This window comes from uncultured Ruminococcus sp. (assembly GCF_947301925.1).
Classification (GTDB): domain Bacteria; phylum Bacillota; class Clostridia; order Oscillospirales; family Ruminococcaceae; genus Ruminococcus.
Genome location: NZ_CAMYUE010000014.1, coordinates 1 through 56096, shown reverse-complemented (window position 1 = coordinate 56096; position 56096 = coordinate 1). Strand labels below are relative to the sequence as shown.

Here is a 56096-nt window from a genome sequence, read left to right as displayed (position 1 = left end):
TACAGTAAACGGCAAGAAGGTAAACATTCCTTCCTATAGAGTTAAGGTTGGCGACGTTATCGCCCTCAGAGAAAAGGACAGAACTTCCGAGAAGTTCAAGGCTACAGTAGAGGAGACCAAGGACAGACTGGTTCCCGTATGGCTCACAGCTAACAAGGATGACTTCTCTGCTACAGTAAATCGTCTTCCCTCAGCTGAGGATATTGACTACGAGGTAGCTACTCACCTCATCGTCGAGCTGTACTCCAAGTAATCGGATCGATATACTTGAAGCGTCAGTATTCGAAATCAACATTAATTGCGAAATAGGAGGGTTTTTATGCTGGAAAAAATTAATAAGCCTGATATTGAGATCGTCGAGCTTAAAAGTGACGGCAAATACGGCAAATTCGTTTTAGCACCGCTGGAGCGTGGATACGGTATTACACTTGGAAACAGCCTCAGACGTGTGCTGCTCTCCTCACTTCCGGGTGTGGCTGTAACATCTGTAAAGCTTTCGGGCAAGGATGGTACAGTACACCATGAGTTGTCAACTATTCCTGGCGTTAAGGAAGACGTTACGGAAATAATCCTCAGTATAAAAGGACTGACGGCTAAGCTCTACGGAGAAGGCCCCAAGACAGTATATATAGAGGCAGAGGGCGAGTGCGAGATCACAGCCGGCGATATCAAGACCGACTCTGAGGTGAATATCCTCGATCCCGGTATGCATATCGCTACACTGGGCAAGGATGCAAAGCTCTATATGGAGATCACCATCGACAGAGGAAGAGGCTACGTTTCAGCAGAAAGAAACAAGAAGCAGATCAACCTCCCCGTTGACGTTATCGCCGTTGACAGCATCTATACTCCTGTTCTCAAGGTAAATTATACCGTAGAGGATACACGACTCGGTCAGGTCACCGACTATGATAAGCTTACCATGGAGGTATGGACAGACGGTACCATCTCCGCTAAGGAAGCATTATCACAGGCAGCCAATCTCCTCAACGAGCATCTGAAGCTGTTCATCGACCTCTCGGAAGAGGCCGGACTGGCTGAGGTCCTTGTTGAAAAGGATGAGAAGGGTAAGGAAAAAATCCTTGAGATGACCATTGAGGATCTTGACTTATCTGTACGTTCCTTCAATTGTCTGAAGCGTGCAGGTATCAATACCGTAGATGACTTGATCAATAAGTCTGAGGAAGAAATGATGAAGGTTAGAAACCTTGGAAAGAAGTCCTTCGACGAGGTCAAGGAAAAGCTCCAGTCACTGGGCTTTGACCTCTCCTCCGAAGAGGAATAAACCATAAAACGTGCGTACAGCGCACCACTATAAAAAGGAGTGAATACAATGCCGGGTACAAGAAAACTGGGCAGAACATCTGATCATAGAAAGGCTATGCTCAGAGGCATGGTTACTTTCCTGCTTGAGAACGGTCAGATCGAAACAACCGTTACAAGAGCTAAGGAAGTTCGTGCAGTTGCAGAAAAAATGATCACTATCGGTAAAAATGATGATCTGCACTCCAAGCGTCAGGTGTTCTCTTACATCACAAAGGAGTCCGTTGCTAAGAAGCTTATCGACGAGATCGCTCCCAAGTATGCAGAGAGAAACGGTGGTTACACACAGATCGTTAAGATCGGTCCCCGCCGCGGCGACGCTGCTGAAATGGCTATCATCAAGCTCGTTTGATCGCAGATATAACAACAAAGGCCGTTCCCGCAAAGGGAGCGGCTCTTTTTTGTTTTAGTAAATAATAAACATTGAGAAATAGGTTATTATAGTATTTACAAAATCAAATGCATGTGATATAATATTCCCAAAAGTAGATATATATCTACATTAAAAATGGGGGGAAGAAAAATGAAAAGAACGATTAAAGAAAAAAAGGTGTTAAAAAAATTAGGAATTCCAGATTTCAGACATATGACCAAAGATAAAATTATAAAATTTGCTACAATGTTACCTTACATGGATCCACTTGTTGCCAAAGCGGCTTTAGAGCAATTTCCAGAGTTTAAGGATATGGCTTGTAACATTATTTTTCAGTTTAAGGAATCTATGGATACAGCTTTACAACACAATGATAAGAGCCAAGATGAGTTTTATCTAACGTGTAATAGAATAATAGACTCCCTAGAAAAAGAACTTGAAAAGGAAAACATTTCATCAGAAGAACGAGATAGAATTGAAGATAAAATGATAATGATTGCAAAGATGAAGGGTGAGAAAGACACGGAAAACAAAAAATTCATATCAAGAATTCTGTTAGGAGGAGCGGGGCTGGCGACTTTCTTTGGTGTAGCAGCAGCATCATTGTTAGGAGGTAATTCACAAGCAAGTGTTAATGAAAATGACATGATAGAAGATGATGAGGATAGTAAAGGTGAAATAAACGACGATATAATTGATGTGTAATTATATAAGAGCCGTTCCCGTAATGGGAGCGGCTCTTTTTTGCGATATGCCTATAAAAAATGCGGAAAATCGGTAAAAAAGTACTTGCAAAACTTACCAAGATGTGATATAATATCCATTGTATGAATTACAATCCCAAACGATAGGAGAAATATCATGAACAAGAAGATAATAACCTCTCTTGCCGCAGCAGCTTCTACAATGGCTGTGGCAGGTTCTACAGCTCTCAATGCCTTCGCAGAGGGCGAGGCATCAGGTTCGGCAAACGGACAGCAGCCCGGCGGAATGAGCCTGCTTTCAATGCCCCTTATGCTCATAATCATGTTCGTGCTGCTCTACTTCATGGCCATCAGACCTCAGAAGAAGCGCGACAAGGAGCTCAAGGAGATGCAGGAAAGCCTTCAGGTAGGCGATGAGATCGTTACAGGCGGCGGTATCGTTGGTATCGTTGTAAGCGTCGGCGAGGATACGGTAGTTATCGAGACAGGCGGCGCAAAGCACAAGCTCAGGATCAAGAACTGGGCTATCACCGAGAATGTCTCAGCTGCCGAGCGTATCAAGGAAGCCAAGGCAGCAGGCAAGAAGTCAGCTTCAGTTGCCTCCGCAGCCGTTGTTGACGACGACGATGACGATAAGAAGTCAAAGAAAAAGAACAAGAAAAAAGAGGACGAAGAAGAATAATGTCCGTTACCTCCGCATAGGATTGTTTAGATCCTGCAGCGGAGGTTTTTTATGCGCAAACACAGAAAAAGCCTGTGGGCAAGGCCTGTGCTGAGCACGGCTGCGGCGGTCTGCTGCGGACTTGCCTGCACCGCGGCTGCCGCCGTACTGTCCGCAGTCATCGTTTACTATGTAATGAAGGATATGGGGCTCATATCCGCTTTTTCAGGCTTTTCCCTCGGGGCAGGAGCCTGCACGGGGGCTTATATTTACGGCAAATACCGCAGGCGGAAGGGACTGCTTGGCGGCACTCTCTGCGGCGTACTGATGTACGCTGTTATCGCCGCGGCGGGCATTATTGTCCTCGGGGAGCCTGCGGGCATAAAAAAGCTCCTCCTGCTGGCCTTTTGCGGCGGTGCAGGAGGAGTTGCGGGCGTAAACTCAAAACGCCCGAAAGATCTTATGGATCAGTAGTTGCCCGAGGTGTCTTCCATGAGCTTGAATTCGATCTTGTAGTAGTTTACCTTGCCGTCCTTATCAACGTGGGCGCAGGTGGCAGGTACCTTGTCCCCTGCCTCGAACTGGCTGCTTACGGTGTCGTAGAGCTCGTCGTAGGTGCTGACGGTCTTGCCGTTGATCTCGGTGATGAAGTCGCCCACCTTCAGATCGGTGTTGGCGATATCGCATTCCTTGTCGATATATTCGATGTAGACGCCCTTGAAGTCGTCGGGGAGCTCATAGCCCAGCCTTTCCTCGATAGTGGCCACCTTGGCCTCGGTACTCATGTCTATGAGCTGAATGCCTATCCTGAAGCGGCCTGCCACGAAGCCGTTCTTTACCAGCTCCTCGATAACGGGGTAGGCCTCGTTGATGGTAATGGCAAAGCCCAGACCCTCCAGGTCGTTGCTGACGTATTTGGAGGAGGTTATGCCTATAACCTGACCGTACATATTGACCAGAGCGCCGCCGGAGTTGCCGGGGCTTATCTCGGCATTGGTCTGTATGCAGTCCATCTCGAAGCCTGTGGAATCGCTTCTTATCTTACGGTTGACGGCGGAAACTATGCCGTCGGTAACGGTGCTGGCAAGATTTGCAGGGTTTCCTATGGCGATGACCTGCTCGCCAACAACGGCCTCGTCGGAGTCTCCGAGAGTTGCGGGAGTAAGTCCCTCGGCATTGACCTTGATAACGGCGATATCGGTCTTTGCGTCCCTGCCGATTATCTTGGCGTCATAGTAATCGCCGTCCATGGTCTCTATCCTGTGGTAGCCCTCAGCCTCGAGAACGTGGGCGTTTGTGACGATATATCCGTCCTCGTTGAGGACTATGCCCGAGCCTGTTCCCAGAGGGCGCTTTGCGGTATATCCCGCATAGTCAGCGTAGGTGTATATCTTCACGATAGAAGGTCTTACCAGTGCGGCAGCTCCCTCGGGAGTATACTTGCCGTTGGCGTCCTTGTAGTTCTTCTCGTCGTTTGCACCCTTGGGCTTGGGCTCCTTGTAGAGCACCACAGCCTGCTGAGGACCTATCTTGTCCACGATCTTATCGCTTTTGACGATATCGTGGACTATGCCGAATACTGCAAGGCCTCCTGCTATGAGAACAAGGGCAGTGAACAGTATCTTTATTGCGGACTCGCTTTTAGTCCTGCGCTTTTCGGTCTCGCGGAGCTGCATTTCCGCGGAATTGCGCTCAAGCTCCTCAAAGCCGATGGGCTCGTACATGAACCTGTCGTATACAGGACGGCGGGGCTGGTCGTAGTTCTGCTGCTGACGGTAGTAGCCCGACTGCTGCTGACCGCTGCCGTAGCCCTGTCCGTAGCCGTTTGACTGACCGTAGCTGCCTGACTGCTGCCCGTAGCCGTTCTGCGGGCGGGAATAGCCGCCTGTGCTCTGTCCGTAGCTGTTTGACCGGCTGTAGCCGCTCTGAGACTGTCCGTAGCCTGCGGACTGATTGTAGCCGCCTGTATTCTGTTCCGCGGCCTCCATACCGGAGCTGCCCGCTGTGCTTTCCGGGGCGGGCTTTTCATGCTTTGGCACATAGGGCTGCTGAGAGCCGCTGCCGTAGAAATAATTGTTATCGTCCATTGATTATCCTTTCTTCTTGGGCTGTTTCTCGGGTATCTGTATGAGAAACTCCGTGTATTCTCCGTACACGCTCTTAACAACGATATGACCGTGATGGAGATGAACTATCTTTCTTGATATGGCAAGTCCCAGACCCAGGCCCGTGGTATCCTTGCCGCGTGATGAATCGGTCTTGTAGAACCTGTCGAATACCTGTGATATCTCGTCGTTCTTCAGGCCCTCGCCCGTATTCTTAATGCCTATGGTGCATATACCGTTTACGGAACGCTCAAAGCGGAAGGAGAGAGTTCCACCGGTATTTATGAACTTTACTGCGTTCTCAACCAGATTATAGACCACCTGCTGTATCAGGTCGGGATCCACCTCTGCGGACATACGGTCGCTTCCCAGGCCTTCAACCTCCAGATTCTTGTCCTCTATCTTCTTTTCAAACATGAGAACGGTCTGGATAACTATTTCCGTCAGGTTTACGTCGCGGAAATTGGGGCGGAGGGTACCTGTCTCAAAGCGTGACATATTCAGCATTGATGAGATGAGTATGCGCAGTCGCTTTATCTCCTTTGATACCAGCACCAGATACTCGTTCTGGCGGGTCTTGGGTATAGTGCCGTCAAGTATGCCGTCCACGAAGCCGCCTATGGTGGTGATAGGCGTTCTCAGCTCGTGTGATACATTGGCGATAAAGGTCTTGCTGGTCTCCTCGCTCTTTGCAACGTCTGCCGCAACGGCATTGACGTAGTCCGCTATCTCGGGAGTGGTATTGGGAACGTCAGTGGGTATCTTCTCCGAGAAGTCCCGCTTTGCATACATCTCGCTGATGCGTCTGAACTCGTTCTCATATGCAGAGAGCTTGTTGAAGCGTCTTCTTATGAGCATGAACTGCGCCAGCAGGCTGAGCAGACAGAAAAGGGTGTAGAACACAGCCACCTTTATGGAAAATGAGTTTATGCTGTTGGACTTGGCGTAGACCTTCGCGAACATACGGGAGGGGAGAATGTCGTTCTCGCCCTTCAGGAAGAAGCAGCTGCCGTAGAGCATATATGGCTCGTTTTCAGAGATATCGCTGCCCTCGATGTCAAGGAAGTCCTTGCGGCTCAACCTTTCTATTTCAGAGACAGACATCTTTGAGCTGTTCTTTATGACGTCCTTGGGATTGGATTTGTAATCCGCATCGGAGAGCACGCAGTTGCCGTTCTCATCGTAGATGTATATCATCAGGTGATACTTAGTGGAGAACTTCTTATGCAGGTTCTTGATGGACTCGGAACGGGTATCCCTGGTCTCTGCATAGTTGTCCTTCATACAGCTTATGAACAGATCGCCTATGGACTGCAGCTCGTCAAGCTTTGTGGATTTGTATGCCGCGGTACTGGCGGTCACCAGTATTACTCCGATGACGATATTGACAGAGAAAAGTATGATGCAGATATATATGAAAAGCTTGTCGTATGAGCTTTTTTTGGATTTCAAGTGTTATCACCTCAATACAAAATAAGGGGACTGAGCGTCCCCTTTATGCTTTGAAGTTAATGAGAGCTTATTCCTCTTCTTCCGCTTCAAACTTGTAGCCGACGCCCCATACCGTCTTGAGGGTCCACTTATCGGAAACGCCCTCCAGCTTTTCGCGGAGTCGCTTGATATGAACGTCAATGGTCCTGGAGTCGCCGTAGTACTCGAAGCCCCAGACCTCGTCGAGAAGCTGATCGCGGGTATAAACTCTGTTGGGATTGGAAGCAAGGTAGTAGAGAAGCTCAAGCTCCTTGGGGGGAGTATCGATATTCTTGCCGTTGACCTTCAGCTCATAGCTGTCCATATTGACAGAGAGCTTGTCATAGTGTACCTCCTTGGACTCGGGCTCTGCCATGCCTGTTCCAACGCGGCGTGTAACGGCGTTGATACGGGCGATGACCTCCTTTGCGTCGAAGGGCTTTACTATGTAATCGTCGGCGCCCAGCTCAAGGCCAATTACCTTGTCGATGGTCTCGCCCTTGGCGGTTATCATGATGATCGGAACGTTTGAGATCTTTCTGATCTCGCGGCATACCTGCCAGCCGTCCTTTCCGGGGAGCATTATATCGAGCAGCACCATATCGGGGCTGAGAGCTTTGAATTTAACGACAGCGTCGTCGCCGTCATGACAGAGAAGAACGCTGTAGCCGTCCTTTTCAAGATAGAGTCGTAAAAGATCGCAGATATTCTTGTCGTCATCAACTATAAGTACCTTTGGATTTTTTTCGTTGGCCATTGTTTTAATACCTTCCTTCCGTATTAAACATTATATTAAGTTAATTATACCGCAAAGAGCAGAAAATGTCAATCGTAATCCGTTATTTTTGTATACTTTTTTACAGTCTCGAAAACATATCGAGAACTGCGCAGATAAGCTCTGTATTCGTGGGCTTTTCGGCAAGTCTGCCCTCGGTCAGCCTGCTGAGCGAGCCGTTTTCCGCCGCCTGTGAGCCGAGGTTGCGCAGGGCTCTTTCCACAAGCGAGCCCGAGGTGGAGAACTCCGCTGCGGTCTCCTCGTAGATACCGCTCATGCCGCCCCACAGTCTTTCAGGCTCATTCATGCACAGCTCAGAGGCCTTTGCCAGATAGCGGAAGCCGCTGAGGCGGCGGGGGAGCCCCATGTCCTCCAGGAACATCTCTATACTTCCCGCAGTATCTGCGCAGAGCGTGAGGCAGGACATTATCCTGCGGCATATATCCTCCACAGAGCAGGGCATGACAAATACCCTTGCAGCTCCCGCCCGTCTGAAGTCTGCGCGGAGAGCTGCCGACGGTGAATAAAGCCCTACGAATACGGCCTTTCCGCTTTCTGCCGCCTGACGCACGAAGTCCAGCAGCCTGCTGTCGGAGCAGAAGGTAAAGAGCAGTATCCCCTGATAATCCTCTGCGGCGCATCTGCGCATTATATTCTGCATGGCAGGACGGCAGCAGTCGGCCGACAAGCCCATATTCACTGTTTTCTGCGCGATTATCCTGCCGAGAGGGGCAGAGCTGTCGCATATAAGAAGATGCTTCCCCATCATATCCTCCTGTAATAAAGGCTCCCGACGGTGCGGGAGCCTGTGTCGGCGGCTGATACGTTTCATGCCGGGATTCAGCGCTTCCAGATATTGTCCTCGTCCCTGGTGACAGGGTATATGTTCATGCCTGTAAGTATCCAGTCAAAGTGATCTGTGCCGAGGACAGCGCCGCAGTACGGACACTCGGCCGACTGGTTGATATCCACCTTTGCACCGCAGCCGGGGCAGGTATGGACGGTAAGTCCCACGGAATCCGCGGTCTTTACGCCCGTTGTCCTTGTAAGCGTCCATTCATAGGTCATGAACTTCTCTCTGGTATTGCTGCCGCGGACGATAGCGCCTGTAACGTCGTCCTTGATGAAGTTCACCATTCTTGTCCTGAGCTGTGCTATTATGATATCCTTGCCGCCGTCCTGACGCCAGCCTAAAAGTGTGGTGCCGAGTACCGAGGGACGCTGGATATAGTTTGTCTGGCCTGCCTTGGTGAGCTGTTCCAGCTCGCGTTTCATCTGGGCGTAGAAGGCGTCGGTCATATAGGGACGGAGCCCTGATATATCCTTTGCCTGCCAGTTGTCCTGAAGACGGATATACAGATTGGAGAGCTTTTCCTTGAAGTCTGCGGGGGAGAAGCCGCTGTCCACTGTAAGGTATTCGCTTATGGGACGGAGCTTGTTTGCGTCGTCCTTCATCTTTACGGGTTCCGGCTCGGGTTCGGGCTTTGGCTTGCGGTGGTAGTTGATGGCGTTCCTGATAGAGTCGCGCAGTGACGACAGAGCCACGCCTATGATTATGACTATTATAGCCGCAAGTATGGCCAGCAGCCAGAACTTCATCTCGCTTTTTGAGTTGAAAAAGGTGCATCCGTCGCAGTCGAAGCAGCCGTCAAGGCCGTTGCTGTCCGATGAGCCCTCGTAATGGGCGGCGGTTGTTCTTTCCTCAACCTCCCATTCGCTGTCGTAGCTGAAGTCCTCGTCGCCTGCAACGTTTCCGAAGTCCAGCGCCCTTGTTTTCAGCGGCACTATTATGATACCCAGCACCAATATATAAGCGGAATGATCCTGAACAGTTTCTTCATATTTTCACCCTGTTATGTCGGTCAGATAGTTTTCTGTGATATGCCCTTGATGCCGCTGACAGCCCAGTCAAAGCTGTCGGTGTGGAGCACTGAGCCGCAGTATTCGCATACTGCCGAGTGGTTTATATCCACATTTGCGCCGCAGTACGGGCAGGTCTGGGAGGTAGTTCCCGTGGAGCGGCTGGTGGTTACGCCTGTAGTTCTTATCAGCGACCACTCGTAGGTCATGAACTTTTCCTTCATATTGCTGCCGCGGACGATAGCTCCAGTGCGGTCGTCCCTGACGTAGTCAACTATCCTTGTATTGAGCCTTGCCACCATGACATCGAAGCCGTTTTCCTGCTTCCAGCCCAGAAGCTCTGTGCTGAGGACAGCTATGCGCTCGATACAGTTGGTCTGGCAGTTCCTGCGGTAGTTATCCAGCTGTCTGTCCATCTGCGAGTAGAAGGCGTCGGTCATGTAGGGACGGAGAGGTACGAGATCCTTGGCCTGCCACTGATTCTGGAAGCGCACATAGAGATTTGAGAGCTTCTCCTTGAATTCGGAGGGCGAGAAGCTCGGATCCACCTGCATATACTGGTTTATGGGACGCAGGCTGGTGCGTATGTCGTAGTTAAGCTGCTGAGGCCCATGAGATGATCCTTTCTTGGAGGATTTGCTTCCTCCTATCGTAACAACGAAAATCAGTATGATAACTATGAGAACAATATCGAAAAGACCTCCGCCGGAGCTGCTTCCGCTTCCTGAATAGCTGCTGTCGCTGTCCCAGCCTCCGCTGTCCCAGCTGTCACCGCCGCTGTCCCAGCCTCCGCCGTAGTCGGAGTCGCCAGAGAAGTCGCCGAAATCCAGCGCCCTTACCTTCATAGGTACTATAATAAGTCCGAGTATCAATACGATCACGGGAATGATCCTGAATAGTTTTTTCATAAGTCTCCCCCTTTAGATTTACGGTTTAAAGTGTTTTCTGTGATATGCCCCTGATGTTGCTTATGACCCAGTCGAAGCTGTCGGTGATGAGAGTTGAGCCGCAGTATTCGCATACCGCCGACTGGTTCATGCTTATTTTTGCGCCGCAGTGCGGGCAGATATGGTCGGCCGCGCCCCGCTGCGGAGAATCCGCCTTCTTTACCAGAGTCCAGCCGTAGGTCATGATCTTCTGCTTTGTATCGCTGCCGCGTATTATCCTGTCTGAGTAATCGTCCTTTACATAGTCGGTTATCCTTGTTTTAAGGCGGGCTACCATGACATCGAACCCGTTTTCACTGTAATAACCCATGAGATCTACGCTGATGACGTAAATATCGTCAATGTAGTTGGTCTGACGTTTCATGCGGTAAGAGCTGAGCTGGGTGTCCATCTGCGAGAAGAAAGGAGCGGTGAAGTATGGCCTCAGTGAAGATATATTCTTGCGCTGCCATTCATGCTGACAGCGTACATACAGATCCGCCAGCTTTTTCTTGAACTCTACCTCCGAGAATTCGGGGTGAGCCGTTGTATATTCGGTGACGGATCTCAGCTGACGGCCGCCAGTCAGATCACGGTTGGCGCTGTTCTCCTGACTGCGCTGTCTGCGTTTTTTGTCCATTGCATTATTTATCACATAGATTATAATGACTGAACCCCAGCCTATGCCTAAAACAATAAAAAGAACGTGCAGATCCGCTGTGTCTAACTCGACGGCATCGCTGTTGCTGCGATAGCTTCCGCTGTCACTGTCCCAGTCGCTTCCGCCGCTGTCCCAGCCTCCGCTGTCCCAGCCGCCGCTGTCCCAGCTGTCGTCGCTGCCGTAGTCGGAGTCTCCCGAGAAGTCGCCGAAGTCCAGCGCCCGTGCCTTTACAGGTATTATAATAAGCCTCATTATCATAAGGATAACGGGGACTATTCTTGCCAGTCTTTTCATATGATCCATCCCTATATCATCATTGTCTACATTATAACATATTTCGCCTGATTTGTCATATAAGACAGCGTTGTCACTTTGTACAAAAATGAGGACTTTGTTTTGGCTATTGCTATGAATTCACCGCTGCAATAACGTAATAAGGCCGTATATCAGCTGTCCGACACTTGACAATCATGCCTTTATATGGCATAATTTAATATGTATAGCTATGGTATACTCGTGAGGAAGCTCCGTCCTTTACGGAGCAATAAAAAATGAGAGGAGAGTTTTACTATGCTGAAAAAACTGACAGGCGGTATAATGGCCGCCGTCCTTCTTGCTTCCTCGGCTGTTTCGGCACTGCCCGCAGGCATGATGAGCACTGCAACGGCTGCGGACGGCAAGTTCAATTATGCGGACGCCCTTGACAAGTCGCTGTACTTCTATGAGGTGCAGCAGGCAGGACCTCTGCCCGACTGGAACCGTGTTGAGTGGAGAACAGATGCCACTATGCAGGATCCCGTTCTCGGCGGATGGTATGACGCAGGCGACCACGTAAAGTTCAATCTGCCTATGGCTTATTCAGCTTCTATGCTGGCATGGGGACTTTATCAGTATCCTGACGGTGTTGAAAAGGCAGGATTGAAAACAACATACGAGAACAATCTGGAATTCGTTCTGGACTATTTGGTTGACTGCGACAAGGGCACAGAGGTAGTTTATCAGGTAGGTATCGGTAAGCACGACCACACATGGTGGGGTCCCGTAGAGCTGCTTGAATACGGTATGGAGGACAATTCCCATTCTATCGCAGAGGCTCGTGCGGCTCTGAAGGGATCAAAGGGTTGCTGTGCAGTTATCGGTGAAATGGCTGCGGCTCTGGCATCGGGTGCAGCTGCACTTGACGGAACTATCTCAGCTTCAAAGAAGGCTGATTACATCAAGCACGCAGACAGTATGTATGAGCTTGCCAAGTCATCTCCCAACGATGACGTATACAACGAGAGCGACGCACAGGGCTTCTATATGTCACACCACTGCTACGACCAGCTCTTCTACGCTGCAAACTGGCTGTATATCGCAACAGGCGACGATAAGTACCTTGCAGATGCAAAGAGTTTTATCCCCAATCTGGATAAAATGCGCGGTGAGGGCGACGTTATAGCCTACGGCTGGGGCCACTGCTGGGACGATAACCTTCAGGGTGCTATGCTGCTCTACGCTATAAATACAAATGATGCTGACGCTATCAAGCACGTCAAGAAGCACTGCGACCGCTGGGTAAACGGCGAAGAAGCAAAGAAAATCCCCGGCGGACTCCGCTGGCTTGACGGCTGGGGCTGCCTCAGATATGCTAACGCAGCAGCTTTCATCGCAACAGTTGCAGGTGATACAGTCCTCAAGTCAGAGGCTGCAACTTATGCAGATTTCGCAGAGACTCAGGTAAATTACTCACTCGGCGATAACGCTGACAAGCGCAGCTATCTGATAGGATTCGGTGATAACTATCCTCAGAATCCCCACCACCGTACATCTCACGGCTCATGGAAGAACTCGGTATATGATCCTTCCTACTCCCGTCATATCCTCTATGGTGCTCTCGTGGGAGGCCCCAACCAGGACGGCTCGTACAAGGACAGCCGTGACGACTTCATCAACAACGAGGTTGCAACAGACTATAACGCAGGCTTTACAGCTATGCTCTGTAAGATGCTCGACAAGTACGGCGGAACAAAGGATCCTTCATTCCCTCAGCCTGAAAAGCACGACACCCCCGAGTTCTACGTTGAGGTACTCTCAAAGGGCAGCGACGCCAGCGGACAGACAGTCAGCTTCAAGATGACAAACCACTCCGCATGGCCTGCAAGAGTTCAGGACAATCTTTCATTCAGATACTTCATGGACCTCAGCGAGGTCATCGCAGCAGGCAAGAAGCCTGAGGATCTGGTTATCCGCTGCGACCGTGACCAGGCAGCAATGTACTCAAACAAGGGCTATAAGGCTGCCGAGATCTCAAAGCCTATCCAGTACAGCGGCAATATCTACTACATCGAGGTCACATTCCCCGATGGCCGTGTTGTTCTTCCTATCTCTGAAGGACAGCAGCAGTGTGAGGAGCTCATCGCATTCGTAATGCCCGATTACGGCAGCGGCTGGGATTCATCAAACGACTTCTCCGCAAAGGCACTGGGCAAGACCACAACAGGCGCAGACGGCTCTTCAAAGGGCGTTATGTCACCCTATGTTCCCGTATACATCAACGGCAAGCTCTATTACGGTGAGGAGCCCGACGGAACAAAGGCTGACGGCATGGGCGGCACAGGCAGCGATACGCCCAAGACCACAACAACTACAACAACTACTACATCAAATACTACTACCACTACTACAACATCAGAGACTACAACTGCTACCACAACGACGACTGCTCCTAAGGTTACAAAAATGCCTTACAACGCTGAGGGTAATGCTTATGGTGACGTAAATGAAGACGGTGTTGTCGATAACGCTGATATTGAGCTCCTTGAAAACCACTTGAATGATAAGGAGAAATATCCTCTTACAGATCAGGGCGCGAAAAACGCTAATGTTTCTACTACAGGCGCCTTAATCCTTAATGAAGCGGATTTACTAACCCTCCAGAGGTATCTTGACGGTATTGTCACAAAGCTTCCTCAGTATGCGGGTGCATCAAATATCGTTTACGGCGATACCAACTGCGATACCAAGATAGAGCTGGCAGACGCCATACTCATCATGCAGGCACTTGCTAACCCCAATAAGTACGGTGTAGGCGGTACAGCTGACAAGCCCCTGACAGCTCAGGGTAAGCTCAACGGCGACGTTGACCAGTCCGTAAAGGGACTTACTTCAAACGATGCCCTCCGCATACAGGAGTATCTGCTCCACAAGATCGCAAGTCTCGATCCCACAAAGGCATAATAAAGCGAAAGCTCCCCGATAAGGGGAGCTTTTTTATGCTATGCACAGAAAATAAAGTCAGTTATTGTGCATTGTGCCAAATTCGGAAAATGGTATTGACAAGTATATCGCAGTGTGATATACTTATATCACAGTCAGATGTATCGCACTTCGATACATCAAGGCGCAATATACATCGGGGAGGTTTTTATGACAGACAGATTGAAACGTGTCTACATACCCATGTCGGAAACTGCCTTTTATATACTGTTCTGCCTTCGCGAGGAAATGCACGGCTACAGTATAACCCAGAAGGTAAAGGAGATGACCGACGGGGAAGTGGTCATAACCGCAGGTACTATGTACGGAAGCCTGTCAAAAATGGAAAAGGACGGGCTAATAAGCTTTATACGCGAGGAGGATAAGCGCAAGCTCTACAGGATAACGGAGCTGGGAAACGAGATACTGGATATCGAGATCGCACGTATCAAGCGCTTATACCGCAATATAGGAGGGATCTGAAATGAGTGACAATGCAAGACTGACTACACATAAGCTGTTCCTGCTTCCTGATTACGAAAAGGAGGGGGAGTACTTGACAAAAATGCACGGCGCAGGCTGGAAGCTTGAAAGAGTAGCGGGTTTTTCTCAGCATTTTGTGAAATGCGAGCCCGAGAACGTGGTATATAAGCTGGATTACGCTAAAAACAACGCCAATTATCCCGAATACATAAGGATGTTTTCGGATTACGGCTGGGAGCACTGCGGCAGAGTCATGGGCTTTGATTATTTCCGCAGGAACGCCGACGGGCTCTCGGAAGAAGAGCTGGAGATATTCAGCGATCCCCAGTCGAAGCTGAACATGATGAAAAGAGTGATACTCACGCGAATGACTCCGCTGCTCATCATATTCTTCATGATAATCATACCCAATATATACCTGTTTGCCGTTAATTCCATGCGCTTTCACAATCCTGCGTTCACTGTGATGTCAGTAACATACCTGTTCCTGTTTGTATTGTATATTTCGATATTCATATACTGCATCAGGGGATTCAGGAAGCTTAAAAAGAAGTACACCGAATAGAAACAAGAGCTCCGAAGCAATGTGTTCCGGAGCTCTTTGTCGTTATTCAGATACCGCAATCCTCATATTCCTTCCACTTTTCGTAGTAGAGCTTGTTGCTCCAGCTGCGGAAGAGGATATATGTTACGGAAACTATAGCCAGAAATATCGCGCACAGTACGGGCAGCGAATCCCTTAGCATTTTTCTTGCGGGGTATATATCGTTTTTTCTGCGGCTCATAATAAAAATCCTTTGCTTTGAATTGCCGATATCACTCAGCGTCCTGAGCAGGAGCGCCTCCGTTCATTTCAGCCATAAGTCTCTGGAGCTCTGCGTCCACCTTAGCGTCCGATTCCAGCTTCTCGAATGAATCTCTCAGATCGTCGCCGCTGCCGCCTGCAAGGTTATTGCCTGCGATCTCGGTAAAAGCGTCTGCCTCGGCCTCCTTGCGCTCGATCTTCTCCTCCATCTTCTGGAACTTTTCCAGTGAGGAATTGCCGTCGAAGCCGCCTGCTGCCTTAGCCAGGTTCTTCTTTGTATCAGCCATCTGAGAACGTGCGATGAGCATAGCCTGACGGCTCTTTGCTTCTTCCAGCTTGGCTCTGAGCACCTCTACCTGATCGCCGATAGCGTCGGTCTGTGCAGAGATGGACTCGTACATTTCCTTATAATTTGAAAGATCCTCATCAGCCTTGACCTTTCTTGCCAGAGCCTGCTTAGCCAGCTCCTGATCGCCCTGAGAGAGAGCCATCTTAGCCTTGGCTTCCCAGTCGGAAGAGATCTTCTGAGCCTCCAGGTACTTCTTCTCGGCGAGGCGCTCGCTTGCCTTGGCCTTGCCGTAATTCTGAGTAGCCTTTGTGAGCTCTGTCTGCATATCGATGATGATCTGCTTGACCATCTTCTCGGGATCCTCAGCCCTGTCGATAAGGTCGTTTACATTTGACTTGAGAAGGTCGCTTAATCTCTGAAATACACCCATTTTCATAATCCTCCTGTTTCATGTAAGAATGTGTTCGGGCACACCCCTTGTGCCACGATTTAATTATATGGCACAGGGTATGAGATGTCAAGGGATTTCCCCTCAATTTCATCTGATTTTCATTAATGGAGAGCCTTTGTGAACGCATTATTACAAAATTATTCCCCAGTGATTTGCGGAATGTTAACGGCGCTTCCGGGCAGCCTGATGTGCGGGGGAGGCGTTGACAACAGGAGCGGGGAGAACTCCTTATATACTATTTTAACTTAAAACGGATGGCTTGTCAATATTTTTTAGTGAAAAAGCGGTGCGTAACAGAAAAGCTCCCATGTGGGAGCTTTTTCTTATTCATCAAAGAATGTACTTTTGTATTCCGCTACACGGGCGCGGTCGCCGTGGCAGTCCACCTCAATCTCCTCACGCTTTATGAGCCGCATGATTAAGAAGAACATCAGCGCATAGGCTATTCCGTTTACCATGATGCTGAAGTATATACGGAGTCCCAGTATATTTCCCAGCATACCTGCAAAGATTATAGCCGCGCATATTATCACCGACCGTTCAAGAGGCTTCTTGTCGGTCTCCAGCTGGAGGAAGGTGAGACATACGAATCCCGAAACTGCTGCATGAGCTATTGCAAGGGCGAGAGAGTAAGGCTTGTAGAAAGAAAACTTATAGGAATTGAGTTCAAGTATCATCATTACTGATTCAAGCACGATGTACAGTGTGAAGCAGAGCTTCATGAGATTTCTGAACCTTATTGATGAGGCTATCAGCCAGTCGCCCCATATCAGCAGGGCGAAGCCGCCGAATTCACAGCCATATGCAATGAGCTCAAGTATCTTGGATACAGCCGAGCCGTCCTCAAAGGTCGCGTAATAGATCAGACAGACCACGCTGAATAAAAGGAACAGCAGGTTGCCGATCATACAGGCTTTCAGCCCTTTGTATAGCCTTTCATGCATAAAAAGTCTCCTTAACCGAGAGCCTTCAGAGCTCTCTGTCCGATATCTTTTCTGTAGTGAGCGCCCTCGAAGCTTATCTTCGATACGCCCTCATATGCCTTATCCAGTGCAGCCTGAAGGTCATCGCCCTTTGCTGTGACGCCGATGACTCTTCCGCCGTTGGTGAGGAAGTCTCCGTTATCGCCGAGCTTGGTGCCTGCGTGATACACGAAGCAGCCCTCCACCTGGCCCTTGTCGTCAAAGCCGTTCATCTTTATGCCCTTGGGGTAGCTTTCGGGATAGCCGCCGCTGGCCATTACTACGCAGGCGCAGCTGCCCTTATGCCACTTGATATCCACCTTGTCGAGCTGGTGGTTGTATATGGCCTCGAATATCTCGTAGAGGTCTGCGTCCAGCATGGGGAGCACAACCTGTGTCTCGGGATCGCCGAAGCGGCAGTTGTACTCGATCACCTTGGGACCCTTGGGAGTTATCATGAGTCCGAAGTAGAGGCAGCCCTCGAAGGTGCGTCCCTCTGCGTTCATGGCGTTCATAGTGGGTATGAAGATCTTATCCATGCACTCCTTGGCGATATCCTCGGTATAGCAGGGATTGGGGGAGATAGTTCCCATACCGCCTGTGTTGAGGCCCTTGTCGCCGTCCAGAGCACGCTTGTGATCCATTGAGGATATCATGGGCACCATAGTTTTGCCGTCTGTGAAGCTAAGCACGGATACCTCGGGGCCTGTGAGGAACTCCTCTATAACTATTCTTGCTGAGCTCTTGCCGAACTTCAGTTCGTCTATCATCTCATGTACGGCTGCAACAGCTTCCTCCTCGTTCTGGGCGATGATAACGCCCTTGCCCAGAGCAAGACCGTCTGCCTTGATGACTGCGGGGTAGCTGTTCTGCTGCTTCAGATAGGCTATAGCCTTGTCTGACTCGGTGAACACCTCATAGAATGCTGTGGGTATGTTATACTTCTTCATGAGCTCCTTTGAGAAGACCTTGGAGCCCTCTATTATAGCGGCATTTGCCTTGGGGCCGAAGGTCATGAAGCCCTCTGCCTGTAAGGCGTCCACCATTCCAAGTACCAGCGGATCGTCGGGAGCGACAACTACCATATCGGGTCTGAGCTCCTTTGCAAGAGCAACAACGCCTTCAACATCTGTAGCGCCTACGCTGAAGCACTCTGCATATTTTGATATGCCGCCGTTTCCGGGAGTGCAGTAGAGCTTGCCCACCTTGGGGCTCTCCGCAAGCTTCATGATGATGGCGTGTTCACGGCCGCCGCCGCCTACTACTAATACATTTTTCATTTGGAAATTCCTCCTGATATATTTAAGATAAAGTGTTTTCCGAGTTATTGTCTGTATCGTTCAACGGCGGATAGATATTCTTTTCAGTGCCGTTGTACATTTCTATGGCTCCGCAGCAGTAGAGTATTATTGTTGCAGCGGAGGAAAACAATCCCGTAACAACATACGAACGGCTCAATGTGGATAAGAGATAGTACTCATGCTGAGATGCTGTCATGCCTATTATCAGATTTGCCGCTACAGAGATGACCGATGAAAGCAGCGTAAAGGCTGCCGTAAGTATAATAGTTAACAGTCCGCGCTGTTTCTGCATATCCTTTTTGCTGAGATTGTAAAATGCAAGTATGCATTTCGGCAGAAGTGTGATGAGATGCGAAATTACTGATATTATTATTGTAATGCCGGAAAGCTTTTCGTCCTTCAGAACATCGCTGTTAAACATCATGCGTAAAGGCCTTTGCAGTGGTTCACAGCAGAATAACAGCGTATCCAGCAGGAAAGTGATGATGAAAAATATAAATGCCAGACGAAAAGCAGTATTTATACTGCTCCTTTTTTCCATTTTAGTATTCTCCTTATGCAGTTATTACCAAGTCTTTTTTCTCTGCCGACTGCTAATACGTTTTTATTGGGATGATCTTACTGTATGTTGATTATCTGAACTTTCAGGCGCTTTTATCAAGCTCTTTCTTCCTTGAGCCGCCGAAGTGCTCCACAGCCGCACAGCTGAACACCATGACGGCGGAAGCGTGGATAAGGAAGTCGGTCAGTGACAGCATGGAGTTAAGGGAAGAGAACATAGCAAGAATGTCGCTTCCGTAATAATTTCCTGCCACAGAATAAAGCACACCTCTGACGAGTATGAAGCCCAGCAGATAAACGAGATAGGAGACGCCTGCGGCTATAAAGGTGTTTCTGCTTCGTTTTGCCGACATATCTGTCTTCACATAGTTCACCCCTGCGATTATGCCGATAGGGACTGTGGATAGCACGGAAGCGATTATGAGAAACATCTTTATTTTTGCGGGGATAACAGCTTCCCTGCTGTCAGCGGTGATGTGAAAGAATGACAGATGATTGTTTGTTATAAAGAACAGATCAATAGCAAGTTTAGTGGCGCAGCATAATGCGGCGATGAAAAGTGTGATCCTTAGTGCGTTTGGTTTCTGCATTTGTTCAGCTCCTTATTTGTATTTAAGATGTTTAACATGGCGGTCCTCGTCTATTCCCAATGCGGCTGCGGTGCACACCAGCACCAGAGCGCCTACGAGAAGTACTGCAAAGAAGAATGTTATATACTCCGTGCGCTGTATCAGCCAGCATTCGGAGGTATGTTCAGTCAGTGAGGAGTGGGATATAAGGAGAGCAAAGACGTGCTCGGCTATAAAAGCTCCCACCCACAGGGCAGGTGCGGCCTTCAGTGTGCGTCTGCACCGCTTTGCCGAAAAGGCCCAGCCCGTGCAGCTGCATATGTATATGATGAATGGCAGCCATACTACAGGGGTAAGGCAGAGAAGTATCTTGCATTTGCCCGATATGGCCATATCCGGATGCGACTGACCGAAGCTTTCGCTTGCAAGCGCGTTGAAAACAGTTCCCGAAAGGATATAGGCGAGTATCGCAGCTGTTATATATATGACGCAGAAAAGAGCTGCGGTGATATACAGCTTTTTCAAGGATATTGAATGGTAGCTGCTCATAAGGTCCCTCCCGATACGGATAATATAACAGAATGTTGAATAATAACTTATCTATACTAATATAGTATAGCATATTGTTGCGAATAATGCAAGTGGATTATTGCGGTATGTACGGGAAAAAATGATATGCAGACTATCATCACAGGTCTGTTGTCAGGTCAGTTTCAGCCCGCTGAGCAGATCAGCTATCTTTACGTCAACGTATCCGAAATTGGTGCTCTCGGCGTATACGCAGAGGTATCCTCCGTCGATATCGGCATAGTAGGTCCTGGCGCGGGTATACTCGTCCACGGCCCATTCGTAGTAACAGAAGCTTAGCTTTGCCGTGGCAAGGCTGCCTTTTGAGAGCACGGCCTCGCTGTTCTGTGAATCGACTGTCTCTTCGGCTGACTTCCCGCCGTGGTCGGACATATCGGTATATACGCTTATTCCGCAGGTAATTATATCCTTGTCGGTTATCATGCGCAGGTCGCAGGTGTCGTTATCGCTGCTCCTGTATTTCCAGAGCCTCGGCTCTGCATAGAGGGTGAAGCCCTCTCCGCTGTAGTTTCCGCTGTCGTACTGAGTGTCGTCGCGGCTTATGGTTGATAACACCGCCGAGGACGGACTCTGCGAGGAGTTTTTTTCCGAAGTGCAGCCGCACAGGCAGCTAAGCGCAGCTGCTGCCGCAAGGACGGCGAATAAATGCTTTTTCATATTTCTCTCCATAGCATAAGGCTGCGGCCAGAGTATGACCGCAGCCGCTGTGTATTATCAGTGGTGGAACAGACGGATGCCTGTGAATGCCATAGCTATGTTGTACTTGTTGCAGGTCTCGATAACGTTGTCGTCGCGTATCGAGCCGCCGGGCTCTGCGATGTATTCAACGCCCGATTTCTTAGCTCTCTCGATGTTGTCGCCGAAGGGGAAGAACGCGTCTGAGCCCAGGCATACGCCTGTATTCTTTGCCAGCCAAGCCTTCTTTTCCTCCCGTGTGAATACAGCGGGCTTTACCTTGAAGATACGCTGCCACTCGCCCTCGCGGAGAACGTCCTCATACTCGTCGCCGATATATACGTCGATAGCGTTGTCGCGGTCTGCGCGGCGGATATCGTCAACGAACTGGAGTCCCATTACCTGGGGCGACTGTCTCAGCCACCAGTTATCGGCCTTCTGGCCTGCAAGTCTTGTGCAGTGGATACGGGACTGCTGTCCTGCGCCGATACCGATAGCCTGTCCGTCCTTGACGTAGCAAACGGAATTGGACTGTGTATACTTCAGTGTGATAAGAGAGATGAGGAGGTCGTCCTTCTTGTCGTCGGGGATATTCTTATTTTCCGTAACTACGTTTGCAAGGAGCTCGCGGTTGATATCAAGCTCATTGCGTCCCTGCTCGAAGGATACGCCGTAAACCTGCTTTGTCTCGATGGGAGCGGGCTTGTAGTTCTCGTCCATTTTTAGTATGCAGTAAGTGCCCTTTCTCTTGGACTTGAGTATCTCAAGAGCCTCGGGATCGTAGTCGGGAGCGATAACGCCGTCGGATACCTCGCGCTGTATCATCTTTGCGGTACATACGTCCACCTTGTCGGAAAGAGCGATGAAATCGCCGTAAGAGGACATTCTGTCAGCGCCTCTTGCTCTTGCGTAAGCGCTTGCAAGGGGAGTGAGCTCGCCCAGATCGTCCACCCAGTAGATCTTCTTCAGGTCGTCTGAGAGAGGTCTGCCGATAGCAGCGCCTGCGGGTGAAACGTGCTTGAATGAAGTAGCTGCGCACATACCTGTTGCAGCCTTCAGCTCCTTTACCAGCTGCCAGCCGTTGAAGGCGTCAAGAAGGTTGATATAGCCGGGCTTGCCGCAGAGCACCTCGATAGGGAGCTCGCTGCCGTCAGCCATGTAAACTCTTGAAGGCTTCTGATTGGGGTTACAGCCGTATTTTAACTGCATTTCATTTGACATTTTTCATGTCCTCCTTATATTAATTCATTATTCTTATGTCTTTTGATTTGCCTGATTGACTTTTCTTATCCTTTCAAGCTCCCTGCGGATATTGTTTACCCAGTCCGTATCATCGTTGGAGATACGGTACACGCGAAAGCCGTTGGCGATACCGTTTTCATAGACGGACTTTTCGTCATCAACGTGAAGGTCTATGCGGTAGGCAGCAGGGGATTTCGACGGGAAATTCGCCCTGCCCCTTGCCACTTCTTTTTCGTGGCGGACGGCGTTGACGATGCTGTCTATCCTTATGCCGTAGTGCCTGAAGATACCGTTGATATAGCGCTCCGTTCTGTTGGAGGTGGTATATATCCACAGCTCGGTATCAGAGTTGTTTATCTCCTTGAGGAGCTCAACAGCACCCTTTCTGAGCTTGTCCTTGTATATTTTGTTATACGGGAATTTAAGCTCAGGTTCAATTGGAACTTCCGCAGGATTAACGAAAAGAGTTTCATCAAGATCAAATGATATTTTCATGGCCATTAAGCCTGAATGGCTTTATTACTTGTTCTTGTTTACGATACGAGTCTCCTCGGCGTTTGTTTCAAGGTCAACGTAGCGAACAAAGAGAGATACCTTGTTGTCAGCGTTGAGATTGTTCCAGAGCATATCCGTGAACTGGTCGATATTTCCGCTTATGCCCACCAGCTTGGGCTCGCCCTCAAAGCTGGGCAGGGGAGAACCGTCGCCCATGTAGGTGTGTATGAAGTGTCCCTCGCCTGCAAGGGGATTTGTGTAGCTGAATGTGTATCTCTGACATGAGTCGGGATTGCCGTTTGCGCTCTTGAGGATAGACATTGCATAGTTGAAGCCCTCCTCGCCGAAGCGGAGTATACCCGAGATACGGGGTGTGAAGTTGGGAGCGTCGTCCTCGAACTCTCTTGTGCGGAGAGCCTGCTCGAAGGTGTACTGCTTGTCCATGAGCTCGTAGATAGTATCGGTCTGGTCGCCGTTGGTAACGATGAGCTTGTTGCCGAGAACTCTTACGGGAGCATAGATGATAAGGTGGGGATCGGTGAGCTTGGAAGGATCGAAGGCCTCTGTGCGTATGCCTCTGCCCTCCTCGATGAATACTCTGTTGCGGCTGTTCTCGCTTCTGCCCATGATGAAGTAAGCGGTAACGGCGTACTTTCCGCAGTCGGACTTACCGATCACGATACCTCTTCCGGGGTAAGCGTTGGAGCTGAGCTCCTGTGCAAGATCAAGCTTTTTCATAATAAAAACTCCTTTCGGATAATAGTATGTGTGTATCAGTACCTTAATATCAGTGTGAGGGTGAAGTCCGTCACAACTGTCACAAGGGCTGCAATGGTTATGATATTAAGCGTTTTTGGCTTCGGTTTTGCAAGAAGCCAATTGAAGAAGGGCTGGACAAAATACATGAACAGCAGTCCGCCCATGCCGAATCTCAGCGAAGGGGACAGGGCTATCCTTGCCTGAAAGTTGATATCATAGTCCGCATAGGTATCCCACGGCCAGCCTCCTGTGAAGTATTCAAGGATATATGTTCCTGCAAGCTCCACAGCAGTCGCAATGGCCATTGAGCCGAAGAATATGATGAATGGACGGGATATCTGCAAGGGAAGCCCACCTTCCTTTTTCAGGAAGCGTCCGAAGAACAGCAGGAACAGCAGCGCTCCCACCGCGTATATGGGACAGTACGGCCCGAACATTATTCCCAGATTGGTAAAGCCCCATTTATAGACAACTACCTCCAGGAAGACCTCGTATATCCAGCCGAGTATGGCATACATCCAGAAGCAGAGAAACAGCTTCTGAACGGTTTGTTTTTCCAATAATTCCTTTATCTTGTTCATAGTATTGTTTCGTTTACTGCCGCAGCCGTATCATTGAGCCAGCTTAGGCGTGTACCCCAGTGCATTTGTCAGTATAAAGTCGGTAACAACTATCACCAGCACGATGACGGCGATGATGTTGATGGTCTTCTTTGTCGGCTTTGAGAGAAGCCAATTGTAGAATGGCTGTACTATGTACATGAACAGCAGTCCGCCCAGTCCGAAGCGGATGGATGTGCTGAGAGCTATACGCGCCTGGAAGTTGTACTTGTACCGCGCATAGGTCTGCCACGGCCATGAGCCGCTGGTGTATTCCAGTATGTAGGAAGCGGCCAGCTCCACGGCGGTAGCCACAGCCATACAGCCAAGGAATATCAGAAAAGGCTTTACGATGTTCAGCCATTTAACGTCTTTTTTCTTCATGAGACGGCTGAAGCAAAGCAGGAACAGCATTGCTCCCACGCCGTATATGGGCAGATACGGGCCGAAGAGCTCGCCCCTGTTGTGGAAGCCCCAGCGGTAGACCACTACCTCCAGGAACACCTCGTATATCCAGCCCAGCAGAGCGTACATCCAGAAGCAGAGAAACAGCTTCTGAACGGTCTGCTTTTCAAATAATTCCTTTATCTTAGCCATGGTGTCATTTTACATAGGCCTTGCCGTCTTTTATCTCTATCCTGTCCTGACAGAACAGGGATACAGCCTCGGGAAGTATCTTCCACTCGGCCTGTTCCATGATACGTTTCTGCAAGGTCTCGGGAGTATCGCCGTTTTCCACGGGGACAGCCTTCTGTAATATTATGGGGCCGCCGTCACACTCCTCGGTAACAAAATGCACCGTTGCTCCCGAGAGCTTTACTCCCGCCGCCAGAGCCGCCTCGTGAACGTGAAGTCCGTAGAAGCCCTTTCCGCAGAAGCTGGGTATCAGTGCAGGGTGAACGTTCATCATTTTGTAGGGGAACGCCTTTACCACCTGCTGGTCGAGTATGGTCATGAAGCCCGCATATACCACAAGGTCAGCCTTTTCCTCGATGAGAGCGTCGGTGACTGCCTTTGTGTAGGACGCTATATCGGCGTACTCCTTGCGGGGGATAACGCGGCTCTTTATGCCGTTCTGCGCTGCTCTTTCAAGAGCGTAAACGCCTTCCTTTGAAGAGATAACGCAGGTTATCCTGCCTTCCTTGATGATGCCCGACTTTTCGGCGTCGATAAGCGCCTGTAGATTAGTGCCGCCGCCCGAGACGAGAACGACTATGTTTTTCATGAGTTATGCCTCCTGTTTACAATGTGGACAGTGCGAAGATGAACAGTAAAGCTGCAATTATTCCGCCTATGAGCAGGAAACGGGTATAGTCCCTTGTGAGGTCGTCCTCGCGGCCTGCAAAATAGAAGAACATGGGATCCTTCGGATCGTAGCATATGAGTTCTTCGCTGCCTATGTCGTAGCGCTTTTTGGTGTCCTGGACGGTATAGGCTGAGGTCACCACCCTGCCCTCCTCGGTGGTATAGCTGAGAATGGGGTAGACGTGCTTGCCTTTGTCCTTTTCAAAATAGTCCTTGACCGTACCGTATACGGTTATATTGCGTTTCAGGCTCTTTTTTACGGATATTATGTGCCAGCAGAAAATAACTGCCATGAGCACATATATCAGTACCAGCCCGAAAAGCAGGCGGCCGATGCGGTAGGAATAGCCCACGATGAACATTGAAACTGCCGCCCATGCAAGATCTATAGGTTTAACTTTCATAATTATTCGGGGAACTGGACATGGCCCTGTATGATAACGGTATCGTCATAGGAGAGGGGGATGTCCCTGTCCACTACCACCTGTCCGTAGATATCGGTGATACGGAAGGTAAAAGGTCCCTTGCCCATATCACGGGATTCAAAGTAATTGTACGGACGGCGGGGGATCTCCACGAAGTCGCCGTTTTCGTCAAGGTATTCCAGCTTTGTTATGGGGTAGCGGTGGTTGCGGACCTGAACTCCGCACCAGAATTCCGTGCTGCCCTCTTTGTATTTGAATGATATGGGAGCGTCCTCCGCGGTATCCAGGGGAATTATCTTCCAGCTGACAGGCACTCTGCCCTTCTCAACGGGAGCGATAAGGGGAAAGGCGTCAGTATAGAGGTCAAGGTCGCCCTTTTTGCCCTCGGGGAGCTCGTCTGTCACCAGCATCTTTATAGTGCCCAGCTCGCCTGTTACCTCCAGATAGGCTCCTGCAAGCTGTGCCTCGTTGTAGTCTGCGTGGTTCATTGCGACTATCCAGTAGTCACGGGATACAGGATCCAGCATAGCGTGGCCGCCCGTATATCCGCCGCCGTAGAAGGTGCCTTCGCCTGTGTGCACAGTGCCCTTGGGCTCCAGTATACAGCTCTCGTCTATGGGATAGTCGGGTATCTCGAATTCGGCGGGGACCTTTCCGTTGACGCCCAGCAGAAACTTTTGCAGAGCATTGAGTTCGGCGCGTGATATCCCGGTATTTTTCCTTGCGGCTATCATATCGAAGCAGTCCACCGTGCCGTCGGAATTATAGTCCATGCCGATATTCCCGGCAGCGCCGCCGTACAGCGGAAGAGCTGAAAGGGCAGCGCAAAGGGCAGCGATCGCTGCCGTTCTGCGTATTTTCATAAACATCACCGTCTTTGTAGAATCACCGTATCCCTTTTACCCCTTGTTTGTAAGCAGATTGGAGGTGCGGATAGTTCTGCGGCTGCTGCTATGATGAAAAGTGCTTATATAAATGTATCAGCAGATGATAACGCCTTCCTCCGACTCAACAAGCTCGCCGAGAACGTAAGCGTCCTCGCCTGCGGCCTTGATGGCTGCGATGGCCTTGTCTGCGTCGTTCTTGTCAACGGATACTACCATGCCGACACCCATGTTGAAGGTATTGAACATATCTCTCTCGGGGATATCGCCTGTTCTGCGGATAAGGTCGAAGATGGGGAGCACCTGAACGGCGTTCCTCTCGATCTTTGCAGCAAGGTTCCCGGGGAGAGAGCGGGGGATATTCTCATAGAAGCCGCCGCCTGTGATGTGCGATATGGACTTTACCTTTACAGCGTCGAGAAGGCTCATTACGGCCTTTACATAGATGCGTGTGGGAGTGAGGAGACACTCGCCCAGGGTAGTGCCCAGGTCGTCGAAGTGCATGGAGAGGTTCTGCTCGTTTACGTCGAACACTCTTCTTACCAGTGAGAAGCCGTTGGAGTGTACGCCGCTTGACTTGATTGCGATGAGAACGTCGCCTGCCTTCTGTGTATCGGGGCGGAGGATCTTGTCCTTATCCACAACGCCTACAGAGAAGCCTGCAAGGTCGTACTCGTCCTCGGGCATAAGACCCGGGTGCTCTGCGGTCTCGCCGCCGATGAGAGCGCACTCAGCCTGAACGCAGCCCTCTGCAACGCCTGAAACGATAGTTGCTATCTTCTCGGGGAAATTCTTTCCGCAGGCGATATAATCAAGGAAGAACTGGGGCTTTGCGCCGCAGCAGATGATATCGTTTACGCACATGGCAACGCAGTCGATACCTACCGTATCGTGCTTGTCCATGATGAAAGCCAGCTTTATCTTGGTGCCGACGCCGTCGGTGCCCGAAACGAGGACGGGCTTCTGTATGCCTGTCATATCCAGCTCAAAGAGACCGCCGAAGCCGCCTATGCCGGAGAGAGCGCCCTTTATCATGGTGCGGGCGATATGCTCCTTCATGAGCTCCACAGACTTGTAGCCTGCGGTAACATCAACACCGGCCTTCTTGTAGCTTTCGGAAAAACTGTTGTTCATAATGAAATCCTCCATAGTTGTTTGTCTCCCTGCCGCAGGCAGGGAGACAGCGTATATGTTTATTCTTTGCCGTTCCAGCAGTAGGTGCAGAGTCCGCAGCTGTCAAGGCCCACGGCCTTTTCCGTACCCTCAAGGGTCTGGAATTCAAGGGAGGTGAGGCGGAGCCTCTTGCAGATCTCGTCTCTGAGCCTGCGGCCTCTCTCTGTTGCGGAATTGCTGTATTCCTCGATATGTCTTACGCCGACAGGTCCCTCGAATTCGTCGATTATCTGTCTTGCGATGAGCTCCATCTCGGATGTGCTGCGCGAGAAGTTGAGGTACTTGCAGCCGTACATGATGGGAGGACAGGCAGAGCGCATATGGACTTCCTTTGCGCCGTGCTCATAGAGGAACTCCACGGTCTCTCTCATCTGTGTGCCTCTTACGATACTGTCGTCCACGAAGAGGAGCTTCTTTCCGTTTATAAGGTCATGAACGGGTATGAGCTTCATCTTTGCCACCTGATTTCTCATGCTCTGGTTGGTGGGCATGAAGCTTCTGGGCCATGTGGGGGTATACTTTATGAAAGGTCTTGCGAAGGGTATACCGCTCCTGTTGGCATAGCCGATAGCGTGGGGGGTACCCGAATCGGGAACGCCGCAGATGTAGTCCACATCGGGGAGCCTGCCGTTCTTGATGTCGTTCTCTGCCATTATCTCGCCGTTGCGTGTACGCATTACCTCGACATTGACGCCCTCGTATACCGCATTGGGGTAGCCGTAGTATGTCCAGAGGAAGGTGCAGATCTTCATCTTTGAGGGATCGCCCTTGTCCAGCACCTTACATTCGTCGGCGGTGAGCTCCACGATCTCGCCTGCCTCAAGCTCCCTGAAGGTGGCGTAACCCAGCTTCTGGAATGCGAAGGACTCTGTGGAGAGGCAGAAGCCGTCGCTTCTCCTGCCTATGATTATAGGAAGTCTGCCGAACTTGTCCCTTGCGGCTATGATGCTTTCCTTGGTGAGTATGATAAGGGACATGGTTCCCTCTATCTTTTCCTGTGCATAGCGGATACCGTCCACGAAGCTGTCCTTCTGTGCGATAAGAGCGCCGATGAGGTCACCTGAGTTTATATTGCCGCTGCTCATTGACTCAAAGTTGGCGCAGCCCTGTTCAAGGAGCTCGTTGACAAGAGCGTCAGCGTTGCGGATTATGCCTACGGAGCATACCGCATATATGCCCAGCTTTGAGCGCACCAGTATAGGCTGAGGGTCTGTATCGCTGATACAGCCGATACAGAGCTTGCCTCTCATATTGACAACATCGTTCTCGAACTTTGTACGGAAGGGAGAATTCTCGATGCTGTGGATATTTCTCTGAAATCCGTTCTCCTCGGACCATGAGGTCATACCGCCTCTTCTGGTGCCGAGATGCGAATGATAGTCTGTTCCGAAAAATACGTCGGTAACGCAGTCATTTTTAGAGGCTGCACCAAAAAAACCGCCCATATATTACTCTCCCATAAGTCTCTTCATGATTTCCTGATAAGCTTCTTCTACGCCGCCCATATCTCTGCGGAAGCGGTCCTTGTCCAGCTTCTCGTGAGTTGTGGAATCCCAGAAGCGGCAGGTGTCGGGAGAGATCTCGTCAGCCAGGATGATAGTGCCGTCGGAGGTCTTGCCGAACTCGATCTTGAAGTCGATGAGGTCGATGTTGAGTCCCTTGAAGAACTTCACCATGAACTCGTTTACCTTGAAGGCATACTTTGCGATGGTGTCCAGCTCTTCCTTTGTAGCGATGCCGAGAGCCAGAGCGTAGTAATCGTTGATGAAGGGATCGCCAAGATCGTCGTTCTTGTAGCTGAATTCAAGGATAGGACAGAGGAGCTGCTTGCCTTCCTCTACGCCCATTCTCTTTGAGAAGCTGCCTGCTGCCACATTTCTGATGATAACCTCAAGGGGAACGATGGAGACCTTCTTGACAATAGTCTCGCGGTCGCTGATCTCCTCTACGAGATGAGTGGGAACGCCTTCCTTTTCGAGCATCTTGAACATGAAGTTTGTCATCTTGTTGTTGATGACGCCCTTGCCTGCGATAGTGCCCTTCTTTTCACCGTTGAACGCAGTTGCGTCGTCCTTGTAATCAACGATCACAAGGTCGGGATCGTTTGTGGCATAGACCTTCTTGGCCTTGCCCTCATAGAGCTGTTCCTTCTTTTCGATGTTTTCCATTTTAAAATTCCTCCTTGAGATATATAAATGATTATATATGCAATCCCGCAGCATTGCGGAAATTGTAGGCTGTGCCGCTGTGTTTGGTGCGTATCACCTGTAGGCGGGATCCACATAGGGCCTGCCGTCCTTATCCAGCATGGGGGTGATACGGGTGCCGCCGTAATAGGAATGTGTGGAAGTGTAGCATACGCCCGTCATTCTGTCCATAAGAACGTCGTATCTTACATTGTTTATGACCTGTGATGATATGAGCCTGAAGCGCTTGGGCTTCTCGGGTTTTTCGTCCTTGTTTCCGAACATGATGTCTTCCTCCTGTATTGTTATTCCTTCAGCAGCATATCTGCCGCTTCCCGGGGCGTCTGCGCGATGAAGTCAGCGCCCGCCTCCGTCAGCTCCTCTGCCGAGCCGAAGCCCCAGAGTATGCCCATACATTCTATGCCTGTACTGTGAGCGCCGTCAACGTCCTGCCGGCGGTCGCCGATCATGAGCACTCTGCTCCTGTCGGCAGCGTCTGCCCTTGCGAGGACGTATTCTATGACTTCGTCCTTGTTGTTGCGGGTGCCGTTGATGTCGGCTCCGCCCACTATTTCAAAGAACTGTGAAAGGCCGAATCTGTCGAATATGCGCACTGCGTAAACCTCGGGCTTGCTTGTGGCCACCATGAGCCGCTTGCCGCTCTTTTTCAGCCTGTCCAGCATTTCTGGGATACCCTCGTAAACGCGGTTTTCAAATAGTCCCGTGACGGAGTACCTCTCGCGGAATATCCTTACCGCCTCCTGCACCTGCTCCCCGTTCATGCCGCAGAACTCCGCGAAGGAGAAATACAGCGGCGGACCGAGAAATCTGTTGGTATCCTCGGGATATTCAAAGCCCATACGCTCCAGGGCGTATCTCAGGCAGTTCAGTATTCCCTCGGTGGAGTCGGTAAGAGTACCGTCAAGATCAAATAAAAGAATGTCCTTGTCTCTCATTATCAGAGAGCGGCGATCTGCTCCTGAAGAGCCTTGTCCTTGGCGATAACGCCCTCGGCCATAGCCTTCTTCTCGGCAGCCAGCTTTGCGGCCAGCTCCTCATCGGCTATAGCAAGCATCTGTACTGCCAGAACGGCTGCGTTCTTTGCGCCGTCGATACCAACTGTAGCCACAGGCACTCCGGGAGGCATCATTACTGTTGCCAGAAGGGCGTCGACGCCCTCGAGAGCCTTGGACTTCATGGGGATACCGATAACGGGCAGGGTGGTGTGGCCTGCCACAACGCCTGCAAGGTGAGCGGCCATGCCTGCCGCGCAGATGATGGCGCCGAAGCCGTTTTCTCTGGCGTTTGCGGCAAATTCGCAGGCCTCTGCGGGAGTTCTGTGTGCGCTCATAACACGGCACTCGAACTCAACGCCGTACTTTCTGAGCTCTGTGAGAGCTGATTTCACAACAGGGAAGTCGCTGTCGCTTCCCATGATAACTGCAACTTTCTTGGACATTGTAATTTCTCCTTTATATATGGCCTGCGGCAGAGATCTCCTCAGGCTGTGATATCATTGTCAGTGCTCCTGATCGTGCTTTGCGGGCGCTGTTGTGGTCTGCTGGCCGGGTTCGGGAGCGGGATAATCGGGCTTATCGGGGACGAACATTCCCGAGACCGCCTTCAGGTCGCCTGCGGAGGTGCCTGAGAATTCCACGACAGCCTTGTAGCCGCCGCGGAGACGCTTTGTCTTGTTGGCCTCGTTCCTGTAGGTCAGGGCGGTATAGGCCGTTACCGATACCGCATAGTGTGGTATGGTATCGTCGGTGTTTACCGAATATATCGAGATATCCGAGATGCCCGTGAGCTTTTTCGATGTTATGGAGTGCTCCTCGGGGAAAAGTGTGAGGAACACTGCGGACGGGGCGGCGATTATAGCCGAGCGCACGTCGCTGTCGCCTGTATAGGCATATTCAAGGTACTGTCTCATGGACTGCTCCATCTGCTCCAGCATGGGGACGGAGAGCTTTGAGAGCAGCACTCTGCTGGTCAGGTCAAGGGTATAGGCGTTGTTCATGACGTTTCCGTCTATGGAGGCGTGCTTGAACAGCGTACCGCTGTCGGTGACGGAATAGGTGTATGTTCCGTGTCCCGATGTGACCTCGATATCGTTCTCGTCCACCTTGCAGCTGTCCCATGATCGTGAGAACAGGGGAGCCAGTCTGCTGTTATATACCACAACCTGGTTGCTGTCGGCGGTATGGCCGAGATAGATCAGGTGATCTCCCGCCTTCACGGTATCGAAGGACGAATACACAAGGGGCACGGTGATGTTGCCGTCGTAGTCTATGCAGCAATAGAGCTTCTTGCCGTGGACGCGCTTTGAAGCCTTGCACATATCCCCGTCAATGAATTCCAGGCTCTCCCATTCGGGGGAGACCATGACTCTGTCGCTGATGTCCACTATGCCGAAGAGCTGCGAGGAATCGCGGAAGATACGGTTGCCTTTGCTGTCGGCGTTCAGTCTGCTTTCGATGGCAGGGGCGGTGCCTCCGCCTCCGCTGTTCTTCTCGGTGCCCGAATAAAACCTTGTTATTGCCACCGCAAGGACTATAATGACTATGAAAAGTACGGAGACCGCAAGTCTCATGTGCTTATTCAATGTCTCCGCACCTCCCCGGTCACTTCTTGTCGTTTTCGGCGGAGGGCTGCTGCTTTGCTTCAGCCTTGCGCTGACGGTAAATGTCCTCTGTTTCCTTGGTTATGTAAATGGGACGGTTCTTCGTCTCAAGGTACGTCTTTGACAGGTACTGGCCCACTATGCCTACGCTGAACAGCTGAAGTCCGCTGAACAGGAATATGAGACACAGCAGTGTGGGATAGCCGTCGGGGGCGTCAAGCCAGCCGAATATCGAACGTATAATCGTTATCACAATAAGTACGAAGGCAATGAAGCAGGTGATTATTCCCAGCAGCGAGGCGATAGCCAGCGGAGCTGTGGAGAATGCCATGATGCCTTCGAGAGAATACTTGAACAGTCCCCAGAACGACCATGAGGAGGTGCCTGCGGGGCGCTCCACGTTCTCGTATTCGATATATCTGGTGTTGAAGCCTACCCAGCTGAATATGCCCTTGGAGAATCTGTTGTATTCCGACATATCCAGTATGGCGTCCACCATCTGACGGGTCATGAAGCGGAAGTCCTGAGCGCCGTCAACGATCTCGGTCTGTGAGATCCTGTTCATTATCCTGTAGAACAGCCTTGCGAACCATGAGCGGATCTTTGATTCGCCCTTGCGGCTGACGCGGCGCGTGGTGGCGCAGTCGTATTCGCCGTCTCTCACATAGCTGTACATCTCGGGCAGGAATGACGGGGGATGCTGAAGGTCTGCGTCCATGACCACCACGAAGTCGCCCTTGGCGTTCTTCAGGCCTGCGTACATACCCGACTCCTTGCCGAAATTCCTTGAGAACGATATATACCTTACGCGCTGATCCTTGTCTGCAAGGGAGCGCAGGATATCAAGAGTAGTGTCCTTTGAACCGTCGTTCACGAACAGGTACTCGAAGGTGAGCTCGGGGAAGTCCTTTGACATCTGCCCTGTCACCTTGGTGATCTCCTCATAGAACATGGGGAGCACCTCCTGCTCGTTATAGCACGGAACTACTACAGAAACGAGTTTCACATTTTTTCCTCCTTCAAAGAAGCTGCTGCAGGCTCCTGCCGATAGCTTTCCCGAACCTGCCAATACACTATTAATAATACAACAAAATCGGCGATAATGCAAGAGAAAAATGCAGGTTTTCAGAATTTTTTACGTCTATGTAAAATAATAGCAGTAATGGAGCATGATTTTGTTCTATCTGATAGGGCGGCGGAAAAGGAGGTTTATTGGCCCTGCCGCCTGTTCTCATTTGACATAATTTAACTTAAACAATGTAAGTAGAATTTGACAAAAAAAGCAATAACGATTTGTTATTTTCACCGAAAATTTTAAAAGGGGTATAATTTTTGCGTTCATTTTTTAAGAAAGTGTTGATTTTTTTTGAAGTATCATGTATAATATACTTGTATAGACATTCGCATCAGGAGCTTTGGGACACGGCTCCTCTTTACCGTGTCCGATGATATTCGGAAGCAGATCCTTGCGATTTTGGGAAATCGGCGTTCCGCTGCCGTAAAGCGGAGACTGCGGCTGTACCGCAGTGGGGAGAGGACTATGGATATAACACTGGTAACGTCTTCGTATGACAAGGTGGTTCACGGCACCGAGAATGAAAAAAAGACAGGCTGCGGAATAAACCTTCTCAGGCCCGAAAATGTAACTCGCTATCACAGGACCTCGATGATGAAGGATCTGAAGGAGATCACCTGTGAGAAGTGCAAGGCAAGTCTGGCTAAAAAGATGATTAAGGCAGACAAGAAGGAAATGGCGCTGCTTCTCAAGGAAGAGAAAAAGCGTGAAAAGATGGGTATGGGAGACGAAGGAATAGTTCCTCTCGGAAATACCACTGCAAAGATCACAAGAGATCCCGATGCAAAGAGAAAAGAAGAAGAGGCAAGGAGAAAGGCGGCCGAGGAAGCAAGAAAGGCCGCTGAGGAAGCAAGAAGGAACGCCGAGGCCTCTGCTCAGGCCAATGAGCAGTCAGCCTACGGATATCAGCCTTCTCAGGCGCCCGAGCCTCCGAAGAATACTATTCCCGGTACGGGAGTAGCAATAGACGACAGTCTTGCGCAGTTCGCTATACCGAAGCCAACCGAGGAGACGGAGACTGCTCCGGCAGCAGAGGACGATTTCCTCGCGCAGTTCGCTATCCAGAAGCCTGCGGAGGAGGCGGAAGCCGCTCCTGCGGCAGCAGCAAGACCCGAGGATGATTTTCTTGCACAGTTCGCTATACCGACGCCTCAGGAGCAGGAGCCTGTTCCGGAGCCTGCGGTACAGCCCCAGACGGAAGAGGACATCATGCAGATGTTCTCCATCAACAACGCCCCCGCACAGGAGCCCGTTTACGGCGAGCCTGTATACGGCCAGCCGGTCTACGGCCAGCCTCCCGTATACGGCGGCGATCAGCAGATGATCGATGCCGACGGCAGCGAGCTTCAGGTGGGAGATCCTGTATATGACGGCGTTGTATTGACAGCAGATGAAGGACAGGAGATCATGCAGGGAAGCGAATGGGATTTCGTTGCAAATCAGCTGTTCAGCCCCGACGGAGTGGTACAGCCTGTTGAGGAGCCCGTTATTGCAGAGCCTGCTCCCGTTTATCCTCAGTATGACGAGAATATGCCCAAGGAAATGGACGAACTGGATATACCTGCTATACAGGATATCGCGGCACCTGTTCTCGACGAGATACCCACAGTTGAGGATATAGCGGCACCTGTTCTCGACGAGATACCCACAGTCGAGGATATCGCGGCACCCGTTCTCGACGAGATACCCACAGTTGAGGATATCGCAGCACCCGTTCTCGACGAGATACCCACAGTCGAGGATATTGCGGCACCCGTTCTCGACGGGATACCCACAGTTGAGGATATCACAGCACCCGTTCTCGATGAGATACCCGCAGTTGAGGATATCGCAGCACCCGTTCTCGACGAGATACCTACAGTTGAGGATATCACAGCACCCGTTCTCGGCGGGATACCTACAGTTGAAAACATCGCGGCGCCCTTGCCGGATGATATTGCGGAACCCATATTTAATGAGCCTTTAATGGCGGAAGAGGAGTTTGATTCAGATATGAGCGATTATAATTATGTTGCACCCGGAAGAAGTGCAGAAGCTAATACAGAGAATACAGAGCAGCCCAAGCAGGCAGCACCTCAGCAGCCCCAGATCATCAAGGTGCCCCAGCTCGCAGGCTACGATTCAAATAACCAGCCTGTTTACAAGTACGTTCAGATGAAGCTTGCAGGCTACGATCAGAAGGGCCAGCCCGTATACGTTCCGTTACAGGCTGCAAAGCCCCAGCAGCAGGCAGCGGCTCCCAAGCCCCAGGCAGCTGCGCAGCCTCAGCAGGCCGCAGCACCCAGACCTCAGGCAGCAGCTCCCGCACAGCAGACAGCAGCACAGGCTCAGAGAGCAGCTGCTGCTCCCGTACAGCCTGCAGCTGTAAAGTCTCCCGTTCCCAAGAGACCTGCTCAGCAGCAGGGCGTTCCGAAGGCAAACATCTCCCAGATCGCTGTAAATCCTCACAGCAAGCAGACTTCACAGGCCTTCATCAACGCTATCTCCGTATCCAAGGAGTATGCTGACAAGAACCTTATCGAGACACAGGGACTCAAGGCAAACAGCCCCATCCTTACCTCTGTAGAGGACGTTCTCTCAACAATGGGCGACGATTCCGCAAAGAGGAAGCAGGCAGTACAGGCTCAGCAGGCAGTGCCCGTATTCGAGGAGTACAAGGCTCCCGCAAGAAATGCGTACAGAGGCGCATCTGCACCGAGACCCCAGCAGCCTATGGAGAAGGACGTCCGCTACATGACAAAGTCCGAGCTCAAGGCTAAGAAAAAGCAGGATAAGATAGAGGCCAAGTTCAGAAAGGAAATGAACAAGAGAGGCTTCTGATCCTATCATTCACAAATGAAATGAGGAGAAATAATGGCAGAAAACAAGATCCTTGAGGAGCTGAGAGCAAAGCTCACCGACTCCCTCGACGAGAACAACGACTTCCTTCGCAAGGAAGCAGAGCGATTTGCAAAGGAGAAGAACGCAGAGGGCGTTGCAGCTGCAACACAGCTGATAGTTGAGATCATGCCCCAGTCCCAGAAGGACGAGGTCGAGAGGCTTACCCACCTGGACGGCAAGCGGCTCGATGAAGTACAGGAAGAGATAGTCAAGCTGATAAACGAGAAGAAGATCAACGCGGCAAAGGACCTTTCAGAGCGCCTTTACAAGAAGATCTTGCTTGATTACAGCGAGGGCGAGAAGGCAAAGTTCGTCTCTCTGAGGAACCCCTTCGAGGACAATCTCTACCAGCTCAGATACAAGACCGACAAGGTGCTCAACCGTACACCCTTTGATTTCGGCACGATGATAACCACCTACGCCTATATACTGGTGGAGACGGGATCGCCCCTTGACGCTATCCCCGTTCTGGAAAAGGCTATGGAGTACAATCCCCTTGACTGCGGCCCGAGATTCGAGCTTGCCGAGGTCTATAAGCTCCTGAAGAACAAGAGGATGCTCATTGAGACCACCAAGGAGACCCTGAAGGTGGCTTCCTCACCTGTGGCTATCGCAAGATGCTACGCGAATGTGGGATATTCGCTGACGGATATGGGCGAGTACGACGACGCGGTTGCATTCCTTACCGCAAGCGTGATCTTTGCACCTCATCCTGCCATACCCTATGAGCTCAGGGATATTGCCGAGCGCAAGGGAAGTCCCATAAAGCAGCCAAGCCGCGATGAGATAATCGAGGTCATGAAGAAGTACGATATAGAGTTCGGCCCCAATGAGGACGTAGTTTCCGTAGCTGCACAGCTCTCCGCAAACTACCTCATGGAGAAGGATATCCCCAATGCTCTCATGGCGCTGAAGATGACATATAATCTCACCCGCGACGAGGAGATAAAGAAGATCATACTCCAATACGATCCCAAAGCAGAGCAGCTGGTACCCAAGCAGGAGCCCGTTGCCGGGGAGGGCAGGCCGGATATCACTCAGACAGTGAACGACAAGCCCGAGGAATAACGCTCATAAGCCATAGTATGTCCCGTTTAAGTGGAGGTACTATGGCTTTTTTGCTGCCATGAATATTATCTTCTTTTAAGCAGATAATAGCTGCGGGAGATGATATCATGAGCAGAAAAAAGCATGAGATACCCGTTCCACGGCCCGAGGATGAGGCGGAGTACATCTGTCCCTCAGCCTCATGGGGAGATATGACGGGACTCATTCCCTATGCCGCCGCGGACAGGAGCTCCTGCGAGGAGCTTTACCCATGTTTTCCCGAATACGGAGACAAAAGTGAAGAAAAGCAATGAAAAGGCGGAGGACAGCTCTCCGCTTTTTGTATTATCAACAATTTGAGAAGCGTGAAATTGGCACTTCTGACAAATTTTGCGGAAAAGCTTTATTTAATACTTAAAGCATGGTATAATAGTTTATGTTAATTTAATTTGTCTTTTTGCTAATAAGGCGATAAAAATAAGCTCCGACGTACACGGAGTAAATGTAGGGGTGGCATATGAAAAACGGTGTAAAAATGCTCGACATCGCCACGAAGCTTGGCGTGAGCGTAGTTACTGTTTCCAATGCTCTTGCGGGACGCGACGGCGTCAGCGAGACCATGAGGAAGAAGATCTGTGAAACAGCAGAGAAAATGGGCTATAAGCCTTCAAATACAAAGAGCGAGAAGAAGCGTCTCGCCATACCGAAAATAAGCAAGAACGTGGGTATACTCACCTCCGAGCGCTTCGTGGGCGCAAGGGGCACATTCTACTGGGAACTCACCGCAGGCATATCCAATCAGCTCTCACAGTTGAATATGTGTACGGTGTACGAGTGCGTAACAGCGGAAAGCGAAAAGAACGGCGTACTGCCAAATATGGTCACAGAGAACAAGATCGACGGCATGATCGTTATCGGACAGATACACAGAAGCTACATAGACTGCCTCAGCAAGCTGACAATGCCGCTGATGTTCGTGGATTTCTACGATAACAGATACAAGATAGACTCCGTTATCTCCGACAGCTTCAACGGAGGATATATGCTCACCGATCATCTGGTATCCAAGGGACACCGCAGGATCGGCTTCTTCGGCACTCTCAACGCCACCAGCAGTATCAACGACCGCTATCTGGGCTATGTTAAGTGCATCATGGAGAACGAGCTGGAGTTCCACATTGAATGGATAATCGGCGACAGAGACGAGAAGGGCATACTCTACGACAAGATATTCTTCCCCGATAATATGCCTACCGCCTTCGTCTGCAACTGCGACGAGACTGCCTTCAGGGTAATATCCGCCCTGAAGTCCAAGGGAGTAAGAGTTCCCGAGGATATCAGCGTTGTGGGCTACGACAATTACACGGTGTCCAGCATATGTATCCCCACCATAACCACCGTGGAGGTGGACCTCAACAAGATGGCGGAGGTCTCCGTGGGCATAATGGCGAAAAAGCTGGCGGATCCTACCTATATGGAGGGCAGACGAATAATCAGCGGAAAGCTTATCGAGAAAGAGAGCGTCCTTGATATAAACGGATGCTACGGAGAGGGACGTCCCAATGCTTATTGAGAATTTTCTGGGACATTTCAGAACTGTGCGTCAGCACAGACATCAGGTGCTCAGGCATTGTATAAAGGCAGGTATCCCATGGAGGGGACTTGTCCATGACCTGTCCAAGTATTCTCCCACGGAGTTCATACCGGGAGTGCTCTACTATCAGGGCAACAGGAGCCCCAACGAGCGTGAACGCGAGGTATCGGGCTATTCCCGTGCGTGGATGCACCATAAGGGGCGCAATCGTCACCACTTTGAATACTGGACGGACTACGATCCCGTGACAAAGAGGCTGGAGCCCGTGAAAATGCCTGATATCTTCATATTCGAGATGTTCTGCGACCGCGTGGCAGCCTCCAAGATATACAACAAGGAGAACTACAGGGACAATATGCCTCTGGACTACTTTCTCCGCGCAAAACACAAGCGTATAATCGAAAAGACCACCGCCGCAAAGCTGGAATTCCTGCTGACCATGCTCCGCGACAAGGGCGAGGACGCAGTATTCGCATATATCCGCAGGCAGGTGAGAAAAAACAGGAAATAACGGCGTCGAGCCGTGGAGGCGCCTTCGGGCGCCTTTATCAGTCTGTAGAGAAAAAGAGATGCCGAATATGGCACGAGAGGTGAATATGAACCCGAGATTACCGTATCTGCGTGAAAAGACCGCAAAGCTGACCGCCTCCCCGGGAGTATACATCATGCGGAGGAAGGACAGCTCCATAATATACATCGGCAAGGCCAAGAACCTGCACAACCGCGTAAGCAGCTATTTCCGCGAGAATCCCGACCACACGCCCAAGGTGGCTGCGATGGTGTCCAATGTGTACGACTATGATTTCATAGTCACGGACAGCGAGTTCGAGGCTCTGCTGTTGGAATGCAGCCTTATCAAGCAGCACAAGCCCAAGTACAATATCCTGCTGAAGGACGACAAGGGCTATTACTATATCCGCATTTCCGACGAGGAGTACCCCCGCATCACCCACGAGAAGAATACCAAACAGAGCGGCCGCTATCTGGGCCCCTATACCAGCAGCTTTATCACCAGAGAGGCCGTTGACGAGGCCAACCGCGTGTTCATGCTGCCCACCTGTCACAGGAAGTTCCCTCAGGATATCGGCAAGGGACGCCCCTGCCTCAACTATCACATAAAGCAGTGCATGGGTGTCTGCCGCGGAAGAATAGACGCTGAGGAATACAGAGGCATAGTGGAGCAGGCTGTGGACTTCATAAAGAGCGGCAGCGCACGCTCCGTTGAGCGTATGGAAGCGGAGATGCTTCAGGCGGCCGAGGAGCTGGATTTCGAGAAGGCGGCCATGCTCCGCGACAGGATAAACGCCGTAAAGAAGGCCTCCGAGAAGCAGAAGATGATAAACAGCGGAGTGGATTCCGCAGACGTTGTCGGCATAGCGGAATACAGCGGCGGACTGTGTATCTCAGTGCTTATGTACCGCGAGAAAAGGCTCTTTGACAAGGCGGTGTTCGAGTTTCCCCTTCCCGACGGCGAGGAGGATATGCTCAGCTGCTTCATGACCCAGTTCTACTACAAAAAGCCCGATATACCAAAGACTGTCATAATCGACCATATGCCTGCCGAAAGCGATATCCTCACGGAAATGATGGAGGAGCAGGCGCAACATAAGGTGAAGCTCCACGTTCCTCAGAAGGGTCAGCAGATGGAGCTGCTGAGACTTGCGAAGAACAACAGCGCCGAGTATATCGCCATAAAGAACGACCGCACGGGCAGGGAGGTTATAGCTCTGGAGCAGCTTGGACGCAGTTTGGGACTGTCCAGACCGCCGCGCTATATCGAGGCCTATGACATATCCAACCTGTCGTCGGAGTCCATGGTGGCTGGAATGGTGGTGTTCGAGGACGGCAGGCCGCTGAAAAAGGCCTACAAGCGCTTCACCGTCAAGGAGCAGGAGCTCCAGAACGACTACGGAAGTATGCGCGAGGTGCTGAAAAGGCGACTGATGCACATAGTCACAGGGGAGGGGGACGAGTATTTCACAAGGACTCCTGACCTGATACTCCTTGACGGAGGAAAGGGCCATGTGAACGCAGTAGCGCCTCTGCTGAGAGAGCTGGGGCTGGATATCCCGCTGTTCGGCATGGTCAAGGACGACAAGCACCGCACCCGTGCCATAGCCACAGGGGGCAGGGAGATACAGATCAACGAGCTGAGGCAGGTATTCGACCTGGTTACGAGGATACAGGACGAGGTACACAGATATTCCGTAAGCTTCATGCACTCAAAGCACAAGAAAAAGACATACAGCTCCGAGCTTCTTTCCGTCCGGGGGATAGGAGAGAAGAAGGCTGCGAAGCTGTTCATGAAGTATAAGACAATAGCAAACCTGCGCAGGGCAACTCCCGGGGAGCTTGCTGTGACCGCAGGAGTGGGGAACGATACAGCCGAGGAGCTCTGGCGTGTGATACAGGAGATGTAGAGCTGTATCATAAATCACATTAAAGAAATATATATATTATAATAGTATACGGAGGCAGGACGCTGATATCGGGGCATTGTTAGTAAAAAATATAAACTTGTCCACAAGTTTCATAAGCCGTAAGGGTGCATAAGGCCGTTCTTTTAATGGGATAACGGGCAAAATAACTAAATTGCAGTTAAGCAAATTGCCGCAGTTTACAATTCTGTAAAAAAAAGATGAAAAATAGGGCTTTTATGTTGCAATTTAAAAGCGAGTGTGTTATAATTATTGTGGAAGTTTAACAATGTTTGGTATCGGTGTGCTAATACCTCATGTTGTGCTGCCTTCAAACGTTTTATTTTGTAGAAAATAGGCCGTTTAAAAAAGTCAATATTACCGCTCGTATATTTCTTGGTAAATATTGATAAAAAACGGCAGATTATTTATGTCAAAAAAGCGATTGAAAAGTAACTCTTAAGATGTTATAATTGTTATTATTAAGGCAGTGTGAAACGTTCATCACAAGTAATTAATTATGGAGGTGGTTTCATGAAGAGTTATTCCTATATTGCTCAGGACGCAAGAGGTAAACAGATCAAGGGTGTCATGAATGCGGAAAATGAGCAGGAATTCAGGCAGAGAGCTCAGGAAAAGGGCTTGTATGTCAAGGATTATAGGGAAGGCGATTCAGGTGACGCAAAATCAATGTACAAGTTCAACACGAAGGATCTCAGCTTCTGCTGCAGACAGCTCAGCGCTATGCTTACTTCGGGTCTGACACTTGTAAAAGCCATCGATATCCTCACAAAGGAGCAGGAAAACGAAAAGGCGAGAGCAATTTGGCAGGACATTTATGAAAATGTTCAGAAGGGTGAATCCTTCTCGTCAACTCTCGAAATGCATTCGGATTCTTTCCCCGACTTCCTGATCTCAATGGTCGGAGCCGGCGAGAGCAGCGGTTCGCTGGATATCATCATGACAAGAATGGCAGATCACTACGCTAAGGAGAATAAGCTGAAGAACTCGATCAGAAGCGCTATGATCTACCCGATCATCCTGCTGGTTCTTTGTATCGTTGTTGTAATCTTCCTCTTTACGTTTATCATGCCTACATTTATCGATATGTTCGAGGATAAGAGCAAGATGCCGCTCCTCACGAAGATGATGGCGGCTATCAGTGACTTCCTGAGAACAAAGTGGTGGCTCCTCCTTATCATAATCGTGGGTCTCGTAGCAGGCTTCAAGTACGGTATGACGGTGCCCAGCTTCAGGAAAAAGGTCCACAGAATGATAATCAAGGGACCCGGATTCGGTCCTCTCGTTACCAAGATCTACACCGGAAGATTCGCAAGAACCCTTTCATCACTCTACTCCAGCGGTATCCCCATGGTAGAGTGCCTCGAAAGATCTTCCGCCATCCTTGGAAACTCATACATCGATGAAAAATTCGAGGACGTTATCGACGAAGTAAAACAGGGCGAGACCCTTTCTTCGGCAATAACAAGAACAGAGATCTTCGAGCCTATGTTCTGCTCGGTAATCTACGTCGGCGAAGAGTCGGGTGCTCTTGACTCGATCCTCGAAAAAACATCTGATTATTATGAAGAAGAATCAGACGCAGCGGTACAGCGACTCGTTGGTATCGTACAGCCGGTTCTCCTCATATTCATGGGTATTATCATAGGCCTTGTAGTATGTGGTGTTTACCCCGCACTCTACGGTTCGCTCGAAGGCCTCGAAGAATAAGGAAAGGTGGAAAGATAAATGCTTTCATTTGATATCACTGATAGAAATATACGAGTTGTTAAAGGTGTTGAGAACGCCGGAAAGATCAAGATCAGCTCCGCTGCTACCGTAAACGTAGAGGAGGGCTACATCGTAAACGGACACGTTAAGGATGTTCCCGCAGTTGCTACTCTTATAAACAACGTTCTTAAAATGCACAGGATGCCCGATAAGGAAGCGATCGTTTCGATCTCCTCCAACCTGACTATCTTCAAGGAAATGATAGTTCCCAAGGGCAGAACACAGGATCTCCAGAAGGCGGTTAAGATGCAGATGCAGGCTGAGCTCAATCTGGACGACTCCTACAGCGTATCCTACATCATCGTAGGCGATGCAGACAACAGCGAGGCAAGCGAGCCTTCGTACAAGATACTTGCTACAGCTTGTCCCTATGAGATCGTAAACAGCTACAGAGAGGTGTTCAGACTTCTCTCCACCATCTCTCTGAGATCGGTAATGATCGGATGCAACTGTATCACAAAGGTTCTTCTTGCTGATACAAAGATCAGATCAAAGATGCCTCTGCTTGCTGTTCAGATCGACAACAACTTCATCTCACTCAACCTTTATGAGCACGGTCAGCTTTCATTCTCGCGTTTCGCTTCCATCGACGCCGCTGACTACGGTTACTCCGACGACTATGTATTCGAGGCGGTAAACGAGAATATCTTCCGTATGCTCCAGTTCCACAGAAGCCGTAATACAGGCGAGTCCATCGAGAACGTCATCTTCTACGGCGACACTCACGAGTATGTAAGACTTACAGACGAGCTTGAAAAGCTGGACCTCAAGACCAGCCTCATCAATGTTCCTCCGCAGATCCACGGCCACGAAAATCTCGAGTTCTCACTCTACGCAAACGCTATCGGCGCTATGTTCAAGAGAAGCCGAGACGTGGAGAAGATCAACCTCCTTGAGGCTGACCTCGGAGCTGTTATAAAGAACAAGGTAAAGAACGAAAGCTCGGGTAATGTTATCCTTATAGCCTGCGTTGCAGGAGCTCTTCTCCTTGCAGGCGGTGCATTCGGAGTTCTGAAGTTCTGGGATAAAGGTATCAAGAACGATATCACAGAATGCGAGAACTATATAAACAGCGCTTCCACAAAGGAGAAGCTTGCTCACCACGAGAGACTTCTCAAGCTGAAGGATGTTGTAAATGCTTACTACACCAAGATCAACAACGCAAAGGACGCTTATCTTTCACAGCCTAACATTACAGGCGGCGAGTATGATGAGGTCGAGAAGATCCTCAAGGAGACCTGCGAGAAGAAGGAGATCAAGGAATACAGGATCCTGGCTCCCAAATATACCGACGGTGTGATGGCCTTTTCTGTACGCTGCGACGCAGTTGAAAAGGAATTCTCACAGAAGTTCCCTTCAGAGTTTACACAGAACCTTCTCAAGAGCGATAAGTTCAAGGGCGCTCGCTACAGCGGTTATAACATTAATACAGAAACCAATGACGAGACCAAGGAAAGCAAGGAAGTGATCGAGTTCAATGTTGAGGTTGACCTTTCACCCAACCAGAGCGCTTATCACCCTGAAGAGAAAAAGGACTAATGAGGAGGCTGAATAACGATGAAACTTACTTACAGAGATAAGATAATTGCTGCGATCCTTCTTGCAGTAACAATTCTGCTTGTGGGAATATTCGCTTTTTGCAGACCTACATGGCAGGACATTGAGGCACACAAGGAGTCTCTGGAAAAGGTAGAGGCTCAGAAGAAGGAGATTGATGACCAGATCGCAGAGATCCCCGGACTTCAGACAGAGATCAAGGAAATACATAAGAAGACAAACGAAGAAACAAAGATATTTGTTCCTCTTGACAGAGTAACAGATACCACCTACATCGACCAGTATATGCAGAGCTTTGCTGACGAAGCAAAGGTAAAGCTCCTGAGCGTAACTCTTGAGGATTCCGCACTTTCTCCTATAGATTATTACTATAGTGAGGTAAAGGATGATCTGGCAGATATGCGTAACGCTGCCGACATCAACGGTGACCTCAGGAAGAATTACGAGAGCCAGTATGCTGAAGGCCTTTCACTTTCACAGAGAGCTAAGGAATCCATCGTACAGACAGAATACGGCGTACAGGTTTACGGCACAAGAAAGAACATCTTCGATTATCTTGAGAAGCTCAAGAATTTCGAAAAGGCTGAAAACGTTGTTTCTGTTGATATCTCGGATTACAGCTTTGGTAAGGACGAGGCTGACGCAGCCCACGTTTCACTTCCCGATGGTAAGGAAGATGAGGTCGTTAAGGTTGCAGGCGGCGACGGCAAAGAGATAGCAAATGCTTCAACAGCAAATATTGTTATCACACTTTATTCAGTATACAGCATGGAGGAGCCCAACGTAGACTGATCCTCGTGAAGGACGTATACTGAATACCCTATGTTACGCGCTACGGTTATGAGACAAATATAACTTGAAAGGCGGTTAGGAAAATGAAAACAGAGAAGAAGAAAACACTGCGCGGCTCGGTACTGTTTACTGTTGTCTGCGTAATGGCCCTGCTGATAATCTTTCTGACCGGTACTCTGGCGCTTGCGTCTGCCGCAGGCAACAGAGCACACAGGTCGTATTCAACATCACAGGCTAATTACACAGCAAGAGCAGCAATCGAGTCATTCGCTCAGGCGATGAAGCGCGACGACGGAATCGCAGCAGCTGTACAGGCGCTGGGTTCAGGCTCGACAAAAAAGTCGATCACACCTCAGGTTGTGATCCCCGACAAGTCACTTGGTCAGATAGGCTATCTTGACGCTTCAGGAAACTGGATACCTGATCGTATCGAGATCACACCGGTTGAAGATTCTGAGGCATATGGCTTCTATGACAGTAACGGTGACGGAAAGAACGAATGGTGCAAGGTAGAGACAGTCAAGATCTCCGCTACCTGTAAGGTAGGTAAGGAGTACGAGACAGTATCTGCTTACATCCAGAAAACACCCTCCACTCAGAGCAAGAACAAGCCCGGCGGAATCAACGGTCTCCAGGAGGTCGGCGGTAACACTTTCGCAAACGGCGCCCTGGTAACAGGCGGTCTCGGTGTTGGTATCGGTGATTCAGTAGCTGAATGCTATCATTTCCACAATAAGTCAATTGTTGAAGCTACACTTATCTATGTGAATTCAAATCTCTGCGGCGGAACTTCAGGCTTTAGCATCAACGTTCTCAAGCCTGATGACGAGGAAAATGCTGCAAAGCCCTATTCACAGGTAGTTATCGACGGAAGCCTTATGATGGAAAACGACACCTTTATAAATCTCCAGTATGAGATGCCTGCAAACTATACTCAGAAGGAAGTTCCCTATCTGTTTATAAATGGTATGCTCACAAATAATCAGTCTTCAACTCTCAAACTGGTAGAAGGCAATCATTCACCTTATAATGTATTTATAGGTACTCTCAATCCTATAGGTCCCATAGAGATCAACGGTGATCTTTACCTTATGGATAAGGTTGACGGAACAGAATATACGGTTCCTTATATGGGAAAAGACGATAAGCTTAAACCTAATGGCGAGCGTCCCGACAGTGCTAAAGCGCAGGATGTAACAGCTCCTAAGGGCGTTAATCATTTTGGCGCTCCTGGAAAGAGTGGTAATAGACTTTATAAGTGGACGCAGTCTGTTGTTCAGAGAACAGATACTCAGTTCCAGTCAGTAGGCGGTAATATTTACTGCATGGGCGATCTCATTCTTGAAGGTGCCACTATAGATGGCGATGTAAGAGTTGAGGGTAATTGCACGATCAAAGGTAATGGTGTTACGATCAATGGTGATCTGGTAGTTGGAAAAACTCTTACTTTCGACGGTAAGGATGGTAAAAAAGTTGTAAAGGGTACTATATATAACAACAGCCATACAGGCGACGGTTCAAATGATGTATCAGGCTACACATTCCACCAGGATGCATTATATCCGGGTTATATCGAGATTCCCAATGAGGTCTATGACAACACAGAGGTTCCCGATATTGAGGTATGGGAAGATAAGAAGATGGATCACGCCCCCTATCATCAGGTATTAAAGTATCCTGACGGCACAGAAGAGGATCTTGAATGGGGTCACAAGTCTATATATGTACAGAAGGGCACAGAAAACTGGTATCCCGAAAAGCCCTACTATGCTACATACTATGATAACGGTCTTGGCTATGACGATATGGAAACTATCGTTTACAAGCCTCAGACAAAGTTCATGAAGAATCCCGACGGCAGCATCTTCTACGAGCTTGACGGTAACGGTCAGCCTCAGGAGGATGTAAACGGTCACAAGATCGTTAGAACATCAGACAGTGACAGCACATACTACAAGCAGAATGGTGACGATTACGATCTGGTTGACGAAACGGACGCCAGGGGCGATTACTACACCAAGGACGGAGAGAATCCTCCCAAGGTATATGGTAAGAACGAAATTAACAAGAACGGTACAAATGAAAAATATGTATCCTATGATACTTTCAAGGCAGCAAACGGTTCAGCTTATCCTACAAACATGACCAGAGAAAAAGTCTGGGGCGAAAAGAATGCTTCAGGTACATTTACTCCTGCTCTTTCCGATACAAAGATCGTCAAGACTCTTGCGGAAGTAAGAAAGGATCTTAACTTCAACGACGACGGCGAATATGATGAAAGTGTATACTTCACAGAAGTTCCCGACAAATATGTTCCTTCGGGCGGACTTCCCAACGCATTCGACGGCGGATCGCTCAATAAGGCTGTTTCATCGGGCGGATACATTGACAAATCCTGTATCATATGCGATCCTGACGATCCTTCAAATGAATTCAGCGTTCCAGAGACTATAAATGTCAAGGCTTCAAGCGAGATATGGATAGTTCTGAAGAACGTAAAGCTGTATGGCAAGGAGATAGTCGTTCATCCCAACGGCGGTAAGGTAAACTTCCTCATCGACGGAAAGGTCAAGCTCGATAATAACGCAGCTATCAGAAATTCTAATTTCGTAAACGGTTGTACAGTACGTTATGACGATGACTGGGGCATGGAATTCTTTGCAACAGAGGGTGCATCACTTGATATGGTTGATCCCTGCTGTGTAACAGGTACATTCAAGGCTCCTACACTGACAATAAGCAATAAGGTTGCAGGTCCCTATACTGTAACATATATCGATGAGTACGGCAAGTCATGGCCTAATCAGAAGCCTGTTCTCGTGGGAAGTGCCCTTGTAAGCAAGGTAACAGACGCTCAGAACAGCTTCAGCGTGCTGAACTCCGGCGGCAGCGGCGTAGGCGGCGCAGGAACGTCAATAAAGACTACATTCGGCTGGTACGACATCAAGTACTTCATGGGAGTATAAAGGAGGAATGTTCTTATGAAAAAAAGCAAAAAGAAGCTGAAGGGCATGACTCTTGTTGAGATGATAATCTCAATATTCATATTCGCACTTATGGGCGGTCTCCTTATCCTTATCGGTACACATATCGATAGTACTACAAAGGCGACCAACAGACTCAAGAACAAGATCGTTGTTGAGTCGCCCTATGCGGCGAACCACGTTAAGAAGATAGGCGTTGACGGCTCGGGAAATGACATCAATCTTCCCAGCACTGAGCTGGATATAGTTGTTGTGCAGGACGAGATCGATGGTAAGTATTATTACCAGGAGAAGGATGCTACAACAGGAAAAATGGTCGCAAAGGAAGCTGAATTCAAGAAGGGCGACAAGGTCGAGATGAAGGCAGACAAGTATGCCACAGAGGATCTTGTTACCGACGGTATGACAGCTGAGGAGAAAAAGGCATATCAGGAAGGCGTAAACGGCGGACTCAACCTTGAGTTCCTCGATATCCAGCCTGCTGCACCTCCGACTCCGCTCTCACCCACACCCGGCGGTGGTCCGTGATAGGAGGTACAGATATGAATACGAAAACTAAAAAGGGTTTCACCCTGGTAGAGCTCATAGTAGTTATGGCGATATTCTCCATACTGCTGTTAGGTGTTATGGCAATAACAAAGCCCGTATCGGTAATGTTCAAGAACACCTCGCTCTCTGAAAAGACCTATGCATATGCAAACAATATTCAGGTATACCTTCAGGGCAGACTTGAATACTCAGAGGATATCGTTGTTGCAACATCAGATAATATGGACGCAAACAGCGACGGTAAATTCGATGAGGTCGACCTGGCTGTAATGGTGGAGGACTTCCGCAAGTCTCACTTTGACAATACAGTAGGTTACAACGGAAAAGACGTGGTTCCCCTCAAGGGAAAGATCCACGTTCTCAGAATGGTAAACAATGCCGACGGAACATTCCCTCAGGGAGCTGTTACAGAGCGTGTGTTCGATTTCCAGAGTGATAAGGCTATACCCACATCAACAAAGGCAACTGAGGAGCAGATGCTCAATCCCGCATTCTTTACGGCAAAGGATTCTGCTTACAACTTCAGCTACTCCCTCGGCGCAGCGAACCTCGAACTGGTTCCTACACCTGCCACCGGAGACAGCGGAGAAGTATACAGAGCTCTTGACAAGGATGTATCCGATGAAAATGTAGGTATAAGCACAACAACTCTCGCAATGAGCATCGTTCTTGACAAGAAGACAGGCGGTGCTATAGACGTTGCAGCAGGTGCAGGAAAGGGCGCAAACGGTTACAGAGCATACAGAGATCCTGTGGCTCTTCAGGTCGTTAACCTTCCTCTGACAAATATCACTTACAGAAGCAATCATACAGCAACTGCTTACGGAATCTCAAGAACATACAAGGATCCCGCAACAGGCGTTGTAGAGTATCAGCCCGAGGGCGGTTCTCTTGTCGGAAATGCTTACGATGATTCAAGAGCAAACAAGACGGTTGACTTCAATAACGATATCTACTTTATCTTCTGCTACACAGACGAGATAATCAATAGCTGATAAGTAAAAAAACAGGCAGCAGTTTCAATGCTGCTGCCTGTACTTATTATTTTCTTTTTGCGGATACATCATGTGCCGCTCAGCCTTTCGGGTATGCTCAGATACCACTGAGCCAGCTGAGGTCCCCACAGGGCACCCACAGCAATACCGATTGCAAGGAAGGGACCAAAGGCAAATTTTGAATCCTTTGTTACCGCCTTTACTATAAGTCCGCCGATGGCGGCAAACATTATACCCACAAATGTTGAAACGATAACAGCTTGTGTTCCGAGGAACGCTCCTGCGGCAAACATCATCATGCTGTCTCCCAGCTCAATGGCTCTGAAGTCCTCACCGAACTTCTTTCTGATGATCGGTCTGCTGACCTCGCCAATGATAAAGAAGGGAACGCTGATAACAAAGGCGCCGATTATGCGGCTCTTCAGTGTCACGTCCTGATTCTCACGGGAGTACAGAAGATGCAGCGGGATCGCAAGAACAAGTATGATAACAAGCATACTTATGTATATGTCCTTGGTGTCCCAGTCAATGAAGCCGATAACTATCAGCAGGGACATAACAACGCAGGTTATTATGGATTTAACATTAATGTCCAGAACAAAAAACGTCAGAACGTAGAGAAGTCCGTTGAGGGCTTCCACTATGGGATAGCGCGGTGAGATCCTCTGACCGCAGTTGTGACATTTTCCTCTCAGCATGAGCCAGCTGAAAACAGGTATCAGATCAATGGGTCTGATCTTGGCACCGCAGGTCATGCAGTGTGAAGCTTTTTCCTTGTCTTCCTTGGTCCCCCCGATGCCGAGTACCGACTCGCCTGCGGGAAGCCTGTAGATGACAACATTCAGAAAGCTTCCTATACAAATGCCGAACAGGAAAATAATGACGTAAAACATGATCTTGAATGGCAGCTCGGTAAATTCACTATGGAGCATATCTTCAAATCCGAACATGATTTTACCCCTCCTTCATATTATTAGTGTACATAATATTATTATAACATAAATTATGGAAAATTCAAGTAAAATTTTAGAATACAGGTCTGTACGACGGATGCAGAATGTGTTCAGAAAATAAGCGGAGGTTTTTTATGAGAAACGAGAGAATTGGTGACTACTTAGTCAATCAAGGGCTGATCACAAGCGAACAGCTTCAGCAGGTTCTTGACGCTCAGAAAGCGTCAAACGGCTCAAAGAAGTTCGGCGACGTTGTTGTTGAGCTTGGCTTCATGTCTGAAGTTAACTTCGCAAAGGCACTGGCCGGAAACCTGAGAGTTCAGTACGTTGACCTCGATAACGTAGAGATCAATACAGACGCTGTACAGATGGTTCCCGAGGCTCTGGCAAGAAAGCATACAGTTATCGCTATCAATGTACAGGGCAAGCGTCTTACAGTTGCTACCAACGATCCTGTAAACTTCATAGTTCTCGAGGATATCAAGGTATCAACAGGTATGGACACGGTTCCCGTGCTTGCAACAACTTCAGCTATCAACAAGGCTATAGGCAAGTGCTACTCAATGCAGAACGTTGACAGCGTTCTCGAAGGCGTTAGCGCAATGGGCGGCGACCTTGGTGAAATGAGCGAGGCTGATCTTGAGTCCAAGGACAGAGTTGAAAGCGCTCCTATCGTTAAGCTGGCTACCACTATCGTTGAAAACTCATACAGAGCAGACGCTACCGATATCCATATCGAGCCCTTCGACAAGTATACAAGGATCCGTATCCGTGTAAACGGCGACCTGGTAGAGCTCATGAATATCTCCAGTGCAGTACACAGTGCGCTGACCACACGTTTCAAGCTCATCAGCGGCATGAACATCGCTGAGAAGAGAATCCCGCAGGACGGCCGTTTCACACAGGTCGTTGACGGAACAACTCTTGACGTCCGTGTATCCTCACTTCCTATGGTACACGGTGAAAAGATCGTTATCCGAATTCTTTCAACAGGACAGATCGCCCTCCGTAAGATAACGGATCTGGGTATGTCCGATTATAACTATACACTGTTCGAGTCCATGCTGAGAGTTCCTCACGGCGTTATCCTCGTTACAGGACCTACCGGTTCAGGTAAAACTACCACGCTTTACGCCGCTCTCGGTGAGATCGCCAAGCCTAACGTAAACGTCGTAACAGTTGAGGACCCTGTCGAAAAGGCTATCGACGGAATCAACCAGTGTCAGGTTAATATGAAGGCCGGCATGACATTCGCCGCAGCCCTCCGTTCTATCCTCCGTCAGGACCCTGACGTAGTAATGATCGGTGAGATGCGTGATACCGAGACAGCAGATATCGGTATCCGTGCCGCTATCACAGGTCACTTGGTTCTCTCCACACTCCATACCAACGACGCTGCTTCCACGGTTGTCCGTCTGGTAGATATGGGCGTTGCTCCTTACATGGTTGCTACTTCGCTTATCGGCGTTATCGCACAGCGACTCGTTAAGGTTCTCTGCCCCGATTGTAAGAAGCCGAGAATGACAACTCCCGAAGAAAATGACCTTATGGGTATAGATCACTCCATACAGATATTTGAGGCCGGCGGCTGCCCTGCCTGCAACAACACAGGCTACAGAGGAAGAACCGCTATCCATGAGATCATTCACTGTACAACAAAGGTTTCCTCCATCATCGCAGGCGGCGGTACTAAGGAAGAGATCGAAAAGGCTGCCAAGGAACAGGGAACCAAGCTTCTCCGTGACAACGCTGCCGAGCTTGTACAGGCTGGCGAAACATCAATCGACGAGCTTGTAAGAGCTACATATACAGTATAATGGCTTTGCACCTAATATAGGGAGGATAATTAATATGGCAATCGAAATTCATAGAATACTTGACGAGGTAAGACTCCTCGGCTGTTCTGACCTTCATTTCACAGACAGGATCGCTCCTGTTGTACGTCTTAACGGTACTCTCAGAACCATGCGTTCACAGTACCCCGAAATGGACGAGGAGGAAATACTCAATATCGTTCATCAGATGACAAACGACGCTCAGCAGACCAGCGTAAACAATCACCACGATACCGACTTCTCGTTCACAACAAGAAGCGGCTACCGTCACCGTGTAAATGTATACTTCCAGAAGGGCAAGCCCGCTATCGCTATCCGTCTTCTGAGAAACGATATCCCTACTCTTGAGGATCTGGGACTTCCTCCGATACTTGCAGACTTCGCTATGCGTCCCCGTGGACTTGTTCTCGTAACAGGCCCTACCGGTTCGGGTAAGTCTACCACTCTCGCTGCTATGATCGACTTCGTTAACCTTAACAGAAGCGCTCACGTTATCACAGTTGAGGATCCTATCGAGTATGTTCACGAGCACAAGAGATGTATGGTAAACCAGAGAGAGATCGGCGACGACGTTGATAACTTCGCCCTCGCTCTGAGAGCTGCCCTCCGTGAGGACCCCGATGTTATCCTCGTAGGAGAAATGCGTGACTTCGAGACTATCCAGGCTGCCGTAACCGCTGCCGAAACAGGACATCTCGTTATGTCAACACTTCATACAACATCTGCCGCTGATACCATCAACCGTATCATCGACGTTTACCCCGAGCATCAGCAGCAGCAGATCAGAACACAGCTGGCTAATAACCTTGTAGCCGTTATCTCACAGACCCTTATCCCCAAGAGAGACGGTACAGGACGTATCGCCGTAATGGAGATACTCAACGTAACTGACGCTATCTCGGCTATGATCCGTGATAACAAGATACATCTGGTACAGTCTGCTATTCAGACCGGTAAGCAGCAGGGCATGATGTCTCTGGATATGGAGCTTGCAAGACTGGTATCCAAGAACGTTATCAACGAGGTGGACGCTCTGGAGAAGTGTCTCGACAAGCAGGAGTTCTATCGTTTCCTGTCGCAGCTCGGCGGCGGCGGAATGAGAGGCGGAATGCAGCCTCAGATGCAAGGCGGAATGCAGGGCTGATAAAAACCTTAACGCTTATACTACCGTCGGACGTAAAATATGTCCGACGGTTTTCCTTTCTGTACTATTATAATATAAGTAAAAAGTGCCGGAGGAGCATTTTTTTTGAAAAATGAGCTTGTTTTTTTCTGAAAAAACCAGATGAAAAAATGAAAAAAGAGCCATAAAATATGAAAAATACCCCTATACAAAAAGTATATACAGCTGTGAATATAACAAAAACAAGATAAAACAATTACTTTATTCATAGATTCTTGTGCAATTCGACGGAAACCCTAAAAAATATAGGCCTATTCACCGTACTAATGTAAAAAGTGCCTTGATATATGGATTTTTTTTTCAAAAAGTGTTGACATTATATGAATAAGGTGGTATACTATAATCACAGGGAAGGGAAAGGGAGATAAAAAATCCCCGAACCCAAAAAACGAGTGGAAGCAAAGAGCTTTCACAAATCTATATTTATTAAGGAGGGTTTTCTTATGAAAACTACAAAGAAAGGCTTTACACTTATTGAGCTCATCGTTGTTATCGCTATCATCGGTGTTCTCGCAGCAATCCTCGTTCCTTCAATGCTTGGTTATGTTAAGAAGTCCAAGGTTTCTTCTGCTAACTCAACAGCAAGCACACTCCAGAAGGCTATCAACACAACTCTGATCGAAGTTGACGAGCAGACACAGTCTTCAGGCGATATCACAGCTGTTTCCAAGGCTGACAACAAGTCAAGTACAGCTATCACATTCACAGGTGCTCCTTCAGGCGTTGACTGCGAGAAGAAACTTAAGAACTACATGGAGAAGGCTAAGAAGATCGCTTTCACAGCTAAGTGCGAAGGCGGCGCTTGCGTAGCATGTGCAGTTCAGCTCGACAAGACATACACAGGTACAGCTCCTTCAGGCGTAGTTACAGTTGACAACTACAAGACATACAGCAACAAGATGGGCGATGCTCTTACAGAGGCTGAGAAGCTTGCTTCATAATCGGTAACGATTAGTCACTTGAAATGAAATTAAGAAATGCTCCTTCCAATCGGAGGGAGCATTTTTTATAAGGATAATGAGGCGCAGAATATCGGCTAAATGCACAATAAACAGGCGTAAAAATTGTTGCCTCACTACGGTTTTCATTATTGACAAAATGTGAACTTTTTGATATAATGTATATGAAGAATTGTATTGGGAGGTGCATTTCTATGAAAACGAAAAAGACGAGAAAGGGTTTCACATTGATAGAGCTTGTAATGGTTCTTGCCATCATGGGGATCCTGATCGCTATTATAATACCTTCATGGAGCTATTTTGTTAGAAGATCGCGTGAGAGGACTGCTAATGCAAAGGCTAAGGTTATATTCAATGCAGCGCAGACCGAAGTCACGAGAGTTAATATGAAGGAGAGACCTGATCTCAATGTCGCAAATGATCCCGCAGCTGACAGCGTAAAAAGGGCTAATGCCCAAAACGCTCTGTATATAGGCGATGGTGATTTTTATTTCTATTGGGACGGCAAGAATGGCGCCGAGGTAGATAAGGACGGAAATGATATCGGTTCTGATTCCAAGAGCAATATATCATTTGCCAACGGTATAAATAATATCAATAATAACGGCGAAGGTGTTTATAAGATATATGTTAATAACTACAATGTTCAGTCTGTAGTTTATTCTGATCTTGCAAAGGGTAGATACAAGGGTACATATCCTCGTATGATGGATGATTTGCCGGATGCGGTAAGATCGTCTGTAAGGTCAAATGCGGTTCAGAGCATTGATCTTAAATCAATAGTATAATGATAATAACGCAGCTTTCGGGCTGCGTTTTATTTTTTTGTCATTTTTCTGCCGACTGTGAGCTTTCAACATTTATAACTTTGCATAGTTGAAAATCTTCTGCTTGACACCGCAATCAAAAAGAGGTATAATATATTTACTGTCCGACAGAGAGCGAAAGCGGTCGAGGAAAAATTTTTCAGAATAAAATGAAAAAAGTGCTTGACAAATCTGCTGGAAAGTGATATAAT

Annotated in this window: 57 protein-coding genes; 25 read left to right on the top strand and 32 right to left on the bottom strand. The window is 49.3% G+C overall.

What is annotated here, in order from left to right:
- The 6 genes from Q0Y65_RS13020 to Q0Y65_RS12995 all read left to right on the top strand — a co-directional run.
- The coding region (locus tag Q0Y65_RS13020; RefSeq protein WP_297960577.1) for a S4 domain-containing protein at positions 1–253 on the top strand (253 nt) is incomplete at its 5' end.
- A gap of 66 nt (positions 254–319) precedes the next feature.
- Positions 320–1285 (top strand): DNA-directed RNA polymerase subunit alpha, encoded by a 966-nt coding sequence (locus Q0Y65_RS13015; protein WP_019680123.1) that lies wholly within the window; start codon positions 320–322, stop codon positions 1283–1285.
- A 48-nt stretch (positions 1286–1333) separates the two neighbouring features.
- Positions 1334–1675, top strand: coding sequence for a 50S ribosomal protein L17 (gene rplQ, locus Q0Y65_RS13010; RefSeq protein ID WP_019680124.1), 342 nt, complete (start codon positions 1334–1336; stop codon positions 1673–1675).
- A gap of 171 nt (positions 1676–1846) precedes the next feature.
- Complete coding sequence (locus tag Q0Y65_RS13005; protein ID WP_297960573.1) at positions 1847–2401, top strand: hypothetical protein; 555 nt, start codon at positions 1847–1849, stop codon at positions 2399–2401.
- A 156-nt stretch (positions 2402–2557) separates the two neighbouring features.
- Positions 2558–3082: a preprotein translocase subunit YajC gene (gene yajC, locus Q0Y65_RS13000; RefSeq protein WP_297960570.1), complete on the top strand. Its 525-nt coding sequence runs from the start codon at positions 2558–2560 to the stop codon at positions 3080–3082.
- Positions 3083–3133: 51 nt separating this feature from the next.
- Complete coding sequence (locus Q0Y65_RS12995; RefSeq protein WP_297960567.1) at positions 3134–3535, top strand: TIGR04086 family membrane protein; 402 nt, start codon at positions 3134–3136, stop codon at positions 3533–3535.
- Here Q0Y65_RS12995 and Q0Y65_RS12990 read toward each other — a convergent pair.
- From Q0Y65_RS12990 to Q0Y65_RS12960, 7 genes are all read right to left on the bottom strand, one after another.
- A complete protein-coding gene (locus tag Q0Y65_RS12990; RefSeq protein WP_297960564.1) occupies positions 3529–5148 on the bottom strand; it encodes a S1C family serine protease in 1620 nt (539 codons plus the stop codon). The two genes, Q0Y65_RS12995 and Q0Y65_RS12990, sit on opposite strands and share 7 nt — an antisense overlap.
- 3 nt (positions 5149–5151) lie before the next feature.
- Positions 5152–6618, bottom strand: coding sequence for a cell wall metabolism sensor histidine kinase WalK (locus Q0Y65_RS12985; protein WP_297960561.1), 1467 nt, complete (start codon positions 6616–6618; stop codon positions 5152–5154).
- A 67-nt stretch (positions 6619–6685) separates the two neighbouring features.
- A complete protein-coding gene (locus Q0Y65_RS12980; protein ID WP_028519354.1) occupies positions 6686–7393 on the bottom strand; it encodes a response regulator transcription factor in 708 nt (235 codons plus the stop codon).
- 100 nt (positions 7394–7493) lie between these two features.
- Positions 7494–8177, bottom strand: coding sequence for a sporulation initiation factor Spo0A C-terminal domain-containing protein (locus Q0Y65_RS12975; RefSeq protein WP_297960557.1), 684 nt, complete (start codon positions 8175–8177; stop codon positions 7494–7496).
- A 74-nt stretch (positions 8178–8251) separates the two neighbouring features.
- Complete coding sequence (locus Q0Y65_RS12970) at positions 8252–9214, bottom strand: TIM44-like domain-containing protein (protein ID WP_297960583.1); 963 nt, start codon at positions 9212–9214, stop codon at positions 8252–8254.
- 59 nt (positions 9215–9273) lie between these two features.
- Complete coding sequence (locus tag Q0Y65_RS12965; RefSeq protein WP_297960554.1) at positions 9274–10179, bottom strand: Tim44-like domain-containing protein; 906 nt, start codon at positions 10177–10179, stop codon at positions 9274–9276.
- Positions 10180–10204: 25 nt separating this feature from the next.
- Complete coding sequence (locus Q0Y65_RS12960; RefSeq protein ID WP_297960551.1) at positions 10205–11152, bottom strand: TIM44-like domain-containing protein; 948 nt, start codon at positions 11150–11152, stop codon at positions 10205–10207.
- A gap of 276 nt (positions 11153–11428) precedes the next feature.
- Between Q0Y65_RS12960 and Q0Y65_RS12955 the strand changes: the two genes are divergently transcribed.
- The 3 genes from Q0Y65_RS12955 (at position 11429) to Q0Y65_RS12945 (ending at position 15143) form a co-directional block, all read left to right on the top strand.
- A complete protein-coding gene (locus Q0Y65_RS12955; protein ID WP_297960549.1) occupies positions 11429–14077 on the top strand; it encodes a glycoside hydrolase family 9 protein in 2649 nt (882 codons plus the stop codon).
- A gap of 189 nt (positions 14078–14266) precedes the next feature.
- On the top strand, positions 14267–14578 hold the full coding sequence (locus Q0Y65_RS12950) for a PadR family transcriptional regulator (protein ID WP_297960546.1): 312 nt from the start codon (positions 14267–14269) through the stop codon (positions 14576–14578).
- A 1-nt stretch (position 14579) separates the two neighbouring features.
- Positions 14580–15143 carry a DUF2812 domain-containing protein gene (locus Q0Y65_RS12945; RefSeq protein ID WP_297960543.1) on the top strand — a complete coding sequence of 188 codons (564 nt, stop codon included), beginning with the start codon at positions 14580–14582 and terminating at the stop codon, positions 15141–15143.
- Between the two features lie 46 nt (positions 15144–15189).
- Here the strand turns inward: Q0Y65_RS12945 and Q0Y65_RS12940 are convergent, their stop codons facing one another.
- From Q0Y65_RS12940 to Q0Y65_RS12825, 24 genes are all read right to left on the bottom strand, one after another.
- Positions 15190–15363: a hypothetical protein gene (locus Q0Y65_RS12940; RefSeq protein ID WP_297960540.1), complete on the bottom strand. Its 174-nt coding sequence runs from the start codon at positions 15361–15363 to the stop codon at positions 15190–15192.
- 31 nt (positions 15364–15394) lie between these two features.
- Positions 15395–16102 carry a PspA/IM30 family protein gene (locus Q0Y65_RS12935; RefSeq protein ID WP_297960537.1) on the bottom strand — a complete coding sequence of 236 codons (708 nt, stop codon included), beginning with the start codon at positions 16100–16102 and terminating at the stop codon, positions 15395–15397.
- A 344-nt stretch (positions 16103–16446) separates the two neighbouring features.
- Complete coding sequence (locus Q0Y65_RS12930) at positions 16447–17067, bottom strand: hypothetical protein (protein WP_297960534.1); 621 nt, start codon at positions 17065–17067, stop codon at positions 16447–16449.
- 11 nt (positions 17068–17078) lie between these two features.
- Complete coding sequence (purD, locus tag Q0Y65_RS12925) at positions 17079–18365, bottom strand: phosphoribosylamine--glycine ligase (RefSeq protein WP_297960531.1); 1287 nt, start codon at positions 18363–18365, stop codon at positions 17079–17081.
- Between the two features lie 22 nt (positions 18366–18387).
- The gene (locus Q0Y65_RS12920; protein ID WP_297960528.1) at positions 18388–18927 is read right to left on the bottom strand and encodes a hypothetical protein; all 540 of its coding nucleotides are present in this window, start codon (positions 18925–18927) and stop codon (positions 18388–18390) included.
- Between the two features lie 103 nt (positions 18928–19030).
- Positions 19031–19537, bottom strand: a complete 507-nt coding sequence (locus Q0Y65_RS12915; protein WP_297960525.1) for a hypothetical protein — start codon at positions 19535–19537, stop codon at positions 19031–19033.
- A 12-nt stretch (positions 19538–19549) separates the two neighbouring features.
- Entirely contained in the window at positions 19550–20065 is a 516-nt protein-coding gene (locus Q0Y65_RS12910) for a hypothetical protein (protein ID WP_297960522.1), read from the bottom strand.
- Positions 20066–20218: 153 nt separating this feature from the next.
- The gene (locus Q0Y65_RS12905; RefSeq protein WP_297960519.1) at positions 20219–20761 is read right to left on the bottom strand and encodes a hypothetical protein; all 543 of its coding nucleotides are present in this window, start codon (positions 20759–20761) and stop codon (positions 20219–20221) included.
- Between the two features lie 57 nt (positions 20762–20818).
- Positions 20819–22000 carry a phosphoribosylaminoimidazolecarboxamide formyltransferase gene (locus Q0Y65_RS12900; protein ID WP_297960516.1) on the bottom strand — a complete coding sequence of 394 codons (1182 nt, stop codon included), beginning with the start codon at positions 21998–22000 and terminating at the stop codon, positions 20819–20821.
- Between the two features lie 33 nt (positions 22001–22033).
- Positions 22034–22516 carry an HAD family hydrolase gene (locus tag Q0Y65_RS12895; protein WP_297960513.1) on the bottom strand — a complete coding sequence of 161 codons (483 nt, stop codon included), beginning with the start codon at positions 22514–22516 and terminating at the stop codon, positions 22034–22036.
- 24 nt (positions 22517–22540) lie between these two features.
- Entirely contained in the window at positions 22541–23254 is a 714-nt protein-coding gene (locus tag Q0Y65_RS12890) for an IMP cyclohydrolase (protein ID WP_297960510.1), read from the bottom strand.
- 35 nt (positions 23255–23289) lie between these two features.
- Complete coding sequence (locus Q0Y65_RS12885; protein WP_297960507.1) at positions 23290–23856, bottom strand: putative ABC transporter permease; 567 nt, start codon at positions 23854–23856, stop codon at positions 23290–23292.
- 30 nt (positions 23857–23886) lie between these two features.
- Positions 23887–24471 (bottom strand): putative ABC transporter permease, encoded by a 585-nt coding sequence (locus Q0Y65_RS12880; RefSeq protein ID WP_297960504.1) that lies wholly within the window; start codon positions 24469–24471, stop codon positions 23887–23889.
- A 4-nt stretch (positions 24472–24475) separates the two neighbouring features.
- A complete protein-coding gene (purN, locus tag Q0Y65_RS12875; protein ID WP_297960500.1) occupies positions 24476–25099 on the bottom strand; it encodes a phosphoribosylglycinamide formyltransferase in 624 nt (207 codons plus the stop codon).
- A gap of 16 nt (positions 25100–25115) precedes the next feature.
- The gene (locus Q0Y65_RS12870) at positions 25116–25583 is read right to left on the bottom strand and encodes a DUF3592 domain-containing protein (protein WP_297960497.1); all 468 of its coding nucleotides are present in this window, start codon (positions 25581–25583) and stop codon (positions 25116–25118) included.
- 2 nt (positions 25584–25585) lie between these two features.
- On the bottom strand, positions 25586–26467 hold the full coding sequence (locus Q0Y65_RS12865; protein ID WP_297960495.1) for an expansin EXLX1 family cellulose-binding protein: 882 nt from the start codon (positions 26465–26467) through the stop codon (positions 25586–25588).
- Between the two features lie 117 nt (positions 26468–26584).
- Positions 26585–27622, bottom strand: coding sequence for a phosphoribosylformylglycinamidine cyclo-ligase (purM, locus tag Q0Y65_RS12860; RefSeq protein WP_297960492.1), 1038 nt, complete (start codon positions 27620–27622; stop codon positions 26585–26587).
- 59 nt (positions 27623–27681) lie between these two features.
- The gene (locus Q0Y65_RS12855) at positions 27682–29106 is read right to left on the bottom strand and encodes an amidophosphoribosyltransferase (protein WP_297960489.1); all 1425 of its coding nucleotides are present in this window, start codon (positions 29104–29106) and stop codon (positions 27682–27684) included.
- Positions 29107–29109: 3 nt separating this feature from the next.
- On the bottom strand, positions 29110–29829 hold the full coding sequence (gene purC, locus Q0Y65_RS12850; protein WP_297960486.1) for a phosphoribosylaminoimidazolesuccinocarboxamide synthase: 720 nt from the start codon (positions 29827–29829) through the stop codon (positions 29110–29112).
- 93 nt (positions 29830–29922) lie between these two features.
- The gene (locus tag Q0Y65_RS12845; RefSeq protein ID WP_297960484.1) at positions 29923–30132 is read right to left on the bottom strand and encodes a DUF6440 family protein; all 210 of its coding nucleotides are present in this window, start codon (positions 30130–30132) and stop codon (positions 29923–29925) included.
- A 20-nt stretch (positions 30133–30152) separates the two neighbouring features.
- Entirely contained in the window at positions 30153–30803 is a 651-nt protein-coding gene (locus tag Q0Y65_RS12840; RefSeq protein WP_297960481.1) for an HAD hydrolase-like protein, read from the bottom strand.
- A gap of 2 nt (positions 30804–30805) precedes the next feature.
- Complete coding sequence (gene purE, locus Q0Y65_RS12835) at positions 30806–31306, bottom strand: 5-(carboxyamino)imidazole ribonucleotide mutase (RefSeq protein WP_297960478.1); 501 nt, start codon at positions 31304–31306, stop codon at positions 30806–30808.
- Positions 31307–31366: 60 nt separating this feature from the next.
- Positions 31367–32449, bottom strand: a complete 1083-nt coding sequence (locus Q0Y65_RS12830) for a hypothetical protein (RefSeq protein WP_297960475.1) — start codon at positions 32447–32449, stop codon at positions 31367–31369.
- A 19-nt stretch (positions 32450–32468) separates the two neighbouring features.
- Positions 32469–33473 (bottom strand): glycosyltransferase, encoded by a 1005-nt coding sequence (locus Q0Y65_RS12825; protein ID WP_297960472.1) that lies wholly within the window; start codon positions 33471–33473, stop codon positions 32469–32471.
- A gap of 534 nt (positions 33474–34007) precedes the next feature.
- Between Q0Y65_RS12825 and Q0Y65_RS12820 the strand changes: the two genes are divergently transcribed.
- From Q0Y65_RS12820 to Q0Y65_RS12765, 12 genes are all read left to right on the top strand, one after another.
- Positions 34008–36362 (top strand): hypothetical protein, encoded by a 2355-nt coding sequence (locus Q0Y65_RS12820; RefSeq protein ID WP_297960469.1) that lies wholly within the window; start codon positions 34008–34010, stop codon positions 36360–36362.
- A gap of 33 nt (positions 36363–36395) precedes the next feature.
- Positions 36396–37490 carry a tetratricopeptide repeat protein gene (locus tag Q0Y65_RS12815; protein ID WP_297960466.1) on the top strand — a complete coding sequence of 365 codons (1095 nt, stop codon included), beginning with the start codon at positions 36396–36398 and terminating at the stop codon, positions 37488–37490.
- Between the two features lie 107 nt (positions 37491–37597).
- Positions 37598–37783, top strand: coding sequence for a hypothetical protein (locus Q0Y65_RS12810; RefSeq protein WP_297960463.1), 186 nt, complete (start codon positions 37598–37600; stop codon positions 37781–37783).
- 203 nt (positions 37784–37986) lie between these two features.
- Positions 37987–39042, top strand: a complete 1056-nt coding sequence (locus Q0Y65_RS12805) for a LacI family DNA-binding transcriptional regulator (protein ID WP_297960460.1) — start codon at positions 37987–37989, stop codon at positions 39040–39042.
- Positions 39032–39574 carry a DUF5662 family protein gene (locus Q0Y65_RS12800; RefSeq protein ID WP_297960457.1) on the top strand — a complete coding sequence of 181 codons (543 nt, stop codon included), beginning with the start codon at positions 39032–39034 and terminating at the stop codon, positions 39572–39574. Before Q0Y65_RS12805 ends, Q0Y65_RS12800 begins: the two co-directional genes overlap by 11 nt.
- 67 nt (positions 39575–39641) lie before the next feature.
- A complete protein-coding gene (uvrC, locus tag Q0Y65_RS12795; protein WP_363293562.1) occupies positions 39642–41483 on the top strand; it encodes an excinuclease ABC subunit UvrC in 1842 nt (613 codons plus the stop codon).
- A gap of 531 nt (positions 41484–42014) precedes the next feature.
- Positions 42015–43211, top strand: a complete 1197-nt coding sequence (locus tag Q0Y65_RS12790) for a type II secretion system F family protein (RefSeq protein WP_297960454.1) — start codon at positions 42015–42017, stop codon at positions 43209–43211.
- An 18-nt stretch (positions 43212–43229) separates the two neighbouring features.
- A complete protein-coding gene (gene pilM / locus Q0Y65_RS12785; RefSeq protein ID WP_297960450.1) occupies positions 43230–44810 on the top strand; it encodes a pilus assembly protein PilM in 1581 nt (526 codons plus the stop codon).
- An 18-nt stretch (positions 44811–44828) separates the two neighbouring features.
- Entirely contained in the window at positions 44829–45620 is a 792-nt protein-coding gene (locus Q0Y65_RS12780) for a hypothetical protein (protein WP_297960446.1), read from the top strand.
- Positions 45621–45703: 83 nt separating this feature from the next.
- On the top strand, positions 45704–48586 hold the full coding sequence (locus Q0Y65_RS12775; protein WP_297960443.1) for a polymer-forming cytoskeletal protein: 2883 nt from the start codon (positions 45704–45706) through the stop codon (positions 48584–48586).
- 15 nt (positions 48587–48601) lie between these two features.
- A complete protein-coding gene (locus Q0Y65_RS12770; RefSeq protein ID WP_297960440.1) occupies positions 48602–49132 on the top strand; it encodes a type II secretion system protein J in 531 nt (176 codons plus the stop codon).
- A 14-nt stretch (positions 49133–49146) separates the two neighbouring features.
- Positions 49147–50148: a type II secretion system protein gene (locus Q0Y65_RS12765; protein ID WP_297960438.1), complete on the top strand. Its 1002-nt coding sequence runs from the start codon at positions 49147–49149 to the stop codon at positions 50146–50148.
- A gap of 68 nt (positions 50149–50216) precedes the next feature.
- Here Q0Y65_RS12765 and Q0Y65_RS12760 read toward each other — a convergent pair whose 3' ends face one another.
- Positions 50217–51098 carry an A24 family peptidase gene (locus Q0Y65_RS12760; RefSeq protein ID WP_297960436.1) on the bottom strand — a complete coding sequence of 294 codons (882 nt, stop codon included), beginning with the start codon at positions 51096–51098 and terminating at the stop codon, positions 50217–50219.
- Between the two features lie 137 nt (positions 51099–51235).
- Here Q0Y65_RS12760 and Q0Y65_RS12755 point away from each other — a divergent pair, with 137 nt between their 5' ends.
- The 4 genes from Q0Y65_RS12755 (at position 51236) to Q0Y65_RS12740 (ending at position 55866) form a co-directional block, all read left to right on the top strand.
- Positions 51236–52918, top strand: coding sequence for a GspE/PulE family protein (locus tag Q0Y65_RS12755; RefSeq protein ID WP_297960433.1), 1683 nt, complete (start codon positions 51236–51238; stop codon positions 52916–52918).
- A gap of 34 nt (positions 52919–52952) precedes the next feature.
- Positions 52953–54080, top strand: a complete 1128-nt coding sequence (locus tag Q0Y65_RS12750) for a type IV pilus twitching motility protein PilT (protein WP_297960430.1) — start codon at positions 52953–52955, stop codon at positions 54078–54080.
- A gap of 482 nt (positions 54081–54562) precedes the next feature.
- Positions 54563–55060 carry a prepilin-type N-terminal cleavage/methylation domain-containing protein gene (locus tag Q0Y65_RS12745; RefSeq protein ID WP_297960427.1) on the top strand — a complete coding sequence of 166 codons (498 nt, stop codon included), beginning with the start codon at positions 54563–54565 and terminating at the stop codon, positions 55058–55060.
- A gap of 212 nt (positions 55061–55272) precedes the next feature.
- Complete coding sequence (locus Q0Y65_RS12740; protein ID WP_297960424.1) at positions 55273–55866, top strand: type II secretion system protein; 594 nt, start codon at positions 55273–55275, stop codon at positions 55864–55866.
- Positions 55867–56096 lie beyond the last annotated feature (230 nt).

Excerpts from the sequence above, each read along its gene's own strand:
- Q0Y65_RS13015 (WP_019680123.1), top strand. The coding sequence starts at position 320 with ATGCTGGAAAAAATTAATAAGCCTGATATTGAGATCGTCGAGCTTAAA.
- rplQ (WP_019680124.1), top strand. The coding sequence starts at position 1,334 with ATGCCGGGTACAAGAAAACTGGGCAGAACATCTGATCATAGAAAGGCT.
- Q0Y65_RS13005 (WP_297960573.1), top strand. The coding sequence starts at position 1,847 with ATGAAAAGAACGATTAAAGAAAAAAAGGTGTTAAAAAAATTAGGAATT.
- yajC (WP_297960570.1), top strand. The coding sequence starts at position 2,558 with ATGAACAAGAAGATAATAACCTCTCTTGCCGCAGCAGCTTCTACAATG.
- Q0Y65_RS12995 (WP_297960567.1), top strand. The coding sequence starts at position 3,134 with ATGCGCAAACACAGAAAAAGCCTGTGGGCAAGGCCTGTGCTGAGCACG.
- Q0Y65_RS12990 (WP_297960564.1), bottom strand. The coding sequence starts at position 5,148 with ATGGACGATAACAATTATTTCTACGGCAGCGGCTCTCAGCAGCCCTAT.
- Q0Y65_RS12980 (WP_028519354.1), bottom strand. The coding sequence starts at position 7,393 with ATGGCCAACGAAAAAAATCCAAAGGTACTTATAGTTGATGACGACAAG.
- Q0Y65_RS12975 (WP_297960557.1), bottom strand. The coding sequence starts at position 8,177 with ATGGGGAAGCATCTTCTTATATGCGACAGCTCTGCCCCTCTCGGCAGG.
- Q0Y65_RS12965 (WP_297960554.1), bottom strand. The coding sequence starts at position 10,179 with ATGAAAAAACTATTCAGGATCATTCCCGTGATCGTATTGATACTCGGA.
- Q0Y65_RS12960 (WP_297960551.1), bottom strand. The coding sequence starts at position 11,152 with ATGAAAAGACTGGCAAGAATAGTCCCCGTTATCCTTATGATAATGAGG.
- Q0Y65_RS12955 (WP_297960549.1), top strand. The coding sequence starts at position 11,429 with ATGCTGAAAAAACTGACAGGCGGTATAATGGCCGCCGTCCTTCTTGCT.
- Q0Y65_RS12950 (WP_297960546.1), top strand. The coding sequence starts at position 14,267 with ATGACAGACAGATTGAAACGTGTCTACATACCCATGTCGGAAACTGCC.
- Q0Y65_RS12945 (WP_297960543.1), top strand. The coding sequence starts at position 14,580 with ATGAGTGACAATGCAAGACTGACTACACATAAGCTGTTCCTGCTTCCT.
- Q0Y65_RS12940 (WP_297960540.1), bottom strand. The coding sequence starts at position 15,363 with ATGAGCCGCAGAAAAAACGATATATACCCCGCAAGAAAAATGCTAAGG.
- Q0Y65_RS12935 (WP_297960537.1), bottom strand. The coding sequence starts at position 16,102 with ATGGGTGTATTTCAGAGATTAAGCGACCTTCTCAAGTCAAATGTAAAC.
- Q0Y65_RS12930 (WP_297960534.1), bottom strand. The coding sequence starts at position 17,067 with ATGCATGAAAGGCTATACAAAGGGCTGAAAGCCTGTATGATCGGCAAC.
- purD (WP_297960531.1), bottom strand. The coding sequence starts at position 18,365 with ATGAAAAATGTATTAGTAGTAGGCGGCGGCGGCCGTGAACACGCCATC.
- Q0Y65_RS12920 (WP_297960528.1), bottom strand. The coding sequence starts at position 18,927 with ATGGAAAAAAGGAGCAGTATAAATACTGCTTTTCGTCTGGCATTTATA.
- Q0Y65_RS12915 (WP_297960525.1), bottom strand. The coding sequence starts at position 19,537 with ATGCAGAAACCAAACGCACTAAGGATCACACTTTTCATCGCCGCATTA.
- Q0Y65_RS12910 (WP_297960522.1), bottom strand. The coding sequence starts at position 20,065 with ATGAGCAGCTACCATTCAATATCCTTGAAAAAGCTGTATATCACCGCA.
- Q0Y65_RS12905 (WP_297960519.1), bottom strand. The coding sequence starts at position 20,761 with ATGAAAAAGCATTTATTCGCCGTCCTTGCGGCAGCAGCTGCGCTTAGC.
- Q0Y65_RS12900 (WP_297960516.1), bottom strand. The coding sequence starts at position 22,000 with ATGTCAAATGAAATGCAGTTAAAATACGGCTGTAACCCCAATCAGAAG.
- Q0Y65_RS12895 (WP_297960513.1), bottom strand. The coding sequence starts at position 22,516 with ATGAAAATATCATTTGATCTTGATGAAACTCTTTTCGTTAATCCTGCG.
- Q0Y65_RS12890 (WP_297960510.1), bottom strand. The coding sequence starts at position 23,254 with ATGAAAAAGCTTGATCTTGCACAGGAGCTCAGCTCCAACGCTTACCCC.
- Q0Y65_RS12885 (WP_297960507.1), bottom strand. The coding sequence starts at position 23,856 with ATGAACAAGATAAAGGAATTATTGGAAAAACAAACCGTTCAGAAGCTG.
- Q0Y65_RS12880 (WP_297960504.1), bottom strand. The coding sequence starts at position 24,471 with ATGGCTAAGATAAAGGAATTATTTGAAAAGCAGACCGTTCAGAAGCTG.
- purN (WP_297960500.1), bottom strand. The coding sequence starts at position 25,099 with ATGAAAAACATAGTCGTTCTCGTCTCGGGCGGCGGCACTAATCTACAG.
- Q0Y65_RS12870 (WP_297960497.1), bottom strand. The coding sequence starts at position 25,583 with ATGAAAGTTAAACCTATAGATCTTGCATGGGCGGCAGTTTCAATGTTC.
- Q0Y65_RS12865 (WP_297960495.1), bottom strand. The coding sequence starts at position 26,467 with ATGAAAATACGCAGAACGGCAGCGATCGCTGCCCTTTGCGCTGCCCTT.
- purM (WP_297960492.1), bottom strand. The coding sequence starts at position 27,622 with ATGAACAACAGTTTTTCCGAAAGCTACAAGAAGGCCGGTGTTGATGTT.
- Q0Y65_RS12855 (WP_297960489.1), bottom strand. The coding sequence starts at position 29,106 with ATGGGCGGTTTTTTTGGTGCAGCCTCTAAAAATGACTGCGTTACCGAC.
- purC (WP_297960486.1), bottom strand. The coding sequence starts at position 29,829 with ATGGAAAACATCGAAAAGAAGGAACAGCTCTATGAGGGCAAGGCCAAG.
- Q0Y65_RS12845 (WP_297960484.1), bottom strand. The coding sequence starts at position 30,132 with ATGTTCGGAAACAAGGACGAAAAACCCGAGAAGCCCAAGCGCTTCAGG.
- Q0Y65_RS12840 (WP_297960481.1), bottom strand. The coding sequence starts at position 30,803 with ATGAGAGACAAGGACATTCTTTTATTTGATCTTGACGGTACTCTTACC.
- purE (WP_297960478.1), bottom strand. The coding sequence starts at position 31,306 with ATGTCCAAGAAAGTTGCAGTTATCATGGGAAGCGACAGCGACTTCCCT.
- Q0Y65_RS12820 (WP_297960469.1), top strand. The coding sequence starts at position 34,008 with ATGGATATAACACTGGTAACGTCTTCGTATGACAAGGTGGTTCACGGC.
- Q0Y65_RS12815 (WP_297960466.1), top strand. The coding sequence starts at position 36,396 with ATGGCAGAAAACAAGATCCTTGAGGAGCTGAGAGCAAAGCTCACCGAC.
- Q0Y65_RS12810 (WP_297960463.1), top strand. The coding sequence starts at position 37,598 with ATGAGCAGAAAAAAGCATGAGATACCCGTTCCACGGCCCGAGGATGAG.
- Q0Y65_RS12805 (WP_297960460.1), top strand. The coding sequence starts at position 37,987 with ATGAAAAACGGTGTAAAAATGCTCGACATCGCCACGAAGCTTGGCGTG.
- Q0Y65_RS12800 (WP_297960457.1), top strand. The coding sequence starts at position 39,032 with ATGCTTATTGAGAATTTTCTGGGACATTTCAGAACTGTGCGTCAGCAC.
- uvrC (WP_363293562.1), top strand. The coding sequence starts at position 39,642 with ATGGCACGAGAGGTGAATATGAACCCGAGATTACCGTATCTGCGTGAA.
- Q0Y65_RS12790 (WP_297960454.1), top strand. The coding sequence starts at position 42,015 with ATGAAGAGTTATTCCTATATTGCTCAGGACGCAAGAGGTAAACAGATC.
- pilM (WP_297960450.1), top strand. The coding sequence starts at position 43,230 with ATGCTTTCATTTGATATCACTGATAGAAATATACGAGTTGTTAAAGGT.
- Q0Y65_RS12780 (WP_297960446.1), top strand. The coding sequence starts at position 44,829 with ATGAAACTTACTTACAGAGATAAGATAATTGCTGCGATCCTTCTTGCA.
- Q0Y65_RS12775 (WP_297960443.1), top strand. The coding sequence starts at position 45,704 with ATGAAAACAGAGAAGAAGAAAACACTGCGCGGCTCGGTACTGTTTACT.
- Q0Y65_RS12770 (WP_297960440.1), top strand. The coding sequence starts at position 48,602 with ATGAAAAAAAGCAAAAAGAAGCTGAAGGGCATGACTCTTGTTGAGATG.
- Q0Y65_RS12765 (WP_297960438.1), top strand. The coding sequence starts at position 49,147 with ATGAATACGAAAACTAAAAAGGGTTTCACCCTGGTAGAGCTCATAGTA.
- Q0Y65_RS12760 (WP_297960436.1), bottom strand. The coding sequence starts at position 51,098 with ATGTTCGGATTTGAAGATATGCTCCATAGTGAATTTACCGAGCTGCCA.
- Q0Y65_RS12755 (WP_297960433.1), top strand. The coding sequence starts at position 51,236 with ATGAGAAACGAGAGAATTGGTGACTACTTAGTCAATCAAGGGCTGATC.
- Q0Y65_RS12750 (WP_297960430.1), top strand. The coding sequence starts at position 52,953 with ATGGCAATCGAAATTCATAGAATACTTGACGAGGTAAGACTCCTCGGC.
- Q0Y65_RS12745 (WP_297960427.1), top strand. The coding sequence starts at position 54,563 with ATGAAAACTACAAAGAAAGGCTTTACACTTATTGAGCTCATCGTTGTT.
- Q0Y65_RS12740 (WP_297960424.1), top strand. The coding sequence starts at position 55,273 with ATGAAAACGAAAAAGACGAGAAAGGGTTTCACATTGATAGAGCTTGTA.